The following is a 57534-nucleotide window of genomic DNA, read 5'->3' as shown; positions in this document are numbered from 1 at the left end:
AGATGTCAGTGAAAAACTGAATTTCAGACCGGCACAGTTCTATAAGGAACAGCATGTGCGTGGTAAATGGGTCTGTGATCAGTGTGACACTCTGACTCAGCAAGCGATGCCAGCCTATGTGATTGATAAAGGCATTGCTTCACCTGAATTGCTTAGCCATGTGCTGGTGTCAAAGTATGCCGATCATTTGCCTTTGTACCGTCAACGTCAAATCTTTCTACGCGCAGGTGTTGATCTGTCTAGATCAACGTTATCTGACTGGATTGGCCGCTGTGGGGTGGAACTGGAACCTCTGGCCAATGCCTTAAAACAGGTGGTACTGCAACAGCAGGTGATCCATGCAGATGAAACACCGGTGACGGTCATGCAGATGGGTGAAAATGAGAAAAAGCCCAAAAAAGGTTATGTCTGGGCCTATGCCAGCACACAGTACAATCCAGTTCAGGCAGTGATCTATGACTTTCAAGATAGCCGTTCTGGCCAGCATGCTGAAGACTTCCTGAAAGGCTGGCAGGGTCATTTGGTCTGTGATGATTACAGTGGTTATAAAGCACGCTTTAGATCAGGTCAGGTCATTGAGGTGGGCTGCATGGCACATGCACGTCGTAAATTCCATGAACTACATGTGACCAAGAAAAGTCAGGTCGCTGAACAGGCATTAGTGCTGATTCAGAAATTATATGCGATAGAAGCAGAATTAAGAAAAAAGACGGATGGTACAGCGGAAGACCGCTGCGAATACCGACAACAGCATAGTCAACCGGTCATGCAACAACTATATGAATGGCTCAACCAACATCAGCTGACGGTGCCATCGAGTTCTCCAACCGCCCGGGCGATCAATTACAGCCTAAAACGTTGGACTGCTTTAAGCCGCTATCTGGATGATGGCAATCTACCCATTGACAATAATTGGATAGAGAACCAAATGCGTCCCTGGGCCTTGGGGCGTAAGAACTGGCTATTTGCAGGTTCGCTGCGCAGTGGTCAACGAGCTGCCAATATCATGACTTTAATCCAGTCAGCAAAGCTGAATGGCTTGGATCCGTATGCCTATTTAAGTGATGTGCTGAAAAGGTTGCCAACACATAAAGTGCCCCAAATAGAAGAATTACTACCTCACCGCTGGAAACCTGAACCCCGTTAAAACTTGGCGATGGCGTTCAGCGGATGCTTACTTATAAATTAGTCTCGGGTATTGTTAAAATTGGTCTAGATTTAAACCTTCGAGTGTTAGTAGAGGGAATAGAAACGGCCGAACAATTTTATGCTTTTAAAAATAATGGTTGTATTGAGTTTCAAGGTTATTTATGGGGCGTTCCAATGCCGTTAAATGACTTTATTAAACAGTTGCCAACTTTTAATAAATAAGTAAAACAGATCTAAATTTTGTTCTATAGTGGTGACATCTCATAAAATAATAGAACATTGTTATGCCAAGAGAATATAAATATTACCAAGTAGGTTCAACACATTATAATCTTGAACAAGTTGTTAAATTTACAACCAGTTCTGATTTAAGTTCTGTTCTTGTTCGATTCGCAGATGGCTCAGACGTAGAGTTTACTTTTGAAAATGAAGATGAATATTCAGAATTTCTGCAAGTCATACGAGGTGTGGATTTCTAATTTTTATCTATCATTTAAAAACCAATTTAGATAACTAAAATAATATAAGTAATTGTTAAATATTATATAATTTTAAAAGCAAACATGGCGGGTTGTCATCATGCTATATAAATTTTTCTAATAAATTAATCTACATATTAAGACACACTTTGCAAACGGATGTAGATTCGGGCTGTGTTAGGATGAGAACCTATACCTCTAGATATTTACAGTATGACGAAATCTGAACCGCAGTATCAATCTGGGCAGTTTCAATTTTCCTTTCTATCATTAAAATATTGGGGTATCTGGTTCACAGCTTTTATTCTCATGTTTCTTGCCTACTTGCCTTGGGCAATCCAGTGGCGTTTAGCAAAGGTTTTCTCAAAAATTGCTTGGATATTATTAGCTTCGAGAAGGAAAACAACATTAAGAAACTTACAAGCTTGTTTCCCTGAAAAAACACCTGAGCAAATTGAAGCCAAAGCAAAACTAGTCTTTAAAGATACCATGATAGGGATATTTGAAGCCTTAAACGCTTGGTATTGTCCTGAATGGTTTAAAAAAAGAGTTCGTATAGAAGGCTTGGAACATCTAGAACAGAATCGGGATAAGGGTGTCTTGTTGTTAGGCACACATAGTACTTTACTAGATGCTGGTGGCGCTGCGTGTACCTTATTTTTTGATATGGATGTGGTGTATAGACCGCAAAATAATCCTTTTATGGATTTTCTCATTCATCGTAGTCGCGCTCGGGTTTATAAAAACCAAATTGCGAAAGACAACATGCGTAGCTTAATTTCGAAACTGAAAAATGGTCATGCAATCTGGTATAGCCCTGATCAGGACTTTGGTTTGAAGCAAGGTGTGATGGCATCGTTTTTTGGAATACAGGCGGCAACAGTAACAGCCCACCGTAGACTTATGGATATTTCAAATGCTGTTGCAATACCGCTATATTTTTATAGAAGTGGAGATATTCGAAACCCTCAATACAATGTGCTCGTCGAACCTAAACTTGAAAACTTTCCAAGTGAATGCGAAGTAAATGATGCTGAACGCGTCAATAAAATTATTGAGAACCAAATTCGAATCGCCCCAACACAATACATGTGGTTCCATAGACGGTTTAAAACTCGTCCGATTGGTGAAGCAAAATTCTACTGATAGATTTTGCTTTCATTATCTAAGATTGAGTTGCTTGTTATCTTTGCTTAGTAGCTTACACTCTAGTACAGATCATCACTTGTAACTAGCTACCGACTTATGTCTTACTTTAAATTCCAGTACTACAATAAAAAGGAATTTTGTATGAAGTACATTAAGTATATTTTCGCTGCATTGGTCATTGCGCTTTCAGCTCCGACCTTTGCACAAGACCATGGTTATCGCGAATCACATCATGGTTATGGTCATGCTTATCACGGTATGCATCATGGTAAAGCTTATGCCTATCATGGCAATCACCATGGTAAAGGGTACTATCATAATAAAGCACATCGTGAACGTGGTTTTGAACGACATCATGACAGACGTGGTCATTGGTAATTCAATGAACTACAAAAAATCCCGCAATATTTTGCGGGTTTTTTATGGTTTAATTTGAACAAGTTATAGCATCTAATTTAATTATTTTTAAATTTCACTTGAGTTATCTGTCTATGTCCAATGCTTTACCTCGACAACTTAAAAATAACTGATTTTGATGCCAAGCCAACTGTCCTGAAACAATAGTTGTATCAACTTCATAGCGAAAGCTTTTGTTTTGAAATGGAGTCCAGTTACATCGCATATAGTTTTTTTGATCTTTAACAGTAATAGCTTCTTTATTTTCTTTAAGCAGAACCAAATCTGCCCAGTAGCCTTCGCGTATATATCCTCGATCTTTGAGTTTAAATAAATCAGTGACTTGGTGTGATGTTTTCTTCACCATTGTTTCTATACTTATTTTTTTATCTGCCACAAGTTCCATGAGTGCTGGAACAGCATGTTGAACCAACGGAAGGCCAGATGGTGCTTTTAAATAGGATTGTAGTTTTTCCTCCCATGTATGTGGTGCGTGATCTGTACCAATAATATCTAAGCGATTAGTTTGAGCGATGGCAGTGATAAGTGCATCTTTGTCTTGTTGAGTTTTAATGGCTGGATTACATTTAATTAAATGGCTAAGCGCAGCATAGTCTGATTCATCAAAAGTAAGGTGATGAATACATACTTCCGCAGAAATGTGCTTTAAATTTAAGGGCAAATCTTTAAACAAACATAATTCTTTGGCTGTACTAATATGTAAAACATGCAGTTGAGTTCCATATTTTTCTGCTAAAGAGACAGCTAAACGTGAACTCTCAAAACAGGCTTGTTTATCCCGAATTTTAGGGTGCATATGTGCTGGAATGTTTGCACCATATTTCTCAAAATATAATTTTTCTCTTTCTTTAATGCGCGGTGTATATTCGCAGTGCGTTAAAAGAATGGTTGGGACATTGGCAAATAAACGTTCAAGCACTTGTGGGTCATCTACCAACATATTGCCAGTAGAGGCGCCCATAAAAACTTTTACACCGCTGATGAGCTTGGGATTAAGCTGTTCAACAATATCTAAATTTGCAGAACTTACTCCAAAATGGAAGGCATAATTTGCCATGCTATATTGCGCAACAATTTACTTTTTTTGTATTAAGGCATCTAAAGATAGGGTTGGTGGATTTGTGTTGGGCATATCCATATAACTGGTAATTCCACCAATGACTGCTGCCATAGATTCCGAAGCAATACTGCCTTTATGGGTTGAGCCTGGATCTCTAAAATGGACTTGATCATCGATCATTCCGGGAATTAACCAGTTTCCGTTAGCGTGAATTGTTTTAGCGTTAACAACATGAGGAATGCTTGGCGCAATTTTTTCGATTCGTCCATCTTGAATAAGTACATCTACACATTGCTGTTTTCCCTCATTTACTACATTGGCATCTCGAATAATAATTTTAGAATAGGGTTTAAAACTCATTGTGTAATGCCTTATAGCCTTTAACCAACTCAATGTTTGTTGAGACAACACTCTCTGAAAATTCACTGATAGAGATATCAACCGGAGGGTACTGTGCTAAGTCAGTTTTAGGGTTGATGTAGCTCATTGCAGGAACATAAAAATGGTTCGGTAAATCACGTCCGTCGACGACTGCGTTATGGCGAATAGCGCTGTAATTACCGACCTTGCAGTTAAATATGACGCTGTTGAAACCCACGAAAACATGGTGACCAATTTCACAAGGCCCATGAATAATTGAACGATGAGCAATTGATGTACTTTCACCAATCACAACTGATGCACCAGCTTTGGAGTGAATCACAACACCATCTTGGATATTGGAATTTGCGCCAATAATAATAGGTTCCATTTCTCCATTTTCGTCGGTTTCATCTGCACGAATTACGGCATAAGGGCCAATAAATACATTGGCATGAACAATGACCTTGCCACAAATAATAGCGGTTTGATCGACATAGGCTGATTGATCAATAACAGGGAGATGGCCAGATGGGTTTTTACGTAGCATGGGATTACCGTTGATATCAGTTTATTTAAGTTGAGATGGCGAGAGGCGTAAGCTGAAATTATTTAATTCATGAGAAACACAGGTTTTTTCAACCCAATAACGCATAGTGTCGGTTGCTTATAGAATGTCCTACCACTGCCAAGACCCTTGAGCCACAGCATCATGTGCATGCAGGCTTTCTGCATGAGTCACTCTAAATTTGAAACCATGAATATATTTGTGATGTATAAATGAGCCATAAAGTCGTCTTAATGCATCTTCGCAAAACATTAAATTTTGACCGTTGGCAACCGCAAATGCTTGTTCGTCAACCCGTTTTACAGCAGTTTGTACGGGTGTCATTAAGGCTAGTTCAGCTTGGTTTATAAACGCGATGAGTGGAATGTCGTGAAAGTCTTGGTTTAATTTAAATTGAAGGAGGGCAAAGCTTCTTTGGCTATGTGGCGTTGCTGCAATTGCATCTGTGGTATTTAACCAGCTCATAATGTCTTGTGGATCAAGCCGAATTTCTTGGTTTTGTAAGGCAGACTCAAACCGTTGTTGAATAATGTTTCTTGAAAGTGCAGCAGAACATGGACAGGTTGAAGAATAGGGAATCTCGACTTTTAATTCTGCCTCGAATTGATCATTAAAGAGTTGGCATGACAAAACAAAAGGATAACTTTTCCACCCTGAAAGCTTGCTGACTAATGCTGGTCGTTCGATATAAAGGCTACTGTGAATTTCAATTTTTGCATGCTGCGATAAATTTTGATGGCTGTCTAAAAAGTCTTCTAAGACTAATTTTAGATCGAGCATATTAATATTTTCGAGGGATGTTAACTCTAAAAGACGTGTATATAGACGTGACATGTGGATGCCCTTTGCTAAGGGATCATCTAAACTGACATAAGCATTGACGTGACTTGAGCATAAAGTATTTTCAATACGGACTGGCAAGGCGATGTTTTCCATACCGACCCAATCAAGGCGGTAACTATAAGCATTTGGTAAAGTTGGCTCGGCAGAGATATCTGGGAGAACAAGATTCATTTATTAAGAACTTAAATTATGAAATTAATGTTATGTTATAACATAACATTAATAGCTGGCAAGTTTGCTAGATGGCTTAAGTACCTTGATAAATTTTAATTAAGTAAAAAAATAAAGTAGAAAAGACCATGCTTGTGCATGGTCTTTTCTTGTTAAGTCAGATTTTTCAAAACAAATTCGGGTGATTTAATAAATAGCCGAATAAGTGCTTGAGACGGTTTAGAAGGGTGCCTAATTCCTCTTTCCCAACTTTCTAAAGTGCGTATTGATATTCCTAGCTTACTTGCAAGTTGAGCTTGTGAAATTTTCATTTGGCGCCGTGCTCTGATAATTTCATAGCCAAACTCTTGCTCGTCCATTTGCATGATGGAGGGCATATCCACTGTGTGATCCTCCTTTAATAAGCAAGCTGCAAAAGTAATCTAAAGAACATTGCAATAGTGAGTAGACTTAAGAAACCAGCAACCCAGAGTAAAATAAACCATTGGAATTTAGATAATTTCATGTCATTTACTCTTAGTGGTAACCTTCATCACCTACACGTACTTTATCCCTAAACACCCAATAAGCCATAATGGTATAGATGATGATAATAGGGATAAGTATGAGCGCGCCTATAAGCGCAAACAATTGACTATTGGCAGGCGCTGCGGCTTCCCAAATTGTAATTGATGGCGGAATAACGTATGGAAAAATGCTAATCAGAAAACCTGTATAGGCCAAAAATACTAAAGCCAAGGTATATAAGAAGGGCATTGATTCTTGCTGTTTTTGACAGGCTTTAATGGTGAGATAAGTAAAAACTACGACCAGAATAGGTACCGGACTAAAGTAAAGAAGCTGATGCGCATTGAACCAACGTGCTGCAATAACTGGATGAGCTAATGGGGTATAAACACTCACAGCAATAAAAACTAACAATAGCGTCATAATTAGTTTTGGCATTAAGCGATACATACTCGTTTGTAATTGCATTTCAGTTTTCATAATCAGCCAACCGCAGCCGAGTGCTGCATATACAATGATTACGCCGAACCCTGTAAAAACTGAAAAAGGCGTTAACCAATCTAATCCGCCGCCTGCATAGCGACCATCAATAACATGGATACCTTGAATATACGCACCAAGAATGACGCCTTGTAAGAAACTTGATAAAACAGAACCTCCAATAAAAGCAGCATCCCATAAGTATTTGGTTCGATTCGCCTTAAATCTGAACTCAAAAGCGACACCGCGAAAAATTAGAGCGATCACCATGAGAATAATAGGTAAATATAAAGCAGATAAAACTGCTGAATAAACCATCGGAAATGCCGCAAACAAACCAGCACCGCCAAGTACCATCCATGTTTCATTACCGTCCCAGACAGGTGCAACGGTATTCATCATTACATCGCGTTCCTGCTGGTCTTTGATAAAAGGAAACAAGATTCCAATGCCTAGATCAAAACCATCAAGTACAACATATATAAATACGCCAATTGCAATAATGACAATCCAGATCAAAGATAAATCAATCATGAAGATGCTCCTTGTCCTTGATCGTCAATATGTTCATCAGTTGCACTTAGCGGGCGCATTGGTGTTTTAAAGTGTCCAACACCGCCAACTTCATTAACTTGGCTATAAATGAACTCAGGCCCTTTATTGATCAATTTCAGCATGTAATAAATGCCGATTCCAAATACGATGCAATAAACCAAAACAAAAATAATGAGCGTGAGTCCGACTTGTTCGGCCGATACGGGAGATAATGCATCTTTAGTTCGCATGACCCCATAAACAACCCAAGGTTGACGTCCAACTTCTGTAGTAAACCAACCTGCAAGTAAAGCAATAAAACCTGACGGGCCCATAACTAAAGCGAAGCGATGAAACCATTTACTCTCATAAAGCTTGCCAGTTTTTCTTAGCCATAATCCTGTAAGTGCCAAAAGCAGCATAAGCATGCCAAGCCCGACCATAATTCGAAAACTCCAAAATACTACAGTCGAATTCGGACGATCTTCTGGTGCAAAATCTTTCAAACCTTTTACGCTACCATCTTTGGAGTGAGTAAGAATTAAGCTTCCAAGATTTGGAATTGAAACCGCATACTTAGTGCGTTCTTCTTGCATATCTGGAATACCAAATAAGTACAGTGGCATTCCCTCGTTATGATTGGTTTCCCAATGACCTTCCATTGCTGCAAGTTTTGCTGGTTGATGTTCTAAAGTATTTAAACCGTGTGCATCACCGACAAAGATTTGTACTGGCGCTAAAATTAAAATTAGCCAAAGAGCCATAGAAAATGACTTTTTTATTAACTCGTCACGGCGACCTTTAATTAAATGCCAAGCTGCGGTACCTGCTACAAGTAAAGCTGCAACCATAAAAGCTGCGATTGCCATATGCGCAAGTCGATAAGGGAAGGAAGGGTTAAATACAATTGCAAACCAGTCTTGTGGAACTATTATGCCATTCTCAATTGAGAACCCTTGAGGGGTTTGCATCCAGCTATTTGAAGATAAAATCCAGAACATTGAAATACAGGTACCTATCGCAACCATAAGCGTTGCGAAGAAGTGAGCTTTTTTACCCACACGTCCCCAGCCAAACAGCATAATTCCTAAGAAACCAGCTTCCAAGAAAAAAGCACTAAGAACTTCATAGGTGAGTAAAGGGCCTGTAACTCCACCTGCAAATCGTGAAAATTCGCTCCAGTTGGTTCCAAATTGATAGCTCATGACCACACCAGAGACAACGCCCATTCCAAATGCAACCGCGAAGATTTTGACCCAATACTTAAAGAGATCTTTATAGATAGCGTCATTAGTACGCAGCCAACGCCATTCTAAAACAGCAAGGAAGCTTGCAAGACCAATCGAGATTGCAGGGAAAATAATATGAAATGAAACGGTAAATGCGAATTGGATTCGAGCCAATTCAAGTGCTGTTAAACCTAGAGTCATAGGAGCACCTCAAATTTTATTTGATTTGCTAAAACGACAGTTGTAGTTATCTCTACTCGTTTAAGAGCATGATTTTGAAAAGAAAGCATTACTATAATCTCTTGAAAAATATAATTTTTTCAAAACATAAAGTTTTGAGTATCAAGTTAGACTGATAGTAATAAAGGTGGGGCGCGGCCTTGGGGAATAAGAAAGAGCTGTTGAAGCTTAAAGAAAACATGAAAAAAGTTTTCTAGAAAAGCAAGAAACCGAACCTGAATTCTGACTAGAATTTGTTTTAAATCCAGATCTGGCAAAGGCAACACGTGACTGTAAACAACACAGTACTGACATTGATGACCTGCATCATGATGATGTGTCGTATTTTGCTTCGCTTCAGCTTTGGTGACGAAAGAAGAGGTCATATCATGCATTTGATGATGAGATAAATCATCATGATGCATTGAATGGTGAGAATGCTGCTCTGGAGAGTGATTGAGTTGAAGTGCTTGGGCAATAGTCTCACATACTGGAGAAACTTGATATTTCTCTGGTAGTAATGGCTGTAAGAAAACAGCGATTTGTAACAAGATTGCTGCTAAACCTAGCAATCTGCCTAAAACCATTGACACCCAAATAATCACTTTATGGAAATCAGTTGCGCAACACTATAACAAAAAATCTGACTTCTTAAAGGCATAAATAGATTTTTTTATAAAACTTTGATTTTTCCTATTTTATAAGTTTAATTAGCCACAATTGGTAATCGAGTGAATAGAGATAAATATATCTAACAATAATTAAAAAAATCTTTATAATCTGCCTGTTTCATTTTTTGTACATTGCGTATGTTGAATCATCGGACTGCTTGTATTTTTTTAGCCATCTTTGCATGGCTAATGCAGCTTTCTGTTTTTATTACGCCTATTCTTGTAAAACATCCTGAGCTAAATTTCGGTATTTGTGAACAGTTGGCCAGTGTAAGTGTAATGCCATCAATTTCTAGTCATCAAGCACATGAAATGCATCATACACAGGCTTCAGTGAAGCATACAGTACATGTACAAAGTGAAGAGCATTCAAAGCTTATCAAGCATATAAAAGCCTCTGATACTTCTGCTAATGATCAGCATGCTAATAGCTTATCGTGTAAATTCTGTTTACTTCTTGGACATCAATTTAATCCAGTATTACTGAGTTGTTTACTCATTTTACTGAGTATTTTGCTTTGTGAACCCGTTCGAGTTGCTCTAACAGCATATTTCTTTAAGTTACATCAAAAACTCTATTTCTATTTGTTCCAGAATAGAGCTCCCCCCCAAATTCAGTTCGCGATTTAATTTTATACAACTTGTATGAAATTGATCTAATTCATTATTTTTCCTTATTTGAGTCTATTGAGTCGTATAACGACATTCAATAAGGCTTGGTATGGAGTCATCGTATTGAAAAATTCTGATCCGAATTGGGTTATTTTATGAATATTGCTGAACAACATTATTTGCCTAAAGCTTTAACTATTGCGATGAGCTTGATCACGCTAGGTATACAACAAGCTCATGCTGAAGCGACCACTCCATCAATCACAAATGAAACAGCAAAGTCTGTTGATCAATTACCAACAATTTCCGTTATGGCGAGTCGTGGTACTGCGCTAAAAGATATGGACATCAGTACAACTGTATTGACGCGCACACAAATTTCAAATGCGCCAGAAACAAGCATTGATCAAATTATTAATAAAATTCCAGGAATTGTTGTGCCTGCACGGCCATCAACACAAATTCATCCTACAGGGCAAATGCTTAATATTCGTGGTTTTGGCACTTCAACCAATGGCTTAACGCTTGTGTTACTCGATGGCATTCCAGTCAATGATCCATACTTTCGTACAATCAATTGGGCACAAATTCCAAAGGATCAAGTTGAAAGAATTGAAGTCATTCGAGGCGGCGGCGCAACGAGTTTGTGGGGAAATATGGCGATGGGTGGGGTAATCAATATTATTACTCGTCATCCTGAAAATAAAACAGAGTTAAGTGTGAGTGCCGGTAGTTTTGATAGTCAAAGTTATGGCATAAGCACCGGCTATAAAATTGATGATCATTGGGAAGTCGGACTAAGTTATGACGGAAGTCGATCGGATGGCTATCAACAAATACCAGAGCAATATAGACATCCTGCAATGACAACAACCCAGTCGCAGACAGATAATGTTTATTTTAAGACAACTTATACGCCTACAGACTTCTCGCAATATTTTTTGACTTTACAAGCTAGTCAAACCAGTGAAGACCATTCGACTTATGCTTTGGCAAATAACCAGTGGAATACCTATCGAGCATCTTTAGGTGGTAAGACTGATATTACCAAAGACACTTCCTTGAATATGCTGGGTTGGTATCAATATACCGAAATGGAGACCCAGAATGCTTCAAACAATGGGTATACCTTAGCAACACCAAATAATGGTACGCCGTTCGTGAGTCAAAAAGAAAAAGCAGAATACGATAGCTTTGGAACATCGATGTATTTACAAACGGCATGGAGAAACTTAACAGACTTAAAAGTTGGTGTGGACTACCGCCAAATTGGAGTTAAAGATCCATTAAATATTTATAATGCTTCAGGATATCAGGGGAATATTACTGCAGAAGCAAATCACCAATTTGCAGGAATATTTGCTCAGGGAGTGTATAGACCATTTGTTATTCCTTTAGATATTACCTTAGGTTTACGTCAAGACTATTGGAAAGCAAGTGATGCAAAAACCTATGGAAATTATCGCGGCAGTGATATTAATAATGCATTGCCAGATCAGTCATCAAATCATTTTAATCCACGTATAGGTTTAAAATATCAAGTCAATGATATGTTAGATTTACGTGCTGCTGCGTACAAAAACTTTTCTGCGCCTGGACTAAATCAAATGTATCGTAGTTTTGTGAGTGGGACGGGGTATACCATTCCAAATACAGATTTAATGGCGCAAACCAACAAGGGTGCTGAAGCTGGTTTCGATTTCAAATACCAAGACTTTAGTTTGTCAGGCACTTATTTTAACAACAAAGTAAATAACTATATTGACTATGCGACTGTAAAAACAGGATGTTCAGTGGTCAATAACTACTGTGGTACGGGCGTTACTTCTGCTCAAACCTTGAAACAGTACATTAATGCTGGTGATGCAAAAATGCAGGGCTTTGAGCTTATTGCAAACTGGCAGATATTTGACAGGCTTAGTTTAAACGCTGGTTATACAAGAACTAAAGCAGAACTAGTATCGACCACTAATCCAGCTTCTGTGACACCGACTGGACAACAACTTGGTCAAATTCCTTTGTGGAATGTGAGTGCTGGAGCTGCATGGCAAGCAACAGACAAACTCAATATCGCTTTACAACTAAGAGATTTCCCTGACTACTGGAACAATACAGCACATACCCAGAAAAATGATGGCGCACTGACAGCAGATGTTAGTGTCAATTATCAAGCCAATGACAAGTTAAAGTTGTACCTGATTGCTCAAAATATTGGTGACACATCTTACTATGATCAAGGGTTAAGTTATCTGGCCGATGGCAGCGTAAATACCTCAGGTTCAGGTACTGTTCCAAGTTATGCATTGCCGTTAGCAGTAACCGTTGGCGCTAAATACACCTTTTAATCTTGCATTTTGTTGAATGAGTAAAAAATACAGAGATTTAGCTTTTAGTCTTAATCGCTGTATTTTTCTATGGAGGTCGCACTATGCAGATGATACAGCGTAGTACAGAGCAGAAAATACATACACAGAAAAACCCAAAACAAGGGTTAAATTATACAACAGTATGGCGATGGCATTTTTATGCCGGCTTATTTTGTATACCTTTTATTTTATGGCTTTCACTTACAGGTTTAATTTATCTTTTTAAACCACAAATTGATGAGTGGATTGATCGACCATATAACAATTTGGTTATTCACCAAGCCAATTCGCCATCAGTTCAGGTGAATGCGGCTTTAAAAGCAGTACCAAACTCTATTTTTTCTGCGGTAGAACTTGGGCCAAATGAGCATTCTGCAACTCGTGTTTTAGTCGCGAAAAATGCAGAAGTTTATATTCATCCTGAATCTTTAGAAATTTTGAAAATCATTAATCAAGATGATCAATTTACCAGACAGGTTTTTCATTTACATGGAGAGCTAATGCTGGGTGATAATGGTTCTAGAGTTGTAGAAATTGCTGCCTCTTGGACCATTATCATGATTGTGACAGGTATTTATTTATGGTTGGGCAAAGGTGGCAAGCTTTCATTTGGAGGTATGGTCTATCCGCGATTAAACCGTAAAGGCCGTGCCTTTTGGAAAGATATCCATGCGGTGACAGGTTTTTGGGTAGCATTTTTTACGATATTTCTAATCATTTCAGGATTACCGTGGACAGCTTCATGGGGCGGGATGCTAAAGAATATTCGTCAATGGTCTGCTCCAACTGTAGTTCAGCAAGATTGGACGACCAGTAGCAAAGAAGAATCACATCATCAAAAACAAAAGTTCGACCAAGCTGTTAAACATATGCAATCTGAGCATCATCATATGATGGTATCCCAAACCACTCGATTGAATGTTGAACAGGCACATATACTGGACGACTTAATTTCAAAAGTTGATACTTTCAAACTACAGCCACCTATACAAATTCAACCTTCAGGTGCAATGGCAGGGACTTGGAGCATTTCATCACAAACTCAAAATAGGCCTTTAAGAGAAACGTTTATTTTTGATGAACATGGAAACGTGATTAAACATGAGACATTTGCAAATAAACTGCTGCTTGATCGTTTGATTGGATATGGCGTTGCGATTCATGAAGGTCAAATGTTTGGTTTACTAAATCTTATGATTGGTGTGTTTACTGTCATTGCTCTGATTTTAGTGAGTATCAGTGGACTACTCATGTGGATAAAGCGGAAACCACAACATGAGCTAGGTGCTCCACCTATAAGTTTACCTTACCGCCTAAGCCTATCATTGAAAGTATTAATCATAACTATAGGCATAATACTGCCGTTACTGGGTTTAACCTTAATTGTTGTTTTATTACTCGAAAAGTTTTGCTTTAGTAAAATTCCCAGAGTCGCACAATATTTGGGTATAACTAGAGTTTCTGTAGGTTAAATTTTTCTGCATTTATTTTTGATGGTTTTCACCAGTCTACTGAAGCATAAGATCCCTTCAGTAGACTGATTATAGATAACTAGATTCAGCTTTTTTATATCTATTTTATAAACCCCAATTTAACAATAACCTACTCATTGTTTAGCCTTACTTTTTTAATGATCTAATTTAAAACAAATGTCATTTTGTGTGCTTGACGCCAATAAACTTGGGCACCATAACTTTGATGTGTCAGTAGAATTCCTAATTAAAAGGAGTTGGCTTTAATAGCTATAAAAAGTTTTAGTCTTGAATGCCAAAAATAAAGATTACATGCATGGGTTATCCATAAAATATGTTTAAATCTACAGATGGTATAATTTATTGATATAGACAAAGAGGGGAGAAAAATAGTGTCTTATGCATGTCCATGTTGTGGTTATCTTACATTTGATGACTTACCTTATGGTTCTTTTGAAATCTGCCCAGTTTGTTATTGGGAGGATGATAATATTCAGAATGAAGATCCTGATTATATGGGAGGAGCAAATGGCATTAGCTTAAATATGGCTAAGCAAAATTTTCAATTATTTGGAGCAATAAAAAAAGAATTGATACCATATGTCCGTAAACCACTTGAAGAAGAAATCCCTGATAAATAAATATACTTGTATAAATGGGAGGGAATAAACTTACATATTTACATCCCCTGTAATGAGCTTTTATTAATTTATTATTTATGAAACGAATATCTATGTAGTGAATTGAATTTACGACTATTTTGTATAATTTATGATTTTTTATAAAATTTGAACCAATGTATTTGAAATATTTCAAGCAGAAATAATAGCCATTTAGCCTTATGTCAGCATTTTATAAACCCCAATTTAACAATAACCTACTCATTGTTTAGCCTTACTTTTTTAATGATCTAATTTAAAACAAATGTCATTTTGTGTGCTTGACGCCACTAAACTTGGGCACTATTCTTTGCCTGCTGGCCACATTGCCAGTCGGTTTTAGCAGACCGTGATGAAAGATCGCATCAGAGTTATTCCGTCTGAGGAATACTCTTATGTGTAAACTCCTAGTCTCCTCCCGTAGCGGTAGGACGGGAGAGGGACACCTTCGGGTGTGCTGGTTATATCTTTCACCAGTCTGCTAACCCTTTCTCGTTCTGCCACCATAATTTTAATGTCGGCAGAACTCCCAATAAAAAAGGAGTTGGCTTTGCACATCCATTATTTCTTGGCAGCCTTTGCCAAAAGCTATAACGACACAGCTTAAAAATTTAAAGCAGCTTGAACGCCCTAAGGTTTTCAGGCTTTAAGTCATTACGGCTCAAAATTTGTATCAACAATAAAACTTGAGATGTGCCAAGCACAGTCTTTATGGCTTTGCTGTGCCTTTTTTCTCCCAAAAGGGCACAGCTTTTTTCTTTTAGAAACAACAAGAATTTTATAACGGTAAAACTATGCGAAATTTAGAAAGCTCTTCCAAAAAACTACATGTCGTTCAAACCACCATACAACTCATTACGATACATGGGTTTCATCATGTAGGCGTAGACCTGATTGTTAAAGAAACCAAAATTGCCAAAGGTACGCTTTACAACTATTTTTACTCAAAAGAAAAACTTATTGAAATGTGTATCGCTTTTCAAAAGAGCCTGCTCAAAGAAAAAGTGCTCTCTATTATTTATTCAAACCATTACCGCACATCAATCGATAAACTCAAAGAAATAGTGGTTTTGCATGCCAATTTAAACAGTCTGTATAACTTTTTACTTAAAGCTATTTTTGAAATAAAACTACTTTACCCACAGGCGTATCGCATGGCAGTTGAATATCGAAAGTGGCTGCTCCATGAAATTTTTGATTTGATTTTTAACGGAGAAACTCGTGAGCCAAAATTCGATGCCAACATGGTGATAAATCTGATAGATGGTTTGTTGCTACAAGTTTTAAGCTCAAATAGTTTGGAAGAAAGAGATGTAGTGATGGAGCATTTTTTTATTTTTTAAAAGCATAAATGGTGCAATTGACCGAAATAATAAAATTTACGTCTAAACCTCCATAGTTAATTTAAAGCTAAACACCTAACATTTAGATACTGACCAAGAATAAGTAGGATAAAAATGAATACTATTCAAGAAAGAAAATCCGATGGTGTGGTGCGGTATTTAATTAAAAAAATGAGCGTAATCGGCCTCTTGGTCTGTGTCACACATATATCTGCTGCTGAAGAAATAAAAACAGGAGACTCGGCAATGGGCTATCAAAATCAAGTTGCTTGGCAACAAATTGAACAATTTCTTCCCCAAGAATTTCATATTGCTAAAGACCAATTACCCAAAGAAGAATGGTGGGCTTGGAATGGCAATAACATTCATTTAGATACTTACCGAAACCCAAATGCAAAAATTAAGGTCATTCTATTTCACGGTGTAGGCACCAATGGCCGTCAAATGTCGATGATTTTGGGTAAGCCTTTGGCAGATCGGGAGTATGAAACAATAGCAGTCGATATGCCAGGCTATGGCGTAACACAAGTGGGGAAAGGCAAAGTTATTCGCTATAACGATTGGGTGCAGGCGGGTAGTGACTTAGTTGATGTTGAATTGGCAAAAGATAACCGTCCGATTGTACTGTATGGGTTAAGTGCAGGTGGAATGCTGACCTATCATGTTGCTGCCAAGAATAAAAAAGTAAAAGCAATTGTTGGCATGACTTTCCTTGATACAAGTGACAAAAAGGTGAGAGACACAGTAGCGAGTAACTTATTTATGAGTCGGGTAGGCACACCACTTACGCATTTGACTGCAAAAACACCGTTGGCATCTATGCGGGTTCCAATGAGCTGGGCAAGTAAAATGAGTACTTTGGTAAATAACAAAGAGGCTTTAAAGGTCTTTATGAAAGATAAAACCTCGGCTGGTAACTCGGTTTCGCTTACTTTTTTAGATACCTATATACATTACAAACCAGAGATTGCGCCTGAAGATTTTGATGTATGCCCAGTCTTGTTAACCCAACCGGAAAAAGACCGTTGGACGCCGCTTGATTTGAGTACGCCATTTCTTAGTCGTATTCACAAAGTTCCTGTAAAAACCGTGATATTGCAAAATGCGGGGCACTATCCTTTAGAGCAACCGGGTTTATCGGAAATGGTGAATGCTATTGACAGTTTTTATAGTACTACCGTGAAATAGGCGTTTTTAATCAGATTTTCAATTTGATTTTTAGCAGAGAAATTCGCGAGCCAAAATTCGATGCCAATATGGTTTTAAACCTGATAGATGGTTTGTTGCTACAAGTTTTAAGCTCGAATAGTTTGGAAGAAAGAGATGCGGTAATGGAGCCGTTTTTTTAAATATTTGTCTGAATTTTAAAATAACTTAGCTAATAGCATGTATGGTCTGCTTGATTTTTGTTAGATGAGCAGACCGTAGACCGCTTGCAATAAGCTGAGATGATGAATTTGTAAAAATTACACCTAATACATTGTTTATATTATAAAAAATATTTTTTTGACTTTATGTGAGTAATATTGCTATTTTTAATTACGCCAATCGTAAATAAATTACGAATAACGTAATTAAAATAGATTAATTTAAAGCATGTCATGGAGAAGGGAATACCATGAAAGAAGTTGCATTAAGTGATTTGATCAATCAGCAAAAAGTTGGACGTTATCAAAAATTTATTCTGATCACCTGTTTATTACTCATGATTATGGATGGCTATGACATTCAGTCTATGGCTTACGCAGCCCCAATGATTATAGAAGACTGGGGTGTTCAAAAAACCATGTTAGGGGTGGTGTTTAGTGCAAGCTTATTTGGTTTGTTTGTCGGATCATTTTTATTAAGTTCACTTTCTGATCGTTTTGGTCGCCGTCCGATACTACTGATTTCGACCTTTATGTTCTCGGTATTGATGCTGTTAACACCACATGTCGGCAATATTGAGCAATTGACAGTAATCCGCTTTGTTACAGGAATTTTTTTAGGCGGTATCATGCCAAATGTGATGGCTTATAGCTCCGAAATTGTTCCATACAAATCTCGTATTTTTACCATGATGGTCATTTCTTGTGGCTATACGGTAGGGGCAATGTTGGGGGGCGGTATATCTGCCTTACTCGTTCCTTGGGGCGGTTGGCAGTCGATTTTTTATTTTGGCGGTATTATCCCTTTAATTATTTTCTTTATTACATACTTTAAACTGCCAGAATCTTTATATTTTCTGAGTGAAGATAACAAAAACACGCCTAAAATTTTATTTTGGTTAAAGAAATTTTATCCTGCATTAACATTCAATTCAGAAATAAAAATCAATAATAACACTGAAGTTGAGGTTAAAAAGTCGCCACTAGAATTGTTTAAAAATCAGCGTGCATTTTTTACCTATTCCATCTGGATCATCAGTATTTTAAATATGATCAGTCTCTATTTTCTGGCGAATTGGCTACCTACTTTAGCCAAAGAGTCAGGTCTTTCATTAAATCAGGCATTAATGATTGGCTCTACCTTACAGTTAGGCGGAACGATTGGTAGTGTTGTGATGGGACTTAAAATTGATAAGACAGGATTCTATAAAGTACTCATTCCTGTTTTTATCGTTGCCGTGATAAGTGTTGCTTTAATTGGCTATGCTGTTAGCCATATTGCTTTACTATTTATAATTATTTTTATAGCTGGCTTCGCAATTGTTGGTGGGCAGCCTGCTATTAATGCCTTATCTGCCAGTTATTATCCAGTTTCACTTCGTACTACAGGGGTAGGCTGGAGTATTGGAATTGCTCGTTTAGGGTCGGTGATTGGGCCGCTATTCGGTGGATATCTTTCTCAATTCTTGGTCATTACCCATTTGTTTGTGATTGCTGCAATACCTTCGCTCTTCGTCATTATCACACTGATTATTCAGGCTAAGTACCGATCATAACAATGTCTACATACATCATTTATATAGTGCACATATAGACCGTAATTATGATCGGTGAGTAGCTAAAGAGAGTGGGTCACAAGCTAGTTCAAGAGTTATTTAACTCGATACCACGTTTGGTTTCGGCCAATTGCAGAAATACCAATATAGCCACGCGCGGTAAGTTTCTCGCCGTCTGGTGATACTGTTACGCTAAAGCGATAAGTTTTATCTGACTGAGGGTCGAGAATAGATCCTTTGTCATATTTATTTTTACCTACGCTTTTTAAATTTTTGACAATGGTTAAACCAACTAAAGATTTGTTTTTATAAGTGCCTTCACACATCGTACATTTGTTGGCTTCACTTGGAACAAGGATTTTTTCAATGTTTGCAGTTAGAAGCCCATTTTTGTCTTCACTAAATTTTACCAGTGCTCTAGGTTGATTTGTTTCATCATCAATGGTTTTCCAAACACTGCCATGTAGTTTGTCCGAAGCAAATGAATGTATCGAATAGAAGCTAAGTAAAAGTAATAATAAATATTTTTTCATATCCATGATTTCTCGAGTTAAAGGTGGAAGGTTTTAGTCACTAGAATTATTCATTTTAAATTTAACTTCACAGTTTTCTTAGTATTAAATCTATAAGCTAAACAATATGTAAAGTTATATTTTATTGGGCTTTATATTATTTTGATCACCTTTTTTATGCAATTGCGAGAATGTACAGAATTTCTCAGTCTCAAAATTATGAAGTCGCATGGCGTGTAAAACCAACATGGTATTTCATCACAGCTAATGATAATACCTTGAAGCCTCGAATATAGGAATTAATTTCAAAGCAGACTCACTCAAGTGCAATAGTAGTCAATCCGAATCATTCATCCCTAATTTCTCATACAGATCAAGTTTCTAAACTTATTGATAAAGCAGCTAAAATCTTTAAAAAAATAAGGAATAACTGATTGTTTTTTTATTGTCTTGTACAGATTGCTTTAAAAGTATTTGTAAAACCCTCTAATTGATAAAAATTTTATATGAGTTTGTGGAGCGACATTTTAATAACTTGAATACAAATATTTTATCTAAAAATATAATCATAAAACTTTAATTTTTCGGAAGATTAATTGAGTAATTCTTAAATAAGTGAAGAAATGTAATTAATAGAAATAAAAAACATCAACTACTTTTTAAACTAAATGAATTACGTTTAATCCATCACAAATTATAAGAATAATATGAAAATCATGTGATTATTATCGATTGACAGTATGCAATATTAAGCTTTATAAATAAAACGAACCTGAAAAAACTGTTTCTTTAGTAAAACAGAAAAATGACATTATAAATTTGAAAAGACATTAGAACATAAAGATAAGGAGAAGAAATGAAACTCATTAAACACGCCTTATTTTCTCTTATGGGAATACTCTTAATAAATAGTGCAGAGGCTGCAAGCGCATCTACGTCATTAAAGGTTAGTTTAACCATTGTAGAAAGTTGCGAAGTCTCAACACAAGGAAATTTAGATTTCGGTTCTGTTGTTCGTGCGCAGCCAGTCGCTGCCGCTAGAACCGATGTAACTGTCCAATGTAACCATAATACACCGTATCAATTGGCCGTAACTTCCGACAATAATTTTGAACTTAAATCTGCTACAAGTCCTGCCTCTGTCGCATATATACTGTATCAAGATGCAGGACATACTCAAATTTGGGGAAATGTAGCAAGTAAAATGCATTCAGGAATCGCAACAGGAATGAAAGAAAATATTCCTATTTATGGAGTCATTCAGTCGAGTACCAATGTGCAGGCTACAAAGTATGAAGACTGGGTTCGTGTGAATGTTGTCTACTAATCGCAGCTCTGCAAGGTGTAATCAATAAGACCTTGAGAGCTGTATAAATGATTTTATTTGTTAGTGAGCCATTGAATTGAGGCATCAAACAGTTTTAAGCCATCGTCAGATAGATTGGTAAACGTGTCATTGTTAAGAAAGAACATAAGACGTTTTGCTGGCGCTAAAGATTCATAATCCATGGTTGCACCTTTTTCATATCCCCAAATTGCTACTTTTTCAGGTTGTCCATAAATCGTTGCGATAATGGTGGCACCTAAACCCGGCTTACCCCAACTCATAGGCGCTTGAGCTTTATATACATTATGAGTTCCAGCTGGAAGCTGTGCAGAGAGGGGATGCGGTGCATTGACCAACCACAAATAACGTTCTTTCTCGACTTCGCCAAAATCGGTATTTATACGTTTACCTGTCATAGCCAAGTCATCAAGATAATCGTTTTCCCACGTCATGAGTGGAAGGGGCAGTTGACGCCAACCAGATTGAAGGTTTTTAGAAGCAACAGTAGATGAAATAATGACTAAATCAGTGTTCTTTAAGGTGTTTGGTGAAACAGATTGATCTAATACCTCAACTTGATAGCCCTTGCTTTGCAAGTATTTTTGAATGGCAATATCTGTACTAGCTGAAGCACCTTTAACTTGAGAGATGAGGGCAATTCGTGTTTGAGCATAAATAGAAGATGTCCATACACACAGTGCACTGACCATCATCAGGGTAGAAAGAAGCTTTTTCATAATGTTCTCAAAAGAGCAGTGATTCAGGCACTGCTCTGATCCCATGTTTTAAAATTTAAAAGTTGCACGTAATACCGCTTGGCGAGAGTCACCTTGAGACACGGCTAAATTATTGACGCTGGCTGTGTAGTAAGTTTTATCAAAAATATTATTTAAATTAAATTGGAACGTAACTGCTTGTTTTGCAATGGTGGTGTCATAACTTACAAAGGCATTGGCAAGGGTATAATCAGGCAGGTCAAAGGTATTTTTTGAATCCCCAGCACGTTTGCCAACATAATTACTGCTTACACCAAAACGTAAATTACCGTTATAAAGTTCGCCATAATTATAAGCCAATGCGAGAGAAGCAGTGTTTTTCGCTACATTATTCAAGCGATTGCCTTCAAGGCCAATTTCATCTTCAGTCACTTTCGCGTCTGTATATGCGTAGGTAAGGGTCGCATCAAGCTGATCGGTTACGCGTCCTGTCAGGTCGAGTTCAGCACCTTTAGAACGCACGGCACCAGTAGTGTGTAGTTCGACTGCTTTGGTTGATGGGTTGGTGATTTTGGCTAGAACATTACGTTTTTTAATATCGTAGAGCGCAAAGTTGGCTTTAATACGGTCATTTAACTCATATTTTGCACCAACTTCGTAAGACTTGGCTTGTTCAGGTTGAACATCAGAGTTAATAACAGCATCGCCACCCAAAGGCGCAATTGAAGAGTTTGGTTTGAGTGACTCGGTATAGCTCCCATAGAAGGAAAGCTGGTCATTCCATTTATAAACTAAACCTGCATGTGGGAGCCAAGCATCATCATTGGTATTGGTGTTTTCTTTAAACGGTCTGCCACGTCCAGCCGTTTGCTGATAGTTCAGGTAACGTCCACCCAGCACAGCAATCCATTTTTCATTTAAATGAATTGCATCTTGTACATAAAAACCATAGGTATGCAGTTTATCGGTTTGATCACTATCTTTATCACTGATCTCACGAGATGCTTCAACAGTATCAAAACTTGGATTTAAATAATCTAATGTCGAGGTGCTGCCACGAACCATATCTGGACGGAAATACTTACGGTATTCGATGTCTGAACCGAACTGAATATCATGTTTTAAACCGAACAGTTTGGTTGAACCTGTGATATATGCTTGCGCGTTACTGTCTATACTCTCTGCGTTTAACGTCGCATCGGTATTGCGTGTAACGGTGTGATTGGTAGTATCTAAATCGGTTATGCGTAACTGGTTAGCATCGTAGGTTTCATAGTTATAGGTATAGCCGAAGTGAGCCGACCAGTTATCATTAATTTGGTGATCTACCAACAATTGCGCCAAATGATCTTCGCCTTTCATTTGGTTAAACGCTTCATCTAGGCGTTGGTATTTAGAGATAGGGAGGGCTTTATTAGTTTTCAGGTCAAAAACGGTAGAGCGGTCAAATGGCACATCAAAGTGACGATATTGATAACTCAGGTTCACTTTAGTTTGACCATTATCCCATGCTACAGATGGAGCAATTAAAGTCTGTTTGAGATTACCAAAATTACGCCAATAGTCTGCGTCGGAATGATCTGCAATAAAGCGATAAGCAAAGTTACTGTCGCTAATTGCACCTGTGGTATCTATGCTTGCACCTAGACCATTTTTACCCGCAGCAAAGCTTGAGCCGTATACGGAAAGTTCAGTTTTCTGGGTAGTCTCAGGTTTTTTTGTAATGACATTGACCACACCACCCGGGTCCATAATGCCATAGAGCAATGAAGATGGGCCTTTTAAAACTTCAACTTGTTCAACTGCCGCATTCATGGTTCGGCCTTGCACAATTGGCATACCATTTACGGTAATTGAACCGTCACGGTTATCACCAAAGCCACGCTTCATTACTGTGTCTTGTGTACCGCCTAAAGTATTACCCTGCGTAATGCCGCTGACTTGGGTCAATGCATTGTCCAAGTTTGCAGGCAAATAATCTTTCATGTATTGCTTCGATACAACGTTTACAGTTTGCGGGCTTTCTAGATTTTTTTGTTTGCCTCTAAGCGTCGACGCTGTTTGTGTTGCGATATAGCTTGAGTCTGCTTCAGCCTGAACCTTAATCGTTTCTAGTTGTGCTGGTTGAATCGCGGTTGTTTCTGCCCAAGACATGATCGGGATGAGGGATAAAAGTAAGGGGCTACTATGTTTTAAAATTTCAACAGTAATTAAATTTTTACGCGGGGAGAAAGCAAACATAAGTATACCTAAGTGATATAAAAATCGTGAAAGGCTAAAAAAGAGCGACTATTCAAGCGAACAAACAAGTGTGCTGACTAGGCTCAAAAAAGTGAGTAAAGTATATATAAATGAGACTCATTTGCAATGGTTGTGGGTGATAAAGCCGTAGGAAAAATTAATAATAATTTAACTTTTTAATTAGATTATCTTTTATGCTCGGCCACTCTTCATCAATAATACTGAACCTGACAGAATTTCTTTTTCTGCCATTAGGCATGATTCGCTCATTTCTAACCACACCTTCTTTCTGGGCGCCGATTCTTAAAATCGCATTTTGGGATTTTTCATTGAGTACATCTGTTGTGAACTGAACTCTAACGCAATTTAGCTCTTCAAAGGCATATTGAAGCATCAAATTTTTTACTTCTGTATTTGCATATGTTCGTTGCCACGATTTTGAGTACCAAGTACTTCCAATTTCTAACTTTAAATTTTTTCTATCTATTTTCCAAAATCTGGTAGACCCAATGATTTTTCCTGTAGCAATATCTTCGACTACAAAAGGAAGAACCGTACCCGCTTGGTAACCTTCTAGTGCATGCTGAATATAGTCATCTACGGTTTCTGCTGAAGGGACTACAGTGAAAGGGAGGTTCCATAGTTCTCCATCTGAAGCAGCGGTAACTAAGTCTCTTGAATCTTCAATAGTTAATATGCGTAGTCGTATACGATGGCTTGAAAGAGTTATGTTTAAAGGCATAACAGAGGTCCTAGCTAAAAAGTACTAAATAAAGCCGTTTATCCAAATCTTATTTAAATCGACTATTAAGATCGCCACTTGAAACAGGAGTATTGAGCGAATGGAAATTGCCTGACTCGGCAATCGCACTTGCTGTTTTAATAAAACCATCCCAAGCTGAACGAGCTAATGCACCACCAAGGCTAATACGTCTTACACCTAAGTCTGCAAGCTCTGCTGCTGTTAAATCACTATCCCAACCAATTAAAACGTTTACAGGTTTTGGTGAAACGGCATTCACCACAGCGATGATTTGTTCACGAGTTTTAATACCAGGCGCATATAGGCAGTCAGCACCAGCTTCTGAATATGCTTTTAACCTGTTAATGGTATCTTCTAAATCGGGTACACCCACAAAGAAGTTTTCAGCACGACCAATAAGCATGACGTTAATTCCGCTTTGGTCGATCGCTACGCGAGCTGCTCGTATTCTTTCAACTGCGTCAGGAATATCACGAAGCGGCTTTTCACCATTTCCGGTTGAATCTTCAATAGAAATACCAGCTATACCTGTATCAATTGCCATCAGAACATTTTCAATGACGCCTTGAGTTGTATCTGAAAAGCCACTTTCAAAGTCAGCATTGATAGGCAGGTTAGTGGACTGAACCATATAACGTAGATGTGCCAAGGTTTCATCTCGGTCGAGTTGACCATCGGCCTTTCCGCAAGACCATGCATAACCTGAGCTTGTTGTTGCCAGTGCTTTATAGCCCAGTTGTTCGAGTATTTTTGCACTGCCTGCATCCCAAGGGTTGGGTAAAATAAAGCATCCGTCTTTATGGAGATCACGGAAAATTTTTCTTTTCTCATCGACTGAATTTTTCATTATTTCTTACTCTTTTTAATGTATTTACTTCAACTTAGTCACTCAATTTTGCCTTTAAACTCAGAGATTGAAAGACCAACTCAAGTCGAATGACTATAACAACTTTTTAATGTATACAAATACAACCACTTCTTCATTTCAAATAAGAAAATCAAAATAAAGTCATGTCCATTTTGGGGATATTGATTATAGTTTTCTTGAATTTATATAAATCTGTTTATCTTCATAAAAAATCATAGTGAGTGTTTTATTATTTTTGTAGTTAACAGGGGAGAACAAACCAGAAACTATTTTTATGTTTAATAAGGATCCGCTATGAAAAACACTTATTTAGTGACAGGCGCTACAAAAGGTATTGGAAAAGCAATTAGCGAAGAACTGTCCTTGCAGGGACATCATGTCATTGGCATTGCCAGAAATATCGACCATATAGACTTTCCCGGACAGCTTTTTAGTTGTGATTTATCCAATATAGAACAAACTGAAGAAACCTTAGCATTAATTGCTAAATCTCATGTCATACATGGAATTGTAAATAACTCAGGAATTAGCTTGCCTCAACCTTTAGGCCAGATTTCCTTTCTTGCCTTGGAGGAGGTTTGGAACTTAAATGTAAGAGCGGCTATACAAGTAACTCAGCATTTTGTTGCGCAACTAAAAGAACAGCGCTTTGGACGAATTATTAATATTGGCAGCAGAGCAATTTACGGAGCAAAACAACGGACAGCATACTCGGCAGCAAAAAGCGCCTTGGTCGGGTGTACTAAAACTTGGGCACTCGAGTTGGCTGAGTTTGGAATAACGGTAAACTGTATAGCACCAGGGCCGATTGAAACGGAACTTTTTAGAAAAACCCGACCTGTTGGAAGTGAAGCTGAAAAAGCAATATTAGAAAGTATTCCTTTGGGAAGGATCGGTACTCCACAAGATGTTGCACATGCAGTCGCTTTTTTATTGTCAGATCATGCAGGTTTTATTACCGGCCAAGTTCTCAATGTTGATGGTGGTGGAAGCTTATAGATAATTGTAAAAGTGCTTAAATACTAAAATTTAAACTTCATCTCGTCTAGTTTTTAAGAAAAGATGAATATATTCATAGGAAAACATACCTTATAAAAGGTATGGCTTTGTAATGTTGATTCATTCTAAATGGCAGACGTAATCAATCACTTCATCTGTGATAATTTTAAATTTACTATTTTCAGGAACATTAAAAGACTCACCACTTGAGTAGACTTTAGTATCCGGATCATCGCCAATTTGAACACTACATTTGCCTGAAATGATCTCAATGCGTTCTGAAACGTGAGTTTTAAAAGTTAAAGCTTTTTCTGTTGGAAGAATCACCCCTAAAGTCTTTTTTGTACCATCTTCAAGTTCAATAACATGACTAATTGAGTGTCCTTCGTAATGAACATTCGCTTTTTTTGTTATAGAAACAGCATCAAATTGATTTGGCATTTTTCTTGTCTCTTTTATTGTACCGAATATGTACAAGATAATAATAAAAGCTCATCTAAACTTTCAAGCTTTAAAATAGATTATTAAGTGAACAATACAAATAAATGCGTCTCGAATGCGCGGAGATCATTTAAAACATAGGTAAATATTTTTTTTATTAAAATTAGAATAACAATCTAATATATTGTTCATTGATTTGATTTATTGCAAATACATAGTGCAGAGAAGCTTGAAGGTATGAAGTTAAATTTAGATAAATATGACCGTGTAATATTAGATCTTCTACAGAAGGACTGCACATTGGCAATAGGTGATATTGCGGAAAAGGTGGGATTAAGCAACACGGCTTGTTGGCGCAGAATACATAAGATGGAAGAAGAGGGTATTATTCGTGCAAAAGTCGCTTTGCTAGACCGTAAAAAACTCAACATTAATGTGATTGTGATGGTGTTTATTAAAACAGCACAACACAATATTGAGTGGATTCAAAAATTTCATTCTCATATCTATAGCATCGATGAAGTGATTGAAGTGTATAGAATGGCAGGTGAAACAGATTATTTACTTAAAGTTGCTGTATCGGATGTTGCCGAGTTCGATAAAGTTTATAAAAAATTAATTGAAATTAACGGATTGGCCGATGTGAGTTCTAGTTTTGCCATGGAGCAAATTAAATATACGACAGAACTTCCTTTAAATTTTTTCTAATAAAAACTGCGAATACTATTAAAAATTAAGGACCAGCAAAAATGCTAGAAGCTAAACCTTATTTACGTTCGGTACAAATTAAGGCAAATCATGGATGAAGAATAGTGTGAGAAGTACCTTTTATAACAGCAAGTTCGAACAACAAGTAGATCAACACAAAGTACGCTATAAGATAATATTTTACTCAAAGAAATAAATATCGGATTAAAATTCTAATTTAAAGTAAAAATAGGAAATATAAATCTAATTTTGAGATGAAAAATAGAAAAGATTAAAATTTATATCCATTGAAATCTCACTATCATGAATTGGTAATAAAGTTGATATGTTTCTTGGAATATAAAAGTGAATCAATTCAGCACAGATGTCATTAATTTAGGACGAACACCCGAGCGCTTTGATGGTTTAGTCAATACACCTGTTTTTCGTGGTTCGACTATTGTTGTAAATAGCTTTAGTGAGTGGGAAGAATTTAAACGCAATGGTGGGGTGTATCGACATTACGGCCGTTTCGGTGCTGCAACAGCTAAATCTTTTGAAAGTGCAATCAATGCGCTTGAGGGTGGTGCGGGTAGTATGGTGTTTCCATCTGGGTTATCGGCATGTACACATGCACTTATGGCTTGTGTAGAAGCAAATAGTCATGTCTTGATTGCCGATAACATCTATGGCCCAACGCGAAACTTTGCTGACAATATATTAGTCCGAATGGGGGTAAGTGTTGAATATTTTGACTCTACTAAACTTGAGGCATTAACTGAAAAAATTAATCATCGTACTAGTGTGGTGTTTATTGAGTCACCGGGTTCAATGACATTTGAACTGAGTGATGTTACGGCAATTTCTGCAATTAGTCATCAATATGGCGCAAAAGTATTAGTCGATAACTCTTGGGCAACGCCGTTACTTTTTCAACCTTTAAAGCATGGTGCTGATATTTCTATTCAGTCCATAACCAAATACATTGGTGGCCATTCTGACATACTCATGGGCGTGGCTACTGCAAATGCCGAAACATACGAACAACTCACGAAAACAGGTCATTTGTTTGGAGAGACCACGAGCCCAGACGACATTTATTTGGCTTCACGTGGCCTGCGAAGTTTGGCAGTAAGATTAAAACAGCATCAAAATAGTGCTCTAACTATTGCTCAATTTCTAACAACACATCCGGCTGTTAAGGAAGTGCTTCATCCTGCTTTAGAAACAAGCCCATATCATGATTTGTGGTTAAGAGATTTTCATGGTTCATCTGGAGTATTTGCTTTTTATTTAAAAGAATCTGAACCTTGTTATGTGCAAAAATTCTTTGATTCGTTGCAATTATTTCACATTGGTTTGTCTTGGGGTGGATTTGAAAGTCTGATTTTACCTGTTGGACAAGCTCATCGAACCCATACCAATCTACCTAAAGATGGTTATTTAGTACGTTTAAATATCGGACTAGAATCGGTGGTCGATTTACAAAAAGATCTGGAATATGCACTAAAGTGCGCAGAACAAATGCTTTTTGAAAGTGTTATATAGGTATCTTAAAGTCTAAAGGCTAACTTGGCACATCAGCCGCTTTATGTGTGACAGGGGCTATTATTTTATTAGATATTGTATAGTGACCATCTACTAATTGGGATTCTGTTGCTGCGATATTATGTTCGTTTACTGTCGGTGCAAAAGCGAATTTAAACTTTATAGATCATCTAATTTTATGAAAGAAAGCTCTATTAAAAGGGCTTTGCCATCATTTAGCTAAGTTTTAAATACTCATCTTTTAATTTATCTAGGAAAATAAACAAGTTTTGGTTCATTTCTTGAGAGTCATGACTCCTCAATTCTTCTCGGGTATTAACAAATTTATAATCATGAGCTTGATTGAGTTCAGTTGCTGAATGTTGAATGAGTAATTCAACAATTTCAGGCGTTAGTTCCATATGACATTGAAAACCATAAACTAATTTTGAGTATTCAACGATTTGTCGCGGACAGCCTGCACTAAAAGCAATAATTTTTGCATCGCTTGTTAACCCAGGCATATCATTGTGCCAGTGGCCAACTTCTGTCATTTTTCCGAAGTGTGAAAATAGAGAATTTTTTAAACCATACTTTGTCAGCATAATAGGAAACTTACCAATTTCTCTTTCAGGGCTATGTTCAAACTTGGCACCTAAAGCTTCACCAATGAGCTGTGAACCTAAACATACGCCTAAAACGACTTTGTTTGCTTGGATAGCTTTCTTAATAACCGCTTGTTCAGCGAGTGAATTAAAATGAGGACACATTTCAACTGTAGTATCTGGACTTTGTGGGCCACCCATCACGATCAGGAAATCTATGTCTTCAACCGTAGAAGGTAAGGGGTCATTTAAATACACTCTTGAATATGTCATTTTGCAGTGATTATTTTGACCCCAAATTTCATATGCACCAGGTGCTTCAAAATCTTCATGAACAATAAAATGTAGGTGCATGATAGTTCCCTAAATTTAAAGAAGGTATAGATAGGTTTATTGCTAGATCTAAGCCAAAGATAGGTTATGAAGCTTAAGGGCTAGTGAACACATCCAGTTTTTCAAAGTTATATGGTCCAGTTTGGTATATTCTTTGCAGTTGTTGCTAATTCGATTATTTGAAAAAAGAATATAAAATAAAAATAATCATTTCATTTATTTAATAATTTTAAAATATATTTAATTTTTCTTGTTTTAATTGTGATTTAAAGATAAATTTCTTAAATATTTTTATTTATGTGCTTATTCAAAAAATTAATAAGTAATAATGATGTTTAACATTATATAAAAATATACTTAAAAATTGTAAGTTGTTGTATTTGATAAAGACTATGAGTCTGTTTTTTTATTCATTATTTGTAGTTATATTTCCATTTAGTATAGTTTTAAAATTTTAAACTATTAAATAGAAAATTATTTACTATTTGTTTATATAATAAATTGTAATTGTTTTTTACAAATGTAAGCGAATGTTTGCTGTAGAATCAGTAAATTAATTTATATAAATTGCTTGAATAAGTGTTCTTTTGATGTATAATGAAGTCAACTAGAAAAAAGACTTATTAGTTTAGTAAATCCTCTTTTAGTATCGAAGCTTTATTCATAATCCTCCGTTTTTAAGATCTTAAGCTCAATTCGTTATTTTTTCCAAGTTAAACCCGTCATGTCTCATGGCACAAGTTCTTAAAAATCAATAGGATGTATATCATGTCTAACAACACAGCTACTGGTACAGTTAAGTGGTTCAACGAAACTAAAGGTTTCGGTTTTATCCAACAAGATTCAGGTCCAGACGTTTTTGCTCACTTCAAAGAAATCGCTTCTTCTGGCTTCAAAACTTTACATGAAGGTCAACGCGTGACTTTTAATGTTGTGCAAGGTCAAAAAGGCCCTAGCGCTACAAACATTATTCCTCAGTAATTAGTACTGTAGAATAGAAAAAGCCCTCATTTGAGGGCTTTTTTTATTGACTAAAAAAAGAATAATTTCATCTTAGCCCCACAAACTCTAATCAAGTGTTGCCTGTATGCTTTGTACTAAGACTTTTTGATGAAGAGAAATGGATAGTTTGACCAACAATTTTAAATTGAACGTGTTAGCTCAAGGATTTCTTATCCTGAAACTTAAAAAATCGCTTGATCGTATTAGAATAATATAAGAGGTATATAAAACCTTATATTACATTGAGTAAATATAAGGCTTTAATAAATTTGATGTTAACTGAAATTTTAAAAGAGATCTTTTAATTGATGTAAAAATCTCTTTTATATAATTTAACTGGCGATGCGTGCTTCTGTTTTTTCAAGCTGAATTATTTTAATAATATAAGACCATGTTTTTTCCCGATTAACTAGACCTTTATCAATTGTGCCATCAATAATAATGCCATCAAGAATATTCAGAAAGAGTGTAGTTAATGCTTCAGGATCTTCAACATAAACTTTAATTAATATCGAAAAAACAAGCGTATAGATCCATTCACGATAGTCGTTAATAGGGTTTTTTACTGAAGGATAAACTTGTACAACTTCCATGGTCGCCTTTTTAAATAAGCAGCCATTAAAATCGTCGGTATAAATCCAGTCAATATACCAATCAAATAAGCTCTTGAGTTGAACTAAAGGCAAATCTTTAGTATTGATTCTTTCTAATATAGCTGCCTGAATGTCTGAATTTCTCTTGTAAAGGCATGATTCTATTAAATTTTCCTTGGACGGAAAATATTTGTAGAATGTCATTTTTGCTACATTGGAGTCGGCAATAATTTTGTCAATTCCAATGCCGTTATAGCTTTTCTGATTAAAAAGGGCTATAGCTGTTGTTATAATAGTGTCTCTTTTTGACATCAATTTCCCCATTGTAAACTTTTGAATTCCGTTTCTTTTTAAAGTGGTCTCTTATAAAAGTTGATTTCAATCATATTGAAAAGATTGTCGTAATACAACAGATGAAATAATAAAAATGACAATATTTTTTGCTATCAATTGTTAATTAATTTATTAAAAAAATTTATTAAAACATGGATTGATTTGTGTAAATAATAAACCTAATATCGAATTGTTTAGGGATGAGTATACAATTTTATTGAGTAGCAAATGAATGCGCAATTAAAATAATGGAGAACTCAAAACCTAACTATAAGAATTAATTTGTTATTGAGAATGATTATGTTAAAAAAATTTGAAAATTTTAATAATCCAAGACAAAAAGCTTTACTGGGGATGAAGAATAGTATTCCTTCACAACAGTGGGAAGAAAATCTAGCATTTCTCAAACAATTAAGAGAAAAAATCGCTAAATTACCAGTATGTACACATCCAGCAATTGAAATTTTAAATAACGGACAGCTTGATAAATTTACCTTAACAAAAATTCATTTGGAATATCGTCACGCTATTGTACAAGTATTTACGGATGCTTTATTAATGGCTCAATTTCAGACTAAACAATTAGAACCGAAATTACACTCTGGAGCTAAAATGTTCCCACGTGTTTTATTAAGTTTAAATATACTAGATGAATTTGGTTTTCGACCTGGAACAGACCAAGATAATTATTATTTGGGTAATCCTGAATATGCACATTATCCACTTTATGAAGATTTACTTAATGATTATGGTCTAAATGAACAGGATCGAAGATCATACCATCCTTCAAAAATCGCAGATCAGGTAAGAACGTTTTTAGAATCTTCATACGATAGTTATATTAAAGTTGTTGCATTGCTTGCTGTTGCAGAAGAAGAAGTCATTCTTTTTAGTCCTCCGCTACGTGAGGCGACTAAGGCTGTTGGAATTGAGGTTGAGGGTGGTGGCTATTACCATGTACATGGTGTATCGACTGACGAGACATCAGAAGCAGCAGATGATGATCATGAAGATGACTTATGGTTTGCACTGGCTCAAGGCATAACCAAAGATGACTATGAAAGTCTTACCGAGCTGTGTATAGAGTATTGCGCTTTATGGAATGAATTTTGGGATGCCCAAATTGCTTATGTCGATTTTATGGAGACAAAAAAACTGGCATAAACTTAATATTCTATTCCGAATGCTTCACGAAAGCTTATCCAATAGTGGGTAGGCTTTTTTATTGGTGATTTTTATCTTAATTGATGAACTCTTATGTAATAGTGGATTAATTCAAGTATGGGCAAGCTATGTTAATTCAATTAGAACTCACATCGGAACTCGACATTACGCAGTTGCGACAATACGATGATGAATATGACAACGAAATTAGTGTATTGACAGATATTTGTACTGTACTTTCTAAGAATAAACTCAATCAGTTTAAGATTCAGGCTTTTTCAAATGAGTTTTGGCCTGTAGATATCGAAACTGATCTGGTTGTTTTTTTAGAGCAATTGCCTGTTTGTATAAGAGAGATAAATTTGGGATCTGATTCTTCAATTGATTTATATGAGCAGGGTATAAGTAGAGAAATTTTATTAAAATTTAATCAGGGAAACTATAACTGCTATGGAAAAAGCCATGATGGGATCTGGGTGCCGAGTTATGCAGAAAATATCAGCCAAACAGATTTATTGAAAATGTTAAAAACTTTCTTAGATCATTTCTTATCAGCTTTAAAAAATAAGCACTCTAATAAATATCTTGTACACTGGTTAAGTGATAATACCTAGCAAATTAACAGCAATCGATACTCTCCATCTTTTTCAACGGGTGCTCTATGCACACACGGTAAAACTTTTTGTGTGGGATGATCTACCGCCAAACGCCACAAGTGTCCTGTACCCAAATTTATTGGTTGTGTATTGGGTTTAGGCTGGTAATGTAAATCAAAAAAATACTCTGCTAAAAAGCTTTCAAATTCCGCTTCTGGGCCGTCGTGTAATGCTTTGAGTTTTTCTCTAATTTCGGGAATTAAAACTTTTTGTTCAACCTGTTCATTAGGCACAATATCACTAGCCGCACCGTAATAGGTACATAAGAAAGTATCGGTTTCTATAGGCGAGCGATCAACATGAAACGAATAGACATCTGTTGAAATAAAATCCAGCTCTTCATCACGTTCATAGTGTTTAAGTAAATTAAGTACAGGTGATGCACCCATATCAGTTAAGAGTTGCATGTCTTTTAAAATAATGTCTCGAGCCAAATCACCTTGTTTTGAAAGCTCAAGTGCTAGCAAGTCTTCAGTAGAAATTTCGGTAATATTTTCTTTTAAATGAAGTTTAGCCACAATTTCTTTAAAGTCGCCCACCAAATTTCTATGCCAACAAATAGCATTTTTATGTCCTTGAAAATGTATATTTACAAGTTCAGTAAAAGTAGACACCACCTCAACTTGCTGGTGGTCAGAAAATGTATTTGTCATATGTGAACTAAAGAAATCAGGAGCTGAGTAGCATAATATATACTGAGTTTTTTTGAAAATATTCTATTTAAGTCAGTTAAATAGAAGGCATCTTATTTGTAATCATGAAGCCTATTGGGGAATTCCTAAGGCACATGAGTCGGGAGAACATGTTGGGGGAGTTGTAGGAGTAGGTTTTTTTAACTGGTTCTTCGGAAAAGAGAGTTATTCTTAGGGGGGAACAAGTAGGTTTTCAAATTTTCGAAATTTTTTCTAAAAGACAGCCATAAGAATTTAGAGCATTTGAGTCTCTTATTAATGATTCTGTAGCAAGTGTAGTAAGAAGAAATGGGGTGAACGGAACAAAATGTCCGTATGATTCCTTCAAACTAACAACAGCTTTATTCGTAGATTTTTTATAGATGAAAGATAAAACTCCTAATAAAGATTTTTTAAGAACTTTAAAGGTACTAGTGCAAGCAGAACGCTTAAAATTGAAAACTGGTAAAAGAAAATAGTTGTAATATCGATAATGTGAGGTTTATTTTGGAAGTTAAAAAATTTTTTGATTTTATCAATAGTTTGGATGATTTAAATTTGATTATAGATGATGTGTATGTATTTATCGATAATGAGAGTGATGATCAATCTATCAATAAAGTAGATAATGTTGGTGAAATTGAAAAGGTTATATTTAAAGTGAAAGATTTTTATATAGTCTTTTCTGTTAATTATGACGATAATGCAATGGCAGTTGAGGTTGTAAAGGATTTTAAAAAAGGCGCACTGGCTTCTGTATTTATTAAGGATTTCATGGGCTTGAAAGGTTATGCTCTAGGTTCTTTCTATGATATTGTAAATACAAATGGTTTTTCTGATGGCCTCAAAATAACTTTTTATGATCCTTTAATTACTGGAAGTAGACATTTTTTTTCTTCGCTCACATTTTTTTCAAGTTATTCAGGATTAATGTATGAGTTTAGAGACTACGGAATAGACCGTTATTTTTAAAACGAGATAAAAATAACTTCTATGTTGAAACTAATAAATTTTTTCCAGAAAATAAATTGCATAAAAAACACTGATATATTACTTGATGATCAATATGAAATTTTCTATTTAAATCTATCAGATTTTACTAAAAATGATTAATTCGGCAGAAGAATTTGTTTTACTTCGAACTAGTGAAGCACGTAATGAGTATATCCGTGCGGCCCATGAGGAGGCTCCTGATATTGTTTGGATGGATATTATTTCCAGATTTCCTGAAATGAGAGAGTGGGTTGCACGCAATCGTACTGTGCCATTAAATATATTAGAAATTCTAGCGCGTGATATGAATGAATCTGTCCGGGCTACAGTTGCTAGTAAAAGAAAGCTTAGCCCAGAACTCTTTGATCTATTGTCTCAAGATATGAGTGAATCAGTTCGTGAGAGAGTCGCATGCAATAAAAAGGTTCCAGCTCATATTTTAAAAAGGCTTGCTAATGACCCAGTACGGTTTGTTCGCGAAGCTGCTTTAAAACGGATGGAGAATTACTAAAGGATTTTTCAAACGATCAATATGGAATAGATCATGGTTGATTTCCAGATATAGATAAGGGTTTAAATGCATTATTAGTTGCACCTGCTAGTGCAACTCGCTGGAATGGACGATTTATCAAAAAATACCCAAGGCAGAACTGGTGATACCACATATATAGGGAAATTGTAGGTCTTACTGTACTAAGGTTTTATGCCTGTATTGTGGAAGTCTAGTTAGGGTATACGGTTGGTGACAACATGGAATGAATATATTGCCTGTGGACTGCTATAATAATATTCACCACAAAATCTAAGCTAAGTTCGTACTTAAAGGCGAACTTTTTATATGTGTAATTCTGTTAGGAAATATGAAACGATACTACAAACAAACTGAATCGGCTGCTTTACATTGGACAACTGAACAAGACTGTTTTTTAATAGAAAATAACTCGCTTTCTATAGATGAGTTAAAAGAACATTTGCCATTTTCTGAAGAAGAAATTAGGGTTCGTAGATCGGTTTTGGGGTTGGTAAGACGAGATCAGCAAATGCGGCCTTATTAATTTTACCAAATGGTAAATTTTAATTGAAAATAAATGTTTCAAGAAATCTTAATAATTTAGAAAAATTGTGGATGAGTTATCAAAACCATACTTTTTTTAGGTGATTATTTAGCAAGGTTTACAGAACACTTTAACTAATTACATTCAATAATAAGAACATTTCACTCCTTTACATTTGTTTCATCATAATCAGAACCATAAATCATTTTAAGATCAAAACTTTATAACAATTGAGATCGAGGAGGTTAAAAATGCCAAAATATTTAGCCGTGGCTGAAAAGGTTTATAAGAACATTCAAAAAGACGACTTATTCACCAATGACCTTACACAAAATCTGAATTGTTTGATCAGTCAGATACGTAAGGCCATTAAAGGGACTGAGTTTAAACTTAAGTTTAATTACATCGATTTTGATGAGCAATTAACTAAACCGATTAGTGAGTGCAAAGTCAAAGTTGATTTAAGTGTAATGCCTAAGTTTGAAAATGAAGGAGAGTATTTACTTTGGTTAGCAAGTTTTATTGAACGGATTACAGAAGGGGGAAAACCTAAATTTCCGCCAATTTCACAGCTCATTCCACATGGATTTAAGATGTCGAAAGAATCATTCCCTGTAGTCGCTGCGCCTCAAAAAGAACAGCATGCAGATATGATTATCAGCTATTTTAAATCGAATGATTTTCTGAAAACCGAGAAAACTCCTTCATAAAAAGAATATAGAAGTATTCGTCCACCATACTTCTATATACCTGCTGGTTTATACTCAGCGACCGCCTTCTGGGGCGGTTTTTTTTATGGGTGTTATTTCATTTATTTCTTTCTAAAAGCAAAACAGGTTTGTCGTAATTACTATTACACCACTCATGTTTTTCGATTACAGCTTGAGGAACCTGAGCGATGTCTTTCACGGGAGTAAAACCCATCGAACCGTAAAAACTTTCTAGTTCTGCAAAAGGTAGACAGTAAAGCACAGAAAAATCCGAGTTTTTAATTAAGAAATCGACCACTTTACGGGCGATGCCTAACCCTTCATTATCAGGAAAGACGTAAATTCCACCAAGTTCGCCACTATTCGAATCAATAGACACAACTCTACCTTGCCCAACAATTTTGTTACCAATAGAGGCGAGTACAATAAGTTCATCTTCATGTGATGGAACAAAGTCAACCTCAGCATATCGTTCGTTTATAGCTTTTAGATCGGCAGCGTTAGCAAGTCTTAATGAAATGTCCATTATGTTTCCTGTACGTGTTAACTTTAATTTTGGGTCTTTATTTTTAAAGATGACAAAAGAATATAAAACAAGATAAATCAGTTATCTAATTATTTTATATATTTCCCAAAGCAACATTAAGTTAGATCAGGGGAGGGAAAATAAGCTTTCCTTTATGAAAATATTTCTTTCCTTTATAGGATAAGCGTGAGTTGTAGTCAGTGTCGATCATGAGCGTTACAGTTTCAGCTTTTGCACTTATTGCATAGTAGAGATCATATTGCTCTTCTGTTTTAACACTCACTATTTTGCCATTTGATAGAATAGCCTCAGCGGCTTCTAAGTCAGTTTTATATTTATATATATCAATGCTTTCTTGTGCTTCCCACCAGAGCATAATATCTTCAATATTTTCAAAAGGGCTATACCAAAGAACCTCTAGCGCACCCTCATCAATCGCTACGGGTATGATTAATGACATCTTCATCACCAACTATTTATTTAATAATAAATTCTTCAAAAACGACTGTACGTGAGTATCTGTATAACTCCAAATCAACCCATCATAAGGCGTTGCTAAATGCCTTCTAGTCATGATGGGTCTTTATAGTTAAGGATTCATAGAATCAAGGGCTTGAAGTATGCCTGTAAATAATATTGCCAGTTTTGACTCAGGCTGCGGCTCATTTCCATTTGCGGTAAATACTGCACAAACTTTATGACCTTTTTGAGTTTTACCAATCACAGAAAAGTTAATCACGCCGTATTCAGAACCACCTTTAAACCCAATTTTTTGCCAATTTAAATTTTTAAACAATGGATTTAAAGAGCTGTTTAGTGCAGGGGCATCTTGAACACTTTCAAGCAGAGGACAAATCTCATTGGCTGACATATACCATTCAGCATCTTGCCAAGTCGCCGATTTTCCAATGCTACTCACACTTGGTAATGGCAGTTTGTCTAGCTCAGAGAGTGCTTCTAGACGAGCCGACTTTGTACCTGTTTTAAACTTATTTTTTAGCTTTTCGTTGCTTGGGTCAATCAGTTGAAATAGTTCTCGTGTTGTTAGGAGAGGAGAATTTCTAGGTGACAACGCTTCTATACGAGGTTTCTTTAACACCTCTATCAGGCTATCGGTCGCTGTATTATCGCTAATTTGTATCATTAACTGCGCGAGAAGTTCGAGATTTACAGGTGTGCCATTAGGCAAGTTTTGTAAAACTCCAGTTGGCAATGAGCGATTTTTTTCTTTTAAAGAAACAATCGTTTCTCTTTTTAATTCACCTTTTTTTATTGCATCTTCATATGCTTTTAAAACGAGTAACTTAAAAGTTGAACCCACAGCCATTGGGGTTTTATCGTTTTCAATAACCACAGGTTTGTTATCTACAACAACTAAAAGAGAGGTTTTACCGACTGCGTTTTCATGTAGGCCTTTAACCATTTCGTCTAGGCTTACGGTCTTAAAATGAGGCGCGCTAAACCAAAGAGTGCTAATTTGCCCTTGCTCATCCAAGCTAATTGAAACAGGTAATTCTCCTTTCTCGAAATCAATCGTTCCTGAACCATTAGAAATATTAATACTTTTAAGCGTGCCTAAAGAGGCTTTTAAGTCATCAACGATTTTTTGAATTTGTGTTATTGAAACTTGTTGTAAAAATTGAGGACTAAATAAAGCAGGTTCTACGGGTTTATCTGCAAAAATTGATGAAAGCTTAGTCGATAAAATATCCATTTTTTGTTCTGTCGCTGCATGAGTAGTAGAAATAACAATAGGGGAAACATTCAAAGCCATAACGCCTACAGCAAAAAATAAAGCTCTAGTTGTATACATTTTCTTGGTGAGAAAGTTCTTCATTAAATGTCCTCTTATATTTAGACTCATCTACAGTTTTTTATAAATGGTTTCAAAATAAGCATTCATTTTGACCCATCAAAACTTATATATCTATATAAATTTCTTCGATTTTATAAACCCTAATTTAATAATAAAACTAAACTATTTACCCTTACTTTTTAATGATTTATTTTAAAGCAAATGTCATTTTGTGTACTTGACTGTGAAAGGCTTGAACACTATCCTTTGCCTGCTGGCCACATTGCCAGTCGGTCGTCGCGGACCGCTGTTTTCGACCACATCAGGATTATTTCTTCTGAGGAATAGTTTTGTGTGAGCATCTCCTCGTCTCCTCCCGTAGCGGTAGGACGGGAGAGGGACACCTTCGGGTGTGCTGGAGTCGAAACCAGTCCGCGAACCCTCTTCCGTTCTGCCACCATAATTTTAATGTCTGGCAGAACTCCCAATAGAAGGAGTTGGCTTTGCACATTCATTATTTCTTGGCTCTCGATGCCAAAAGCTATAACGACACCACTTAAATCATCTTTAAACAGCTTGATGGCCTTTAGGGTTCTCAGGCTTTAAGTCATTACGGCTCAAAAATTTGTATCAACAATAAAACTTGAGATGTGCCAAGCACAGTCTTTATGGCTTTGCTGTGCCTTTTTTTCTCCCAAAAAGGGCACAGGCTTTTTTCTCTTTTAGAAACAACAAGAATTTATAACGGTAAAAACTATGCGAAATTTAGAAACCTCTTCCAAAAAATTACACATTATCCGTACGTCTATTCGTCTATTTACAACTTACGGATTCCACACAGCAGGCGTAGATCTGATTGCCAAAGAGTCCGAAGTTCAAAAAGCTACGCTTTACAACTACTTTCGTTCAAAAGAGGGCCTGATTGAAATGTGCATTGCCTTTCAAAAAAGTTTACTTAAAGAAGAAGTGCTCGCCATTATTTATTCGAGCCATTACCGCACGGCTATCGATAAACTCAAAGAAATAGTGGTACTACATGTTAACTCTAATAGTCTGTATCACTTGTTACTTAAAGCCTTTTTTGAAATTAAAGTAGCTTACCCACAGGCTTACCGTATGGCAGTTGAGTATAGGAAATGGTTGCTTCATGAGATTTTTGATTTGATTTTTAGCTTAGAAATACATGCGTTAAAACCAGATGCTGAGATGGTTTTAAATTTAATGGATGGTTTAATGTTTGAGTTTTTAGGTACAAACAGTTTGGAACACAGGGATGTAGCCGTGGAGTATTTCTTTAAGCCTATCTGTTTAACATAAATGAATTTTTTAAATTGATGGTAGAGCTTGGGATTACTGAAGTGCGAGCATTGTGGGTGAGTAGTGCTCACCATTAATTTAGTATTAATTAAGTGTAATTCATCAGCATGTAAACCTATTTTTAAATATCATAAAATAGACAGTTCTGTATATTTTGTTATAAAATATAGTTGATTATGACCCCAATTTATAAAAATGTAATGTTTAATAATATTTGAACCGTACCGGGTTTGTCGGAGACCACTTTTCTTGAGAGAATGTCCCGATGAAAAAAGTAAAATACACCCCTGAAATCAGAGATAGAGCGGTTCAATTATTGATTGAATCCGAAAAAGATTATCCTTCTACTTGGGCTGCAATCACAGCAATTGCTCCCAAGATTGGCTGTACTCCTGAAACACTACGTTCCTGGCATCAGAAGCATTTGAATCAACAGAATCCAATTAAAGTACAGCAGCTTTCAGACCAAGAACGCATTAAACAACTTGAACGCGAAAATAAAGAACTGCAGCGAGCCAATGAAATTCTACGTAAAGCAGCTGCTTTTTTCGCCCAGGCGGAGCTCGACCGCCCACACAAATAATGGTGGATTTCATTCATAACCATAAAGACCTATACGGTGTTGAGGCGATTTGTAGAATTCTACCAATCGCAACTTCAACCTATTATCGAACTTTAGATCTTGCGGACAATCCAGAACATCGAGCGAAAAGAGATCTACATGACCTGCATCATGCTGAACAAATTAAACGAATTTGGCAGGAAAGTTCAGGTCGGTATGGTGTACGTAAAGTCTGGCAAAAACTGAAACGGGAAGGTTATATTGTTGCGCGCTGTACAGTTGCTCGATTGATGCAACAGCTAGGAATACAAGGTGTTTGGCGTGGTAAGAACAAACAAACGACACGTAGCAGAGATGATCAAAAACGAGCAGCCGACTTGGTGAAACGGAATTTTAGTGCTGATCATCCAGATCAGCTGTGGGTCGCAGACTTCACATATATTCAAACCCATTCAGGCTGGGTGTATACCGCCTTTATGATTGATGTTTTCTCACGGGCAATTGTTGGCTGGAAAGTATCAACACGGATGAATACAGACATGGTCCTTGATGCACTGGAACAAGCGTTACATGCTCGCGGTATGCCAAAGAATGTAATTCATCATTCCGACAGAGGCGTGCAATACCTTTCTATTCGTTACACCCATCGTTTGGAAGCAGCAAATTTACGAGCATCAGTCGGTACAACTGGTGATTCATACGATAATGCTTTGGCTGAAACGGTGAATGGCTTATACAAAACAGAGGTGATTGAATATTTAAAAGCAGATTGGCAAGGTTTAGCAGATGTACAACTTGCGACACTAAACTGGGTAGATTGGTTCAATAAAAAGCGTGTACACAGTGCACTGGGTTATGTATCGCCTTTTGAGTTTGAAGCAATGTACTATGATAAGATTAACCCGTTAGGTCAGGTGGCCTAACTTAAATAAAAAAGTCTCCGACAAACCCGGTACGGTTCAATTTCCCAAGTTTGAGTTACATATCATTGCTAAAAATTTATTTGAATTTTTTTCGCAAATTAATATTGTGCAGAATTTAATTATTGATCTATATGACTCTAACCCTAGAGGTAAAAATGGAGGGTATAAAACAGGTTTTTTAGAAGAGTTAAAGAAAATTCTTATAAATGAAAAAGTATTGTTAGATGTAGACTATTTTTTAGAATTTTTTTATGGTTAAGGTATAAAGGTTATTCCAAGATTTTAAGTTTTATTTTTATATAAGTATTGTATTGAAGTTAGCTCAAAGCAATCATAACAAGTTTTTTGAAACTTAACAGATACCTCAACTATCAATAAATCTGACAGAATCTAACTTTTAGTATCAAATAAAAGAAGTTATCTTAATTCTACTTGAGCACAAACTCTTAAAGTGCTCGTTTTTAGTTTGATTTTTAGGTATTTAAAATGAATAAAATGCATGTAACTTTGGCTGTAGTAGTCGGTTTAATTGTTGGTGGTGTAGTAGGTGCTTTAGGTTATTCTAAAACTGCTGCACGTTATGATGCTATGACCACAGCATGTGTAATGGTCAATCAGGCAGTTGAACACGAGATTTTAAAGCCTGAACAAGTAAAAGAGTTAGGTGAGCTTACAGGTCAAAACCTTAAGAAAGATTATGCTTCTGTAGCATCAAAATTTAAGTTTTCTGAAAAGCAGTTAGGCAATGCTTCTGAAGGCTCGAATTGTAGCCAGTTTATTGTTGGCGTAAACGCAGTGAAGTAATTAAAAGAAAACCCACAGATTGTGGGTTTTTTCTTATTGATTTGACCAAGCTGAATCTATGGCATGAATTAACCGTAAGTTTAGTGCTTTCTGTTCTAATTGCCAATTTGAGAGTTCCTCGGCAGTTGGTTCTTGTTGTCCATCCGAAGCTGCTAGAAACCGTTTAAAGTAATTTTTATAATGATAGGCCGAAACATCGCCAGTAATATCCGCTGCTACTAATCGACCCTTACACGTTTCAATTAAGCTCTGCAAGTGCTTCTCAAGAAACTTACCTTGATCCCAGTTTGTCATGACGACTTCGCTTGAAAGTACGTCCTTATCAATCGATAAATAAACAGGTAAGTTCGATGCTTTTATTTCTGTGAGAAATGCAGTTAGTAACTCATCTGGATGATCGAAGTTTTGCCATGCATTCTTTTTGCCTGTAAAACGTACCCATGAAGCATTTTGCTGAATACTCCAGTAGTGCAGCTTTCCTTTATATAGCGGTGACCAATGGTTTTCTACAGCATGTAGCCATCCAATATCACTTGAGCTAATTCCAAGTACATCTATTCTGGCAACTTGTGGAAGCTTACTTGCCCAATACACCCATGAGCCACAGTGAATACCAAAAGGGTAACGCATATTGTCAGGGTGGTTATCACAGACAATCAGATGAATTGGCTCAGCAGATGGCAATCTTTCCAGTAAAAGCTGGGTAACATGGTGATAATCACCACTACCTAAAAGAACACAACCTAGTTTTGAAGGTAAATGTTGGTTTAGGTGTGTACGTAACTCGTCGAACTCTTTTAATTTACAACCAAAGCGAATGACTTCTTGCCATGAGGTGAGATCAACACGTACAGCATCATCAGGATCACCAGCAGAATCATCAAAGTTTAAAACGATAGGTGTTCTGTTATTTACTGAACTCATGATCGTGTTTCCTGTTTAACATGCCACTGATGATCTGCTTCAAATAAAGGACGTAATTTTTTTAAAACAAAACGTAAGGCAGGGGAATGTATCCATACCAGATGACGGGTAAATGTAAATTTAGCCCCGAGTTGAGCTTTGACTTCAGGGTCTGTCCATCCTGCAATGTAGTACTTAAGGTTGTTAGCTAATGCATAATCTAAATTTACGAACCAACTAATAAAATATAAATTGTATTCTTTTGCGAGCGGGTAATTGAGCCCAATATATTTATCAACCAAATTGTTTTTATATTCATAACAAATGTTATAACCGACTAGTGTTGTATCTGCCCAATATAAAAAGACTTTACCGCCACTGTGGACATCTTGAAGAATTTCTGAAAAAAACTCAGGGCTGAGTAGGTCAAAATGTATTTCGCTTTGGTGATAAACGGCCAGATAGAGTTCATATAAATATGTTCTAAACTCAGGATCATTAAAGCGTTCATCCCCCGTAGACAATTGTTCAATGTTTAATTCATTTAAACTTTTGAGTTTGCGTTTAAAGTTTTTACGGCGTGGCCTAGATAATCTAGAGAGATATTCTTCACGGCTTGAAAAATCGATAGGGACATAAGCTAAAGCTTGTCCCTCTACAGATAGAAAACCTTTTTTTTCTGCTTCTTGAATAAAATTGTGACTGTAATTATTTTCAAGTTCGCTGAGTAAAGGTGAATCTAACGGAAGATCTTTAATAATACCTAACTTAATGTTTTGATCATTATTTTTTAAAAAGTCTGTAATTGAGTCCAGTGAAAGCTGATCAGGTAATAAACTGTATTCTGTAACAGTAGTACCGATAAAACATGTTTTAAAATGAAGGAGTTTTCCCCAGATTTGATAGCCTGGTACGGCTTTAATTTTTTTAAGAAGGTCTGTATCTAGAGTCGTTAATAAATCAAACTCTGTATAAAAATAAGGTAAAAAATCGCTAGGCGAATGAACCTGAAAACTTAAAGGTGGATGCTTTAAAAAAGGGATAAACAATTTAAGCAGGGCCTTAAAAAAGCTCAGGCAGAACATTCGCCGTTTAGTGCTTTAGGTTATATTTTGACGACAGGTGCTAACTGGGCAAAGCCAATTGAAAACTTTAAGTTAACTATTGAACGTGATAAAGGCGAACTAGTGTCATTTTGTTGGGATGGCAAAGTTAACAAAATTAGTCCGACTCAGTTTCAAATGACCAAAACCAAGTTTGTACCAAAACAAGACTTAGACGTTATTTTTGTTCATCTGCCATAAGCTCATACAAACTTTAAACTGTATAAAATTGCATCACTTTTGATTGTGTGTCATAACCTAAGCATGGCGCACAATAACAAGAGGATGCCGTATGTTGCTCAAGGGAAAAGTAGCAGTAATTTTTGGAGGCAGCGGCGCAATTGGCACTGCGATTGCGCAGGTTTTTCTTCGTGAAGGAGCACATGTTTATTTATGTGCAAGGGATTTAAATAAACTGCAAAACATTGCGATACAACTGCAAAAATACGAAGGCGCGGTACATACCGTCAATGTCGATGTGTTAGATAGTCAAGTAACCAGTGTGGCAGTTGCTCAAATTGCTCAAGCGACGAGTGGTTTAGATATCGTCATCAATGCGACCAGTTTTATTCATAATCAAGGCAAAGAAATTTTAGAATTAAACCTTGATGAGTTTGTAGGGGGAATAAATCCATTTCTAACGGCGCAGTTTAATATCTCTAAAGCTGCGGTTCCTTATATGGGCGGTAAGCGCGATGGAACCATCATTTCAATTGTGGCACCTTCAGCACGAATGGCGATACCAGGACATTTAGGACATATTGTGGGCTGTGCTGGTATTGAGGCATTTATTAAAGCGCTTGCCAGTGAGCTAGGCCCTAAGAATATACGGGTACTCGGTGTACGCTCACATGCAATTATTGATGCTGTTCAAGCGGGCTCTTATACACGCGAATTGTTTGAGTCTAAAGCACAGGCCATGGGGCTCAGCATAGGGCAATGGCTTGAAGGTGCTGCTCAGAGCACCATGCTAAAACGACTACCGACACTTTCACAAGTTGCAGAAACCGTTGCTTTTCTTGCCTCGGAACATGCGAATTCAATGACCGCAACGGTTGTAAACATGACTGCTGGTGCAATAATCGATTAGCGTAGTTTATTTTTAATCCAATAATCTAAACTGAAATAACGGCCGCCGCCAAGTACAAGCAGGGCAAGTAGCATAATCATATAGGTCGCGGCAAATTCAATTCCGTTATTTAAAATAACAAACGAGCCGCTCGATGTAAGCCAGTCATAGTTGCCATAGTTCTGTAAAATTTCTCGAGCTTTATCTAACTTTTCAGCGGAAGCCAATACTTGCATGTTCGCGAAGGGAGCATGCGGGTCTGCAATTGCTTGCCATCCATTTGGGAGGTGTACAGTAAATATTGCAACCAACATCGTAATAATAAGTGGAATACTAATTAAACGGGTAAACAAACCCAGTGTTAAGAGTATTGCACCTGCCAGTTCAGTTGACGTTGCAAGCACAGCCATTAAATAGGGGAAAGGAAGTCCCAATCCTCCATCTGAACTGCCAAACCATTCTACAATGTCATTGAAGTGCATCAATTTATTTGTACCCGCCATCCAAAATATAGGGACGAGGTACAATCGAAGAGCAAGTGCTGCAATGCCATCAATATGTTGTAAAGACTTACCGAGATTTTGATAATATTGAGATAAGCCATAAATAAAGTTCTTCATGATAATTTCACATCCAATGCGATTGAATAATAATTAGTCGGATGGAAACTGTATTTCTTACATAAAAAATTTTTTTATTTACGGTGTAATAAAAAAGGATTTGATCCGTCTAACTTTATGTACATGTGTACAAACCGAGAAATTAGCATTAAAGGAATACGAAAATGAACAAACTCAACTCAATGACTTCAGTGGCAGCATTATTAGCACTTTCAGTTGCAGGTGCTACGCAAATGGCTGTAGCAGCAACCAATACAACAACTGAAGTACATGCAACTAAAGCAGCTGATGGTAAATGTGGTGAAGCGAAATGCGGAGCTAACAAAATGAAAAAACATGAAAAATCTGCGGAAGCAAAATGTGGAGCAGCTAAAAAAGCAGCAGATGGTAAATGTGGTGCAACTAAAAAAGCAGCGGACGGTAAGTGCGGTGCAGATAAAAAAGTTGCTGATGGCAAGTGTGGCGCTAAGTAAACCATCTGATCAAGGATGATGTCGGCCTTCTATTAAGTGTCGGCATCATTTCCAAAAGGAGAAGTCACCATGATGCAGTTGAATGGTGTAGGGCTTGGTTTAAGACGTGACTTTATAGATGCATTTCTAACGGCAAAAACATATCCCGACTTTATTGAGGTTGCCCCAGAAAATTGGCTAGGTTTTGGTGGTCGACATGCAAAATTACTTGCACAGTGTGCAGAAAAAGCACCGTTAATTTGTCACGGCTTGTCATTATCTATTGGGGGGCCGCATCCACTTAATCTCGAATTTATAGGTAAAGTAAAAAGTTTTTTAGAACAATACGGAGTACCAATTTATTCTGAACATTTAAGTTATACAAATGATGGCGGCTATTTATATGATTTGTTGCCAATACCGATGACGGAAGCCGCTGTTAAATATGTGGCTGAACGCATTTTGCGTGTACAGGATATTTTAGGGAAAAGATTAGTCATAGAGAATGTTTCTACTTACGTCATGCCGAATGCCGAAATGAGTGAAGCCGAATTTATTCGTGAAGTGATTCAACATGCTGACTGTGATTTGCTTCTTGATGTAAATAATGTCTATGTCAACAGTACCAATCATGGTAGCGATGCATTTGGATTTATTCAGAACATGCCAAAGGAACGAATTCGTTACTTACATATTGCTGGACATGAAAAAGTTCAGAAAAATTTGTTAATTGATACCCATGGGGCGGAAGTTTGTGACCGTGTTTGGGAGTTGTTGAGATATACCTATCAAGTATGCGGAATAAAACCGACATTATTGGAACGCGATTTTAATATTCCATCATGGCAAGAATTAGAAGAGGAACTCGCCAAAATCAAACTCATTCAACAACAGGAGACTGGCTATGAAGGGAAATCAAATATCCTTCCAAACCATGCAGCAACAGTTTTGTGACTGGATTCGTGATCCTGATTTGGAATTACCTCAAGCACTTCCTCCTCAAAGAATGCAAATTTATCGGGATTTACTTTTTAATAATATTTGTTCATTTATTGACTTAGTTTATCCAGTAGCTCGTGCCATGTTGCCAGAGTTAAAGTGGCAACAATTGTTGTTAGAGTTTTTTCAAAAAGCTAAAAGCCGCTCACCTTTATACAATGATATCTCTTTAGAGTTTAGAGAGTATTTAACAGAGCAACAGCATCCGATATTACAAGAGTATCCTTGGTTGGCTGAGTTATTACAGTTTGAATGGCTAGAATTATATTTAGACACTGTTGAAATTGAAGATGTTGTTTTACATGAAAATTATGCTTGGCAGTTAACCACCAAAGTATGGGTATTGGTTTATCAATATCCCGTTTATACGTGGACGACTTTAATGACTCCAGAACAAGTAGAACTTTTACCAGGCGCAGTAATGGTCTGGCGCGATGAACAAGATAAAGTATGTATTGAACAACTCTCTCCACTGTTTGCTATGTTGATTGAACAGTTAACGCAAAATATAACCTTAACTGACCATGATATTTTCACCCTTATTCAATCTGTACTCGCTAACTTGTCTGAGTCTGAAATTTATCTGCAAATTCAAGAACTCAAAAACCTCTTATCTCGACTACAATTAATCCAAACTCTCCATGATTTTAAAGAGGCACAAGCATGACTTCAGCCGCGGCATCACGTCATGACGACTTAGGGGATCAACTGCATAACCCAGCCTTTTTACAAGACTTAAGGCAGCAAATGATTAAATTTGCTTTTTTACAGTTATCCTCACTTCCGCAAGCTGAAGATGTAGTGCAAGAGGCTTTAACCAGTGCTTTTCAAAACTTAGATTCATTTAAAGGGCGGGCTGCGTTCAAAACATGGGTATTCGCTATTTTAAAAAATAAAATTATTGATGTGGTTCGGCAAAAGTCACGTTTGGTTGCCATGTCTGAATTATTTAAAGATGAGGAAAGCGAACTCAGTGTTGATGAATTGTTTGATGCTTCAGGACACTGGCATAAATATGAAGCACCTCAAGCATGGCAAAGCCCTGAAGAAATGATGGAACAGTCAGATTTTTGGATAATTTTTGAAGCCTGTTTAGATCATTTGCCTGCCAAATATGCTCAGGTTTTTATGATGAGAGAAGTGGTAGAGCTGAGTTCTAACGAAATTTGTAGCAAGCTGGAGTTATCTATTTCAAACTTTAATGTCTTGATGTATCGAAGTCGTACCCGTTTACGGGAATGCTTAGAAAATAAATGGTTACTGAAGGAGGATTGTTCATGTTGACATGTCGACAAGCCACTCAACTGTTGTCTGAAAAACAAGATAGACCACTTTTTTTACGTGAGCAAAGTAGTTTACAACTGCATTTGTTGGCATGCCGATCATGCCGCCGTTATGCAAAGCAGATCAAAACAATTAGTCAGCTTTCCAAAGCATTTAAAAATTTGGATAACTAACTTTAGTTAAAAATTTATTTATTGCTGGCCTTAACATGTTAAAAGCTTACATACTATAAAAGTAAAGGAATTTTTAAGACAGGATGAAACGTGAATTTAAAGAATCTTGAAGCATTTTATTGGGTTGTGACGTTAAATAGCTTCAATAAGGCGGCAATTAAATTACAAACGACGCAGCCTGCTGTCTCTCAAAAAATCACATCTCTTGAAAATGAATTAGGTTTTAAGGTTTTAGACCGAAGCTTGCGGCAGTTTAAACTGACCCATAAAGGCATGACCTTATTTAAATATGCCGAAAAGTTTATGCGTTTAGAAACCGATCTGGTCGCAGAGCTTACCGAAAACCAGCATCTGACGGGAACCATACGTTTAGGCGTTTCCGAAACCATTGTGTATACGTGGTTGGTTGAATATATCGAAAAAGTTCAACAAGAATTTCCAAAAGTTTCGGTCGAAATTGTGGTTGACCTGACACCTAATTTACAAGAAGGCGTTCGTACAGGTGACTTGGATATGGCCTTTTTACTTGGCCCAACCTTGGCTTTTGAATGTATTGAGCAGTCACTTTGTAACTTTGAACTCAGTTTCTTAGCAGCACCATCGTTTAAAGGTGGAATTGGGCAAATGTCTTTTAAAGCCTTAATGTCGCATACCATTTTAACCTATCCAAAAATTACCTATCCCTATAAGGAATTAAAGGCCAAAATGAAAGAACAGGGCATTGATGAGCCGCTTTCAATTACCAGTTATTCATTAGCGACGTTGTTGCGTCTTGCTGAGCAAGGTTTAGGTATTGCAGTCGTACCGACCTTAACGGCTTTAAAGGAAATTACCGACGGACGATTGGAAATATTAGATACGCCTATTCGCTTAAAAACCTTTCATTTCACGTCCATTTATATTCACGGGAATGACGTTGCCTTGAAAGAAAAATTAACCGAGGTCGCTGTTAAAGTCTCGGCGAGTGCCATGAAAAGGCTGAATGAGCAAATTAAAAAATAAGTAGAATCGGTGATCTTTTAATCTCATTTTTCTTCTCTAAATTATCGCTGCTTGTATGCAAAGTCATAAAGGCAGCTTATGAAAGTCGATAAGTAAAATTTATCCTGACTTTTAATGAAATTAAAAAATAATAAAAATTAAATACTTATAAATTTTATTTTATGTAAAAAGTCTTATTGTCCGTAAGGATGAGCTATGTTTTTATTTGAGATACAAGATTTGATCACCGATTAAGTTGATTGGGGAATAGGGAATCTTTGTCATTTTAAAGGATTAAAGAATATCGTTTGGGACAAAAATGGTGTTCTTGGTTCAACTTGAAATAGCGTTGTTAAGCTCAAATGGATGAGGAACGCATTAATATGTCTTTACTAAAATCTTCTTTTTTATCAGATCGCCAATGGGCCATTGTTGCCTCAATCTTTATGATGGCGACCTCTGCAATGGGGCCAGGATTTTTAACCCAAACTGCTGTATTTACAGTGAAGTTAGGTGCTGCATTTGGCTTTGCAATTTTAGTTTCCATTCTCATTGATTATGTAGTTCAACAAAACATTTGGCGAGTAGTAACACTCACTCAAATGCGTGCATCAGATATTGCCAATAAAGCATTGCCGGGTAGTGGTTATTTACTGGCGTTTCTGGTGATTTTGGGCGGTTTTTTCTTTAGTGTCGGTAACATTGCAGGTGCAGCTTTAGGTTTAAATGCACTTTTTGGCCTAGACACAAAGTGGGGTGGTATTTTAAGTGGTGCCTTAGCCATTTTGATTTTTGCATCAAGAAAAGCAACGCTTGCCATGGATAAAAGCATGATCGTGTTGGGACTGCTTAAAATCCTGCTGATTATTATTGTTGCCGTCATTGTAATGCCTCCTGTGGGACAAGCTGTACATCAAACTTTTGCTCCAGATCATATCGACTTTGCCATTATTACCACCATTGTTGGCGGTACGGTTGGTGGCTATATCTGCTATGCAGGTGCACATCGTTTACTCGATAAAGGCGCTGTTGGCCCTGAAAATATTGATGAAGTTGCTAAAGCTGCAACCAAAGGCATTGTTGTCGTTGGTATCATGCGCTACGTATTGTTTTTAGCGTTTTTAGGTGTGGTGGTGAGCGGTGCAACCATTGATTTAGCTAGCCATGATGCTAATCCGGCAGCTCAAGCATTCCAATATGCAGCGGGTACATTTGGTTTTAAATTATTTGGTTTAATCTTCTGGGCAGCAGGTATTAGTAGCACCATCGGCGCAGCATATACTTCGGTTTCATTCTTTACTGCATTTAAAAAGAATTTAACTCCAAAACAAACCAACTATACGACCATTACCTTTATCGCATTGGCTTTATTGCTGTATGTATTATTGGGTGCAACTCCAGCAGGTCTGCTCATTTTTGTCGGTGGTTTTAACGGTTTGGTGTTGCCAATTGGTCTTACAATTTTTGTGTATGTTGCTGCATGCCGAAAAGATTTGATGGGTAATTATAACTATCCAAAATGGTTACTTATTTTGGGTGGTTTAACATGTCTGTTGACGTGGTGGATGGGTTATATGTCATTTACGACAGTATTTAACTATTTGACTAAGCTTTAAGCCAGACTGCGTAAAGTAATAAAGGAATAATGCCATGTTTGTAGATTTAAATAGTGATTTGGGTGAAAGCTTTGGCTCATGGAAAATGGGTAATGATGACCAGATTTTACCAGTCGTGACCAGTGCCAATATTGCTTGTGGCTTCCATGCTGGCGACCCGCTTGGCATTTTAAAAACGGTTCGTAAAGCAGTGGAGCTTGGCGTGACTATTGGCGCTCACGTGTCTTATCCAGACCTTGTAGGCTTTGGCCGCCGTAATATGGATTTGTCACGTGACGAACTTATTGCCGATGTGCTTTACCAAATTTCTGCACTCGATGGCTTGGCAAAAGTGGCAGGCTCAAAAGTGCGATACGTTAAACCCCATGGCGCACTTTATAACACTATTGCACATGACCAAGCACAGGCAGCGGCAGTAATTGATGCGATTAAAATGTATAACCCTGAACTGGTTTTGGTGGCTTTGGCTGGGTCAAACTTAGTCGAGCAGGTACGTGCGGCTGGTTTAAAAGTGGTATCTGAGGCATTTGCAGACCGTGCTTATACCAGCGATGGTTCATTGGTATCTCGCCGTCTAGAAGGTGCGGTTTTGCACGACTCGGCATTTGTTGCGAGCCGTGTGGTGTCTATGCTTAAAAATGGTGGGGTTGAGTCAATTGATGGCATATTTACACCAATTCAAGCCGACACCATTTGCTTACATGGCGACACCGATGGCGCATTAGAAATGTCGGCAGCCATTAAAGCCGAGCTTGTAAAAAACAATATTGAAATCCGCCCATTTGTAAACAAAGCATAAGGATGAGCAACCATGTATAAGGATATTAAAGTCGACCCAGCTCAGCTTGAAGCCACATTAGATGCGCGTTTAAAAATCCGTGCAGGTTTTGATAAACCAACGGCAGGCATGGCTGCGGGCATGACGCAGGTCAACATGATTTCGGTGCCAAAAGAGTGGGCATATGACTTTTTACTTTATGCACACCGTAACCCGCAAAGCTGCCCAGTGCTTGATGTGCTCGAAGAAGGCATTTATGCAACTAAGCTTGCGGCAGACTCAGACATCCGAACCGACTTTCCGCGCTATCGCATTTGGAAAGATGGCGAAATGGTCGATGAAGTGACCGATGCAAGTGAGATTTATAATGCACATCCTGATTTAGTGACTTTCTTAATTGGCTGTAGTTTTTCGTTTGAAACGGCTTTGCAAGAAGCGGGCATCGAAGTGCGCCATATTCATGACGACACTAATGTGCCGATGTATTTGAGCAACATACAGTGTGAACCAGCAGGGCGTATTTCAGGAAACATGGTGGTTTCTATGCGACCTATTCCATCGCATCAAATTAGTGAAGCGGTAAAAATTACATCACGTATGCCAAGCGTGCATGGTGCACCTGTACATATTGGGCACCCTGAAAGCTTAGGCATTAAGGATGTAAACAAGCCAGACTTTGGCGATGCTTCCCGTATTGAAGCAGGTGAAATCCCAGTGTTTTGGGCATGTGGGGTAACACCGCAAGCTGCGGTGATGAATTCGAAAATTCCTTTTGCGATTAGTCATGCACCGGGTCATATGTTTATTACCGACATTCCTGACCGCGCTTGGATGGGCTAATTGGACTAAAGAAGAATTAAAAGGATAAGCAAATGCGTTTTTTATCGGTAAACGCCGATTGTTTTCTGATTGAGCTTGCGAGCCTAGAAGAAACTTTGGCGTTATACAATAAATTGCAAAATACGCAATTGAATGGAATTAAAGACTTAGTCCCTGCTGCAAAAACAATTTTGGTTTTTTTTAACGAGATCGAAACTAACTTTAAAACGCTGGTTGCTTCAATTCAAAGCCTTAAAATTGATTCTGGGTTTGAGCGCAGTAGCCAAGAAGTGATTGTGCCGATTCGTTACGATGGCGAAGACCTTGCTCAGGTTGCCGAGTTACAAGGGCTGTCTGTGGCTGATGTGATTAGAAAACATCACCAAAGCGTGTGGAATGTGGCTTTTATTGGTTTTGCGCCGGGCTTTGCTTATATAAGTAGTCCCGATAAGCCTTTTACCGATATTCCACGCTTAACGGTTCCGCGTAAAAAAATACCGTCAGGCTCTTTGGGTTTGGCTGGAAAATACTCTGGTATTTACCCAAAAGACAGTCCGGGTGGCTGGCAGTTGATTGGTACAACATCAGAAAAAATGTGGGATTTAGAACGTAAAAATCCTGCATTGCTGTTACCGGGCATGACCGTACATTTTGAAGATGTTACGCATAGTCCAACCACTGTAAATGTACCGCAGCAAATCACACGTAAGGTTGAGCCGAAACAATCTCTGCCACTATTTACGATTACTGCGCCAAGTTTACAGATGCTTATTCAAGACGAAGGGCGCTTAAATCAGACCAACATTGGGGTTGGCGTGGCAGGTGCAATGGATGTGTCAGCCATGCACAGTGCTAACCGTATTGTGGGTAATCCAACCGATACACCCGTTATTGAAGTTTTAAATGGTGGCTTAAAGGCCAAGATGCAGCATGCAGGCGTTATTGCGGTGGCAGGTACTATTTCAAATATTCATGTGAAATTTGCTGACGGTCAAACCGCAGACTTTGCAAGTTATCAACCGATTGATTTAGACGAAGGCGATGAATTTCAAATTCTGCCGCCAACAGCAGGCTTAAGAAACTATTTGTCAGTTCGCGGTGGTATAGACGTTGAACCAGTACTGAATAGCGCTTCGTTTGACAGCTTGGCGGTACTAGGGCCAGAGCCTTTAAAACTTGGAGATACCATTTACCAAGGGCAAGTAAAGGCAACCAACATTAGTGTAAATGAAGTGGGCAAAAGCGACTTACCAAAAGCTGGCGAAGTCGTTGAGCTAGACATTGTGATGGGGCCACGCACTGACTGGTTTGAACAAGACAGTATTGAACTGCTCTGTCAGCAAGAATGGCTGGTAACCAATGAAAGCAACCGAGTCGGGCTAAGACTTTCAGGTGCACAGCCTTTGACTCGCAAAATAACCCATGAACTAGAAAGTGAAGGCACATGCATTGGTGCTTTGCAGATTCCACCGAGCGGCCAACCCGTTTTGTTTATGAATGATCACCCTTTAACGGGTGGATATCCGGTCATTGGCTCTGTTGCTAAACACCATTGGGACTTGGTGGCACAGATTCCGGCAGGTTGCCGCATCAAATTTAAAAAAATTGCCGAATTTACAGATTTTGAGAATGAATGATGAATACAGAAAAATTATTGATTGCTAACCGTGGTGAAATTGCCGTTCGTATTATCCATGCCTGCCGTGACATGGGCATTTCATCGGTCGCGTTATATGCAGATGACGATATTGGAAGCATGCATGTCGAACTTGCAGATGAAGCATGGGGCTTGGCTGGTGCGACTGCCAGTGAAACCTATTTAAATATTCCAGCCATTATCGAAATTGCAAAAAAATCGAAAGCAACGATGGTGCATCCGGGTTATGGCTTTTTATCTGAACGTGCTGAGTTTGCCCAAGCCGTGATTGATGCGGGTTTAAAATGGGTAGGGCCATCTCCAAGTGCCATTGAAAAACTAGGCGATAAAATCGAAGCACGTAAAATTGCTGCTTCAGTCGGTGCGCCGTTAGTTCAGGGTACGCAATACCCACTCAACAATGCAGATGAAGCTTTAGAGTTTGCCAAACAGTTTGGTTTGCCAATTGCCATTAAAGCGGCGTTTGGTGGCGGCGGGCGTGGTTTAAAAGTTGCTTGGAAACTCGAAGAAGTCAAAGAGCTTTATGAGTCGGCAGTACGCGAGGCAAAAGCTGCCTTTGGTCGTGGTGAATGTTTTGTCGAGCAATATCTCGATAAACCGCGCCATGTAGAGGCACAAGTCATAGCCGACCAACATGGCAATATTGTGGTACTTGGTACACGTGATTGCTCGTTGCAACGCCGTAACCAAAAGTTAGTCGAAGAAGCGCCAGCCCCATTTATTAGCGATGAGATTTACCAGCAAATTTTAACCTCGGCAAAAAACATTTGTCAGGCTGCAAACTATGTAGGTGCAGGTACAGTCGAATACTTACTAAGTCGTGACGGCAAGCTTTCATTCTTAGAAGTAAATACGCGTTTGCAAGTTGAACACCCAGTGACTGAAGAAACTTCAAAAGTCGATTTGGTGGTTGAGCAAATTCGCGTGGCACAGGGCCATGAGCTTTCTATTGAAGAAACACCAAAAGCACAAGGTCATGCGATTGAGTTTCGTATAAATGCCGAAGACCCAGCACGTGGTTTTATTCCAGCCTTTGGTGTGTTGAGTTTATTTGAAGCGCCGTTTGGTAACGGTGTACGCGTGGACACTGGTGTTCGCACTGGTTCTCTAGTGTCTAGTCACTTTGACTCACTCATGGCAAAACTGATTGTGAGTGGTCCAACTCGTGAAGTTGCAATTGCCCGTGCTAAACGTGCTTTAAAACAATTTAAAATTGAAGGTGTAGCATCAGTTTTAGACTTTCACCGTGCAGTACTCAATGAACCTGACTTTACCGAAGAATTTAATGTACATACGCGTTGGATCGAAAATGACTTTAAACAAGAGTTAAAGCCGACTAAACGCGGTATTCCAAACCATCAACAACCAATGCTGCTGAGCTACATTGAAATTGATGGCAAGTTACATCGTTTAGGTTTACCTGCGGGTATGTTTGCACAAGGCCCAGCAACTGCCGTTCAAGCACAAACTGCCGAGCCAGAAGTGGGTGCCGAGCATTTACTTGCCCCAATTAATGGTGTGATTAGTGGTTGGAAAGTTGAAAATGGTGAGCAAGTCACCGAAGGCCAAGTGGTTGCCATTATGGAAGCCATGAAAATGGAAGTGCAGGTACTGGCACACCGTAGTGGTGTGATTCAGATTAGCGCAGAGAAGGGTGCGACCTGCCATGCTGAAACCGTGATTGCGAGTATTAATTAATTATTTACTTTATTGATTGTTTATTAATTAATTGAGTCGATGGTTTTA

At 37.4% G+C, this 57534-nt stretch carries 58 protein-coding genes, 5 pseudogenes and 1 other annotated feature (1 of these 64 cut by a window edge); of the genes and pseudogenes, 41 read left to right on the top strand and 22 right to left on the bottom strand.

What is annotated here, in order from left to right:
• The 5 genes and pseudogenes from F985_RS15860 to F985_RS15840 all read left to right on the top strand — a co-directional run.
• Positions 1–1147 carry the 3' portion of an IS66-like element ISAba17 family transposase gene (locus F985_RS15860; RefSeq protein ID WP_001094416.1) on the top strand. 500 nt of this gene lie to the left of the window's left edge, so 1147 of the gene's 1647 nt are visible here — the last part of the coding sequence; its start codon lies off the left edge, out of view; its stop codon occupies positions 1145–1147.
• Positions 1148–1182: 35 nt separating this feature from the next.
• A pseudogene (locus tag F985_RS15855) lies at positions 1183–1371 on the top strand (EAL domain-containing protein); the annotation flags it as partial.
• Positions 1372–1433: 62 nt separating this feature from the next.
• Positions 1434–1628 carry a hypothetical protein gene (locus F985_RS15850; protein WP_004702621.1) on the top strand — a complete coding sequence of 65 codons (195 nt, stop codon included), beginning with the start codon at positions 1434–1436 and terminating at the stop codon, positions 1626–1628.
• 213 nt (positions 1629–1841) lie between these two features.
• Complete coding sequence (locus tag F985_RS15845) at positions 1842–2774, top strand: LpxL/LpxP family acyltransferase (RefSeq protein WP_004702619.1); 933 nt, start codon at positions 1842–1844, stop codon at positions 2772–2774.
• Positions 2775–2918: 144 nt separating this feature from the next.
• Complete coding sequence (locus tag F985_RS15840) at positions 2919–3155, top strand: hypothetical protein (protein ID WP_004702617.1); 237 nt, start codon at positions 2919–2921, stop codon at positions 3153–3155.
• A gap of 103 nt (positions 3156–3258) precedes the next feature.
• Here the strand turns inward: F985_RS15840 and F985_RS0104520 are convergent.
• The 7 genes and pseudogenes from F985_RS0104520 to F985_RS15810 all read right to left on the bottom strand — a co-directional run bounded on the left by F985_RS0104520 (position 3259) and on the right by F985_RS15810 (position 9752).
• A pseudogene (locus F985_RS0104520) lies at positions 3259–4614 on the bottom strand (dihydroorotase).
• Entirely contained in the window at positions 4604–5164 is a 561-nt protein-coding gene (locus tag F985_RS15835) for a gamma carbonic anhydrase family protein (protein ID WP_004702612.1), read from the bottom strand. The pseudogene F985_RS0104520 and the gene F985_RS15835 overlap by 11 nt, the downstream one beginning before the upstream one ends.
• Before the next feature lie 129 nt (positions 5165–5293).
• Positions 5294–6196 (bottom strand): GTP cyclohydrolase FolE2, encoded by a 903-nt coding sequence (gene folE2, locus F985_RS15830; protein ID WP_004702611.1) that lies wholly within the window; start codon positions 6194–6196, stop codon positions 5294–5296.
• Positions 6197–6348: 152 nt separating this feature from the next.
• On the bottom strand, positions 6349–6573 hold the full coding sequence (locus F985_RS15825) for a helix-turn-helix domain-containing protein (protein ID WP_049065792.1): 225 nt from the start codon (positions 6571–6573) through the stop codon (positions 6349–6351).
• A 139-nt stretch (positions 6574–6712) separates the two neighbouring features.
• Positions 6713–7717, bottom strand: a complete 1005-nt coding sequence (gene cydB, locus F985_RS15820) for a cytochrome d ubiquinol oxidase subunit II (RefSeq protein ID WP_004702606.1) — start codon at positions 7715–7717, stop codon at positions 6713–6715.
• Positions 7714–9147: a cytochrome ubiquinol oxidase subunit I gene (locus tag F985_RS15815; RefSeq protein WP_004702604.1), complete on the bottom strand. Its 1434-nt coding sequence runs from the start codon at positions 9145–9147 to the stop codon at positions 7714–7716. The genes cydB and F985_RS15815 overlap by 4 nt, the downstream gene beginning before the upstream one ends.
• Before the next feature lie 146 nt (positions 9148–9293).
• Positions 9294–9752: a DUF2946 family protein gene (locus F985_RS15810; protein WP_004702602.1), complete on the bottom strand. Its 459-nt coding sequence runs from the start codon at positions 9750–9752 to the stop codon at positions 9294–9296.
• A gap of 222 nt (positions 9753–9974) precedes the next feature.
• On the opposite strand from F985_RS15810, the gene F985_RS15805 reads away from it, so the two are divergent.
• The 8 genes and pseudogenes from F985_RS15805 (at position 9975) to F985_RS15775 (ending at position 19211) form a co-directional block, all read left to right on the top strand.
• Positions 9975–10466, top strand: a complete 492-nt coding sequence (locus F985_RS15805) for a DUF2946 family protein (protein WP_004702600.1) — start codon at positions 9975–9977, stop codon at positions 10464–10466.
• A 137-nt stretch (positions 10467–10603) separates the two neighbouring features.
• Entirely contained in the window at positions 10604–12793 is a 2190-nt protein-coding gene (locus F985_RS15800) for a TonB-dependent receptor plug domain-containing protein (RefSeq protein ID WP_004702599.1), read from the top strand.
• Between the two features lie 83 nt (positions 12794–12876).
• A complete protein-coding gene (locus F985_RS15795; protein ID WP_004702597.1) occupies positions 12877–14286 on the top strand; it encodes a PepSY-associated TM helix domain-containing protein in 1410 nt (469 codons plus the stop codon).
• Positions 14287–14678: 392 nt separating this feature from the next.
• Complete coding sequence (locus F985_RS15790) at positions 14679–14927, top strand: CPCC family cysteine-rich protein (RefSeq protein ID WP_004702596.1); 249 nt, start codon at positions 14679–14681, stop codon at positions 14925–14927.
• 812 nt (positions 14928–15739) lie between these two features.
• Positions 15740–16288, top strand: a complete 549-nt coding sequence (locus F985_RS15785; protein WP_004702593.1) for a TetR/AcrR family transcriptional regulator — start codon at positions 15740–15742, stop codon at positions 16286–16288.
• Positions 16289–16402: 114 nt separating this feature from the next.
• Complete coding sequence (locus tag F985_RS15780; RefSeq protein ID WP_004702591.1) at positions 16403–17476, top strand: alpha/beta hydrolase; 1074 nt, start codon at positions 16403–16405, stop codon at positions 17474–17476.
• A gap of 8 nt (positions 17477–17484) precedes the next feature.
• Positions 17485–17637, top strand: a pseudogene (locus F985_RS26180) (TetR/AcrR family transcriptional regulator); the annotation flags it as partial.
• A 269-nt stretch (positions 17638–17906) separates the two neighbouring features.
• Positions 17907–19211 carry an MFS transporter gene (locus F985_RS15775; protein ID WP_004702588.1) on the top strand — a complete coding sequence of 435 codons (1305 nt, stop codon included), beginning with the start codon at positions 17907–17909 and terminating at the stop codon, positions 19209–19211.
• Between the two features lie 95 nt (positions 19212–19306).
• Here F985_RS15775 and F985_RS15770 read toward each other — a convergent pair whose 3' ends face one another.
• Positions 19307–19744 carry a DUF2147 domain-containing protein gene (locus tag F985_RS15770; RefSeq protein ID WP_025465118.1) on the bottom strand — a complete coding sequence of 146 codons (438 nt, stop codon included), beginning with the start codon at positions 19742–19744 and terminating at the stop codon, positions 19307–19309.
• An 835-nt stretch (positions 19745–20579) separates the two neighbouring features.
• Between F985_RS15770 and F985_RS15765 the strand changes: the two genes are divergently transcribed.
• Complete coding sequence (locus tag F985_RS15765; RefSeq protein WP_004702585.1) at positions 20580–21050, top strand: Csu type fimbrial protein; 471 nt, start codon at positions 20580–20582, stop codon at positions 21048–21050.
• A gap of 53 nt (positions 21051–21103) precedes the next feature.
• Here the strand turns inward: F985_RS15765 and F985_RS15760 are convergent, their stop codons facing one another.
• The 4 genes from F985_RS15760 to F985_RS15745 form a co-directional block, all read right to left on the bottom strand.
• A complete protein-coding gene (locus F985_RS15760) occupies positions 21104–21787 on the bottom strand; it encodes a hypothetical protein (protein ID WP_004702583.1) in 684 nt (227 codons plus the stop codon).
• A 48-nt stretch (positions 21788–21835) separates the two neighbouring features.
• Positions 21836–24007 carry a TonB-dependent siderophore receptor gene (locus F985_RS15755; RefSeq protein ID WP_004702582.1) on the bottom strand — a complete coding sequence of 724 codons (2172 nt, stop codon included), beginning with the start codon at positions 24005–24007 and terminating at the stop codon, positions 21836–21838.
• Positions 24008–24164: 157 nt separating this feature from the next.
• Positions 24165–24749 (bottom strand): GNAT family N-acetyltransferase, encoded by a 585-nt coding sequence (locus tag F985_RS15750; protein ID WP_004702581.1) that lies wholly within the window; start codon positions 24747–24749, stop codon positions 24165–24167.
• Positions 24750–24798: 49 nt separating this feature from the next.
• The gene (locus tag F985_RS15745) at positions 24799–25617 is read right to left on the bottom strand and encodes an isocitrate lyase/PEP mutase family protein (RefSeq protein ID WP_004702579.1); all 819 of its coding nucleotides are present in this window, start codon (positions 25615–25617) and stop codon (positions 24799–24801) included.
• A gap of 315 nt (positions 25618–25932) precedes the next feature.
• Here F985_RS15745 and F985_RS15740 point away from each other — a divergent pair, with 315 nt between their 5' ends.
• The gene (locus F985_RS15740; protein WP_004702577.1) at positions 25933–26637 is read left to right on the top strand and encodes an SDR family oxidoreductase; all 705 of its coding nucleotides are present in this window, start codon (positions 25933–25935) and stop codon (positions 26635–26637) included.
• Between the two features lie 120 nt (positions 26638–26757).
• Here F985_RS15740 and F985_RS15735 read toward each other — a convergent pair whose 3' ends face one another.
• Complete coding sequence (locus F985_RS15735) at positions 26758–27078, bottom strand: pyrimidine/purine nucleoside phosphorylase (RefSeq protein WP_004702576.1); 321 nt, start codon at positions 27076–27078, stop codon at positions 26758–26760.
• 237 nt (positions 27079–27315) lie between these two features.
• Between F985_RS15735 and F985_RS15730 the strand changes: the two genes are divergently transcribed.
• Together F985_RS15730 and metC are read left to right on the top strand one after the other, a co-directional pair.
• Positions 27316–27786, top strand: coding sequence for an Lrp/AsnC family transcriptional regulator (locus F985_RS15730; RefSeq protein ID WP_004702573.1), 471 nt, complete (start codon positions 27316–27318; stop codon positions 27784–27786).
• Positions 27787–28131: 345 nt separating this feature from the next.
• Positions 28132–29313, top strand: coding sequence for a cystathionine beta-lyase (gene metC / locus F985_RS15725; RefSeq protein WP_004702571.1), 1182 nt, complete (start codon positions 28132–28134; stop codon positions 29311–29313).
• 215 nt (positions 29314–29528) lie between these two features.
• Here the strand turns inward: metC and F985_RS15720 are convergent, their stop codons facing one another.
• Positions 29529–30251 (bottom strand): type 1 glutamine amidotransferase, encoded by a 723-nt coding sequence (locus F985_RS15720; protein WP_004702569.1) that lies wholly within the window; start codon positions 30249–30251, stop codon positions 29529–29531.
• 747 nt (positions 30252–30998) lie between these two features.
• On the opposite strand from F985_RS15720, the gene F985_RS15715 reads away from it, so the two are divergent.
• Entirely contained in the window at positions 30999–31211 is a 213-nt protein-coding gene (locus F985_RS15715; protein WP_002054492.1) for a cold-shock protein, read from the top strand.
• Between the two features lie 353 nt (positions 31212–31564).
• Here the strand turns inward: F985_RS15715 and F985_RS15710 are convergent, their stop codons facing one another.
• Positions 31565–32137 (bottom strand): TetR/AcrR family transcriptional regulator, encoded by a 573-nt coding sequence (locus F985_RS15710; RefSeq protein ID WP_004702566.1) that lies wholly within the window; start codon positions 32135–32137, stop codon positions 31565–31567.
• 321 nt (positions 32138–32458) lie between these two features.
• On the opposite strand from F985_RS15710, the gene F985_RS15705 reads away from it, so the two are divergent.
• Together F985_RS15705 and F985_RS15700 are read left to right on the top strand one after the other, a co-directional pair.
• Positions 32459–33322, top strand: coding sequence for a heme oxygenase-like domain-containing protein (locus F985_RS15705; RefSeq protein ID WP_004702564.1), 864 nt, complete (start codon positions 32459–32461; stop codon positions 33320–33322).
• Positions 33323–33450: 128 nt separating this feature from the next.
• Positions 33451–33936 (top strand): hypothetical protein, encoded by a 486-nt coding sequence (locus F985_RS15700; protein WP_004702562.1) that lies wholly within the window; start codon positions 33451–33453, stop codon positions 33934–33936.
• On the opposite strand, the gene F985_RS15695 is transcribed toward F985_RS15700, so the two are convergent.
• Positions 33933–34631 (bottom strand): DUF1826 domain-containing protein, encoded by a 699-nt coding sequence (locus F985_RS15695; protein WP_004702560.1) that lies wholly within the window; start codon positions 34629–34631, stop codon positions 33933–33935. The two genes, F985_RS15700 and F985_RS15695, sit on opposite strands and share 4 nt — an antisense overlap.
• Positions 34632–35156: 525 nt before the next feature.
• Between F985_RS15695 and F985_RS15690 the strand changes: the two genes are divergently transcribed.
• The 4 genes from F985_RS15690 (at position 35157) to F985_RS15680 (ending at position 37407) form a co-directional block, all read left to right on the top strand.
• A complete protein-coding gene (locus F985_RS15690) occupies positions 35157–35621 on the top strand; it encodes a hypothetical protein (protein WP_004702559.1) in 465 nt (154 codons plus the stop codon).
• Positions 35622–35754: 133 nt separating this feature from the next.
• Positions 35755–36153: a hypothetical protein gene (locus F985_RS15685; protein WP_004702556.1), complete on the top strand. Its 399-nt coding sequence runs from the start codon at positions 35755–35757 to the stop codon at positions 36151–36153.
• Between the two features lie 349 nt (positions 36154–36502).
• Complete coding sequence (locus F985_RS0104505) at positions 36503–36697, top strand: hypothetical protein (protein WP_025469166.1); 195 nt, start codon at positions 36503–36505, stop codon at positions 36695–36697.
• A gap of 251 nt (positions 36698–36948) precedes the next feature.
• Positions 36949–37407 carry a hypothetical protein gene (locus F985_RS15680; RefSeq protein WP_004702552.1) on the top strand — a complete coding sequence of 153 codons (459 nt, stop codon included), beginning with the start codon at positions 36949–36951 and terminating at the stop codon, positions 37405–37407.
• A gap of 97 nt (positions 37408–37504) precedes the next feature.
• Here F985_RS15680 and F985_RS15675 read toward each other — a convergent pair whose 3' ends face one another.
• The 3 genes from F985_RS15675 to F985_RS15665 all read right to left on the bottom strand — a co-directional run bounded on the left by F985_RS15675 (position 37505) and on the right by F985_RS15665 (position 39770).
• Positions 37505–37933, bottom strand: a complete 429-nt coding sequence (locus F985_RS15675) for a GNAT family N-acetyltransferase (protein ID WP_004702550.1) — start codon at positions 37931–37933, stop codon at positions 37505–37507.
• Positions 37934–38054: 121 nt separating this feature from the next.
• Complete coding sequence (locus tag F985_RS15670; protein ID WP_004702548.1) at positions 38055–38393, bottom strand: hypothetical protein; 339 nt, start codon at positions 38391–38393, stop codon at positions 38055–38057.
• Positions 38394–38522: 129 nt separating this feature from the next.
• Positions 38523–39770, bottom strand: a complete 1248-nt coding sequence (locus F985_RS15665) for a serine hydrolase (protein WP_004702546.1) — start codon at positions 39768–39770, stop codon at positions 38523–38525.
• 714 nt (positions 39771–40484) lie between these two features.
• Between F985_RS15665 and F985_RS15655 the strand changes: the two genes are divergently transcribed.
• From F985_RS15655 to F985_RS15640, 4 genes and pseudogenes are all read left to right on the top strand, one after another.
• The gene (locus F985_RS15655; RefSeq protein ID WP_004702542.1) at positions 40485–41045 is read left to right on the top strand and encodes a TetR/AcrR family transcriptional regulator; all 561 of its coding nucleotides are present in this window, start codon (positions 40485–40487) and stop codon (positions 41043–41045) included.
• Positions 41046–41310: 265 nt separating this feature from the next.
• Positions 41311–42530, top strand: a protein-coding gene (locus tag F985_RS15645) for an IS3 family transposase (RefSeq protein WP_085945696.1) whose coding sequence is annotated in 2 segments (ribosomal slippage) — positions 41311–41587 and positions 41587–42530 — 1221 coding nt in all. Because the reading frame shifts where the segments join, the coding sequence is not laid out codon by codon here.
• Positions 41586–41702: a sequence feature (AL1L pseudoknot), on the top strand. It overlaps the preceding gene by 117 nt.
• Before the next feature lie 52 nt (positions 42531–42582).
• Positions 42583–42789: pseudogene (locus F985_RS25275) on the top strand (hypothetical protein); the annotation flags it as partial.
• A 227-nt stretch (positions 42790–43016) separates the two neighbouring features.
• Entirely contained in the window at positions 43017–43334 is a 318-nt protein-coding gene (locus F985_RS15640; RefSeq protein WP_004702539.1) for a hypothetical protein, read from the top strand.
• A 33-nt stretch (positions 43335–43367) separates the two neighbouring features.
• Here the strand turns inward: F985_RS15640 and F985_RS15635 are convergent, their stop codons facing one another.
• Together F985_RS15635 and F985_RS15630 are read right to left on the bottom strand one after the other, a co-directional pair.
• Positions 43368–44258, bottom strand: coding sequence for a hypothetical protein (locus F985_RS15635; RefSeq protein ID WP_004702537.1), 891 nt, complete (start codon positions 44256–44258; stop codon positions 43368–43370).
• Positions 44255–45322 (bottom strand): GNAT family N-acetyltransferase, encoded by a 1068-nt coding sequence (locus F985_RS15630; protein WP_004702536.1) that lies wholly within the window; start codon positions 45320–45322, stop codon positions 44255–44257. Before F985_RS15630 ends, F985_RS15635 begins: the two co-directional genes overlap by 4 nt.
• On the opposite strand from F985_RS15630, the pseudogene F985_RS0104500 reads away from it, so the two are divergent.
• Together F985_RS0104500 and F985_RS15625 are read left to right on the top strand one after the other, a co-directional pair.
• Positions 45278–45541 (top strand): annotated as a pseudogene (locus F985_RS0104500) (DUF4424 family protein); the annotation flags it as partial. The gene F985_RS15630 and the pseudogene F985_RS0104500 overlap by 45 nt on opposite strands.
• A gap of 91 nt (positions 45542–45632) precedes the next feature.
• On the top strand, positions 45633–46430 hold the full coding sequence (locus tag F985_RS15625) for an SDR family NAD(P)-dependent oxidoreductase (protein WP_004702535.1): 798 nt from the start codon (positions 45633–45635) through the stop codon (positions 46428–46430).
• Here F985_RS15625 and F985_RS15620 read toward each other — a convergent pair.
• The gene (locus F985_RS15620) at positions 46427–47029 is read right to left on the bottom strand and encodes an HvfX family Cu-binding RiPP maturation protein (protein WP_004702534.1); all 603 of its coding nucleotides are present in this window, start codon (positions 47027–47029) and stop codon (positions 46427–46429) included. The two genes, F985_RS15625 and F985_RS15620, sit on opposite strands and share 4 nt — an antisense overlap.
• Before the next feature lie 164 nt (positions 47030–47193).
• Here F985_RS15620 and F985_RS15615 point away from each other — a divergent pair, with 164 nt between their 5' ends.
• From F985_RS15615 to F985_RS15565, 11 genes are all read left to right on the top strand, one after another.
• Complete coding sequence (locus tag F985_RS15615; RefSeq protein WP_004702533.1) at positions 47194–47502, top strand: HvfA family oxazolone/thioamide-modified RiPP metallophore; 309 nt, start codon at positions 47194–47196, stop codon at positions 47500–47502.
• 69 nt (positions 47503–47571) lie between these two features.
• A complete protein-coding gene (locus F985_RS15610; protein ID WP_004702532.1) occupies positions 47572–48435 on the top strand; it encodes an HvfB family MNIO-type RiPP peptide maturase in 864 nt (287 codons plus the stop codon).
• Positions 48386–49147 carry an HvfC family RiPP maturation protein gene (locus tag F985_RS15605; RefSeq protein WP_004702531.1) on the top strand — a complete coding sequence of 254 codons (762 nt, stop codon included), beginning with the start codon at positions 48386–48388 and terminating at the stop codon, positions 49145–49147. Before F985_RS15610 ends, F985_RS15605 begins: the two co-directional genes overlap by 50 nt.
• The gene (locus tag F985_RS15600; RefSeq protein WP_004702529.1) at positions 49144–49764 is read left to right on the top strand and encodes an RNA polymerase factor sigma-70; all 621 of its coding nucleotides are present in this window, start codon (positions 49144–49146) and stop codon (positions 49762–49764) included. Before F985_RS15605 ends, F985_RS15600 begins: the two co-directional genes overlap by 4 nt.
• Entirely contained in the window at positions 49758–49937 is a 180-nt protein-coding gene (locus F985_RS15595) for a zf-HC2 domain-containing protein (RefSeq protein ID WP_004702527.1), read from the top strand. Before F985_RS15600 ends, F985_RS15595 begins: the two co-directional genes overlap by 7 nt.
• Positions 49938–50027: 90 nt before the next feature.
• Positions 50028–50939 carry a LysR family transcriptional regulator MumR gene (gene mumR, locus F985_RS15590; protein ID WP_004702525.1) on the top strand — a complete coding sequence of 304 codons (912 nt, stop codon included), beginning with the start codon at positions 50028–50030 and terminating at the stop codon, positions 50937–50939.
• Between the two features lie 341 nt (positions 50940–51280).
• Positions 51281–52534, top strand: coding sequence for an NRAMP family divalent metal transporter (locus tag F985_RS15585; RefSeq protein ID WP_077168285.1), 1254 nt, complete (start codon positions 51281–51283; stop codon positions 52532–52534).
• Positions 52535–52568: 34 nt separating this feature from the next.
• The gene (locus F985_RS15580; RefSeq protein WP_004702522.1) at positions 52569–53333 is read left to right on the top strand and encodes a LamB/YcsF family protein; all 765 of its coding nucleotides are present in this window, start codon (positions 52569–52571) and stop codon (positions 53331–53333) included.
• A 12-nt stretch (positions 53334–53345) separates the two neighbouring features.
• Positions 53346–54152, top strand: a complete 807-nt coding sequence (locus tag F985_RS15575) for a putative hydro-lyase (protein WP_004702520.1) — start codon at positions 53346–53348, stop codon at positions 54150–54152.
• A 32-nt stretch (positions 54153–54184) separates the two neighbouring features.
• On the top strand, positions 54185–55768 hold the full coding sequence (locus F985_RS15570; RefSeq protein WP_004702519.1) for a 5-oxoprolinase subunit B/C family protein: 1584 nt from the start codon (positions 54185–54187) through the stop codon (positions 55766–55768).
• Positions 55768–57486, top strand: coding sequence for an acetyl/propionyl/methylcrotonyl-CoA carboxylase subunit alpha (locus F985_RS15565; RefSeq protein ID WP_031944507.1), 1719 nt, complete (start codon positions 55768–55770; stop codon positions 57484–57486). The genes F985_RS15570 and F985_RS15565 overlap by 1 nt, the downstream gene beginning before the upstream one ends.
• Positions 57487–57534: the final 48 nt, after the last annotated feature.

Origin of the sequence: Acinetobacter seifertii (assembly GCF_000368065.1) — a bacterium.
Classification (GTDB): domain Bacteria; phylum Pseudomonadota; class Gammaproteobacteria; order Pseudomonadales; family Moraxellaceae; genus Acinetobacter; species Acinetobacter seifertii.
Note: the sequence above shows the minus strand (reverse complement) of the source record. Positions and strands in the feature narration are given on the sequence as shown.

Coding starts and splice junctions, on each gene's coding strand:
- F985_RS15850 (WP_004702621.1), top strand. CDS start 1,434: ATGCCAAGAGAATATAAATATTACCAAGTAGGTTCAACACATTATAAT.
- F985_RS15845 (WP_004702619.1), top strand. CDS start 1,842: ATGACGAAATCTGAACCGCAGTATCAATCTGGGCAGTTTCAATTTTCC.
- F985_RS15840 (WP_004702617.1), top strand. CDS start 2,919: ATGAAGTACATTAAGTATATTTTCGCTGCATTGGTCATTGCGCTTTCA.
- F985_RS15835 (WP_004702612.1), bottom strand. CDS start 5,164: ATGCTACGTAAAAACCCATCTGGCCATCTCCCTGTTATTGATCAATCA.
- folE2 (WP_004702611.1), bottom strand. CDS start 6,196: ATGAATCTTGTTCTCCCAGATATCTCTGCCGAGCCAACTTTACCAAAT.
- F985_RS15825 (WP_049065792.1), bottom strand. CDS start 6,573: ATGCCCTCCATCATGCAAATGGACGAGCAAGAGTTTGGCTATGAAATT.
- cydB (WP_004702606.1), bottom strand. CDS start 7,717: ATGATTGATTTATCTTTGATCTGGATTGTCATTATTGCAATTGGCGTA.
- F985_RS15815 (WP_004702604.1), bottom strand. CDS start 9,147: ATGACTCTAGGTTTAACAGCACTTGAATTGGCTCGAATCCAATTCGCA.
- F985_RS15810 (WP_004702602.1), bottom strand. CDS start 9,752: ATGGTTTTAGGCAGATTGCTAGGTTTAGCAGCAATCTTGTTACAAATC.
- F985_RS15805 (WP_004702600.1), top strand. CDS start 9,975: ATGTTGAATCATCGGACTGCTTGTATTTTTTTAGCCATCTTTGCATGG.
- F985_RS15800 (WP_004702599.1), top strand. CDS start 10,604: ATGAATATTGCTGAACAACATTATTTGCCTAAAGCTTTAACTATTGCG.
- F985_RS15795 (WP_004702597.1), top strand. CDS start 12,877: ATGCAGATGATACAGCGTAGTACAGAGCAGAAAATACATACACAGAAA.
- F985_RS15785 (WP_004702593.1), top strand. CDS start 15,740: ATGCGAAATTTAGAAAGCTCTTCCAAAAAACTACATGTCGTTCAAACC.
- F985_RS15780 (WP_004702591.1), top strand. CDS start 16,403: ATGAATACTATTCAAGAAAGAAAATCCGATGGTGTGGTGCGGTATTTA.
- F985_RS15775 (WP_004702588.1), top strand. CDS start 17,907: ATGAAAGAAGTTGCATTAAGTGATTTGATCAATCAGCAAAAAGTTGGA.
- F985_RS15770 (WP_025465118.1), bottom strand. CDS start 19,744: ATGAAAAAATATTTATTATTACTTTTACTTAGCTTCTATTCGATACAT.
- F985_RS15765 (WP_004702585.1), top strand. CDS start 20,580: ATGAAACTCATTAAACACGCCTTATTTTCTCTTATGGGAATACTCTTA.
- F985_RS15760 (WP_004702583.1), bottom strand. CDS start 21,787: ATGAAAAAGCTTCTTTCTACCCTGATGATGGTCAGTGCACTGTGTGTA.
- F985_RS15755 (WP_004702582.1), bottom strand. CDS start 24,007: ATGTTTGCTTTCTCCCCGCGTAAAAATTTAATTACTGTTGAAATTTTA.
- F985_RS15750 (WP_004702581.1), bottom strand. CDS start 24,749: ATGCCTTTAAACATAACTCTTTCAAGCCATCGTATACGACTACGCATA.
- F985_RS15745 (WP_004702579.1), bottom strand. CDS start 25,617: ATGAAAAATTCAGTCGATGAGAAAAGAAAAATTTTCCGTGATCTCCAT.
- F985_RS15740 (WP_004702577.1), top strand. CDS start 25,933: ATGAAAAACACTTATTTAGTGACAGGCGCTACAAAAGGTATTGGAAAA.
- F985_RS15735 (WP_004702576.1), bottom strand. CDS start 27,078: ATGCCAAATCAATTTGATGCTGTTTCTATAACAAAAAAAGCGAATGTT.
- F985_RS15730 (WP_004702573.1), top strand. CDS start 27,316: ATGAAGTTAAATTTAGATAAATATGACCGTGTAATATTAGATCTTCTA.
- F985_RS15720 (WP_004702569.1), bottom strand. CDS start 30,251: ATGCACCTACATTTTATTGTTCATGAAGATTTTGAAGCACCTGGTGCA.
- F985_RS15715 (WP_002054492.1), top strand. CDS start 30,999: ATGTCTAACAACACAGCTACTGGTACAGTTAAGTGGTTCAACGAAACT.
- F985_RS15710 (WP_004702566.1), bottom strand. CDS start 32,137: ATGTCAAAAAGAGACACTATTATAACAACAGCTATAGCCCTTTTTAAT.
- F985_RS15705 (WP_004702564.1), top strand. CDS start 32,459: ATGTTAAAAAAATTTGAAAATTTTAATAATCCAAGACAAAAAGCTTTA.
- F985_RS15700 (WP_004702562.1), top strand. CDS start 33,451: ATGTTAATTCAATTAGAACTCACATCGGAACTCGACATTACGCAGTTG.
- F985_RS15695 (WP_004702560.1), bottom strand. CDS start 34,631: ATGACAAATACATTTTCTGACCACCAGCAAGTTGAGGTGGTGTCTACT.
- F985_RS15685 (WP_004702556.1), top strand. CDS start 35,755: ATGATTAATTCGGCAGAAGAATTTGTTTTACTTCGAACTAGTGAAGCA.
- F985_RS0104505 (WP_025469166.1), top strand. CDS start 36,503: ATGAAACGATACTACAAACAAACTGAATCGGCTGCTTTACATTGGACA.
- F985_RS15680 (WP_004702552.1), top strand. CDS start 36,949: ATGCCAAAATATTTAGCCGTGGCTGAAAAGGTTTATAAGAACATTCAA.
- F985_RS15675 (WP_004702550.1), bottom strand. CDS start 37,933: ATGGACATTTCATTAAGACTTGCTAACGCTGCCGATCTAAAAGCTATA.
- F985_RS15670 (WP_004702548.1), bottom strand. CDS start 38,393: ATGTCATTAATCATACCCGTAGCGATTGATGAGGGTGCGCTAGAGGTT.
- F985_RS15665 (WP_004702546.1), bottom strand. CDS start 39,770: ATGAAGAACTTTCTCACCAAGAAAATGTATACAACTAGAGCTTTATTT.
- F985_RS15655 (WP_004702542.1), top strand. CDS start 40,485: ATGCGAAATTTAGAAACCTCTTCCAAAAAATTACACATTATCCGTACG.
- F985_RS15640 (WP_004702539.1), top strand. CDS start 43,017: ATGAATAAAATGCATGTAACTTTGGCTGTAGTAGTCGGTTTAATTGTT.
- F985_RS15635 (WP_004702537.1), bottom strand. CDS start 44,258: ATGAGTTCAGTAAATAACAGAACACCTATCGTTTTAAACTTTGATGAT.
- F985_RS15630 (WP_004702536.1), bottom strand. CDS start 45,322: ATGTTCTGCCTGAGCTTTTTTAAGGCCCTGCTTAAATTGTTTATCCCT.
- F985_RS15625 (WP_004702535.1), top strand. CDS start 45,633: ATGTTGCTCAAGGGAAAAGTAGCAGTAATTTTTGGAGGCAGCGGCGCA.
- F985_RS15620 (WP_004702534.1), bottom strand. CDS start 47,029: ATGAAGAACTTTATTTATGGCTTATCTCAATATTATCAAAATCTCGGT.
- F985_RS15615 (WP_004702533.1), top strand. CDS start 47,194: ATGAACAAACTCAACTCAATGACTTCAGTGGCAGCATTATTAGCACTT.
- F985_RS15610 (WP_004702532.1), top strand. CDS start 47,572: ATGATGCAGTTGAATGGTGTAGGGCTTGGTTTAAGACGTGACTTTATA.
- F985_RS15605 (WP_004702531.1), top strand. CDS start 48,386: ATGAAGGGAAATCAAATATCCTTCCAAACCATGCAGCAACAGTTTTGT.
- F985_RS15600 (WP_004702529.1), top strand. CDS start 49,144: ATGACTTCAGCCGCGGCATCACGTCATGACGACTTAGGGGATCAACTG.
- F985_RS15595 (WP_004702527.1), top strand. CDS start 49,758: ATGTTGACATGTCGACAAGCCACTCAACTGTTGTCTGAAAAACAAGAT.
- F985_RS15585 (WP_077168285.1), top strand. CDS start 51,281: ATGGATGAGGAACGCATTAATATGTCTTTACTAAAATCTTCTTTTTTA.
- F985_RS15580 (WP_004702522.1), top strand. CDS start 52,569: ATGTTTGTAGATTTAAATAGTGATTTGGGTGAAAGCTTTGGCTCATGG.
- F985_RS15575 (WP_004702520.1), top strand. CDS start 53,346: ATGTATAAGGATATTAAAGTCGACCCAGCTCAGCTTGAAGCCACATTA.
- F985_RS15570 (WP_004702519.1), top strand. CDS start 54,185: ATGCGTTTTTTATCGGTAAACGCCGATTGTTTTCTGATTGAGCTTGCG.
- F985_RS15565 (WP_031944507.1), top strand. CDS start 55,768: ATGAATACAGAAAAATTATTGATTGCTAACCGTGGTGAAATTGCCGTT.